This is a genomic window from Candidatus Eisenbacteria bacterium, from assembly GCA_020847735.1.
Lineage (GTDB): Bacteria > Eisenbacteria > RBG-16-71-46 > RBG-16-71-46 > RBG-16-71-46 > CAIXRL01.
On sequence record JADLBL010000008.1, the window covers coordinates 115,343 to 166,604 of the forward strand.

The window sequence follows — 51,262 nt, forward strand, 5'->3', positions numbered from 1 at the left end:
CGGGTTGGGAAAGAAGTGCTCGGTCTCGATCGCGAGGGACACCTCGCGGATGAGGCGAGCGGTCCAGCCGAGATCCTCGACCGACCGGGTGGTTGGGTGCCGCTCCAGCCGCGGCTTCGCGGTCTTGAGCAACATGTCGAGGCGGAGCTTGGGGATGTCCCCGTGCTGGAGAAGGAACGCGAGCGCGTACGTCGAGAGCTGCAGGTGCCGTTCGAGCCCTCCTTGTTCGAGGGTCCGGCCGGCAGTCTTCAGGTCGACGAGCGTCTGGTCTGCTTCCACGAGGTCGATGATCCCGCGGATACGCACATCGAGGAGTTCTCCGGTCTCGGGATCGACCAGGTCGAGCTCGAATGGCTGCTCGACCGCGACCGGCATGGTTCCGTTCCCGGACTCCACGTAGAGCTGGAGCATCGCGCGGCCCTTCTCGGCCAAGGAGTCCTTCGACTCCCGCTCCGAGAAGACGAGCGGCTCCACGTTCTGTGCGTACCAGTCCGCGTCAAAGACCTTGAGGACTTCGGCCATGTCAGCCGTGCGCCCGGCGAGCCGCTCCTTGTGGAACCACTCGACGGCGGCATGCACCGACGTGCCGAATGCCATGGAGGCGACCCGCCACGGCCTCGGGATCTTGTCGATGTACTGGAAGCGGTACTTGAGAGGGCAGCCGAGGTAGGTGTTGACCTGGCTAACGGAGATGACGCGCTTCGGCTCCATTCCCGCCGTTCCCGTTGCCGGGGGCGGCGTTCAGGAGCTCGTCGATCATCTTCGTGGCGGCCACCTTCGTGATCTCGGCGAGATCCGAGACCTCGAAGAGGTCCTTCAGGCGATTCTCGGCGGCTTCCTTCTGGAATCCCTGGCCCGACATGATGCGGAACAGGTACCTGCGCTGCGCTTCGGACATCGGCTCGTTGCCATTGCTCGACCGGGGCGGTCGGCTGTGGCCGTTGCTGCGCGAGCGCGCAGTTCCGTTGCCGTTGCCGGAGTGGCGAGGTGAGCGGGCGGCGATCGGGGCACCCGACCCGGGGCTAGAGTCCCGGTTCAGGCTGACGCCGTCCAACTCCTCGTAGGAGACGACGCCGACATTGACGGCGTCGCGGAGAGCGCGGGCCTTGGCCCGGGTCTCGGCCACGCGGATCAGGTGCGGTGCGAGGAACTCATCGACGTTCTCGGGACAAGCATCGCCGACAGCTTCGAAGAGTCCCTTCGCGGTCTGGACCTCGGCCTTGACGATGGCGAGGCGACCATTCTCCTCCGTGGGGATCTGGAGGATCGAGGTGCAGACCTTGAGCAGGCCTTCCTCGTGCGCCTGGTTGAGCAGGCCGGCATAGAGTACGACGTCCTTGGAACCGACGACGTTGCCCACGCGGTCATGGACATCGACCGTGCGGACGAGTTGCTGATCGGCCTTCATGGAAGGCCTCCTGACAAGGGGCGGGTGAGCCGGAGGCACGAGCGCTTCCGAACTGCGTTGTCAGCGTAGGGCATTGGTGATCAGCTTCGTAGGGGGGCTGACGTGCGCTAGACTACGCATCATTGTGGACAAGTGTCGGTGCGAGCATGCGCTACGCATTGCAGGGCCTCGTTCAGGTTGAGGGTATGCGCGACATCCTATTCGTCAGCCATGCAAATCCAGAGGACAACGCCTTTGCCGAATGGCTGGCGCTTCAGCTCGCCGTCGCCGGCTACCCGGTGTGGTGCGACCTAACGCGGCTTCTGGGCGGTGAAGACTTCTGGAATGACATCGAAGTGGCGATCAGGACTCGCTCGATCAAGTTCCTCTTCGTACTCAGCCGCACATCCAACACAAAGCAAGGGGCTCTCAAAGAGCTCCAAGTCGCCGAAAATGTGGCTCGCGATGACAAGCTGGACCGTTTCATCCTGCCCTTGGCGATCGATGATCTCCCGCCGCGACAGGCGAATATCGCCCTAACGCGTCTGACATCCTTGAGCTTCTCGCCCAGTTGGGCGCGCGGCCTCGCCCAGCTCTTGAAGCGCTTGGAGGAGGACGGCGTACCGAAGGCACCGCAGTTCGGGCCGGAGACCGTGACGAAGTGGTGGCGAACACGCTTCAGTTCGTCCATGGGCGTACGCTCGCAGCCGGAGCAGCTTGTCTCGAACTGGTTTCCGATACTCAGTCCCGTACGGTTGCACTTTCACACCGTGCGCTATCGCCCATCGCCTGCAGTCGGCGTTGGCCCGATCGCGCTTCCAACCGCACTACCCTGGCACTGCGTCAGCAAGGATCCTTATCTCGTCTCGTTCGCACCAGCCTCCGCGCTGGACGGACACCTAGGACCCTTTGTTTCGATCCAGCGCAGTGAAGTGTTGGAACTTGACGAGGCTGCAGCACCAGCCCGCCGCAAGTACTGGACGGAAGACGAGGAACGCGCAGGCCTCGTTGAGTTGCTCTCAGCGGCGTGGGACCAGATGGTCAGAACCAAGGGGCTCTCGACCTACGCCTTTTCCAATCGTGGCCGGGCTTTCTACTTCGTGGATGGAACTTCCTCAGAGAACCGTGTCACCTTCAGAGCGCTGGACGACGGAAGCGCCCGCTATCGGCAAGTCGTTGGTTTCAAGACGGTGCAGAAGGCCACGCCTGGCCAAGGTCCACGGCTTCGTTACTGGCATTTCGCGCTCGAGGCGCGACCAATCCTCTCTCCCTCGCTCGGCTTCGCGATCAAGCCCCACCTGCTCTTCTCAGACGATGGACGAGTGCTTTGGTCAAGCAAGGAGCGGATGCACAAGGCTGGCCGCTCGCAGCGGCGCAACTGGTGGAACGATGACTGGCGGGACCGAATCATCGGCTCCATGGCCTGGTTGGCTGAAGGTGATGAGAAGATTTCACTTCCGACGAGCGCAGGCGACGCAATCCCGGTGAGCCGGCTGCCGCTTCAGTTTGAATGTCCGCTTTCTTTCGATGAGGACGATCTTGAGGGACCGCCGCTCGAAGAAGACTTCGTCGACACCGAAGACGACGAGGCCGACGACTCGGAAGAGCTCGTCTGACCTGGGCCGCAACGCAAGCGCCCCGGCCCAGTCGCCTGGGCCGTCCGTCATCGTCCTGGAAGAGCCGACGCTCAGCTTCCGCCACGGCCAGGCGGTAGAGGATCCACGCGACGGGCTGACATTGTTCGGCCCACTCGAGACCGCGAGCCCATACGGGCTACGCGTTGGCGTTATCGGAACTCAGGGCGGTCTCGCGCTCTATCGTGCCTGGGTCGAGCGCATCCAGGGGCCGCTTCAGGATGCTGGAGCGCCCATCTCGAACCCTCCGTTTCCGGGCTTCGAAAGCGCGTTCCGGATTCCTTGGGCGCCGACGCCAACAACCGCGATCGTGATCACTGAGGCCATGCTCAACGCGGTCGTCTTCTTGAGCGACCGCCACGAACGGGTCTTCAAGACGGTCGGACTATTCTCCGACCGCATCATTGCCGCGCTACAAAGCGATGACGTCGCCGTGGACTTGTGGTACGTCGTCATCCCCGATGTGGTCCACGAGAACTGCAGGCCCCGCTCGACTATAGCGACAGGGTTGAAGCTCGCGTCCCCTAGCAGCCTCTCCCCCAGTCGTGCCCGAAAGCTCTGGGGTGCCCCATCACTGTTCGCTGAGGACAACGCGCTGGCCGACATCCACCGCTACGAGGTGGACTTTCACGACCAACTGAAGGCGCGACTCCTGCACCACAACGCTCCGACCCAGATCGTGCGTGAGAGCACGCTCTGCCTCGCCGCTCCCGGAGCGACACCGCCGCCACGCGGACGGGACAAGAGTGGGCTTCAAGCCGCGATCGCTTGGAGCCTTTCGACTGCGGCGTTCTACAAGGCGGGAGGCCGGCCGTGGAAGATCGAGCGCATCAGGGATGGTGTCTGTTACGTGGGCCTCGTGTTCAAGCAGGATCTGAAGCATCAGGACCCTCGCACGGCGTGTTGCGCCGCTCAGATGTTCCTCGACTCCGGGGACGGCATCGTGTTTCGCGGTGCCGTGGGTCCGTGGTTGACCCGCGGCCGCAGTGAGTTCCATCTCACGCGGGCGGCCGCGCGCGAGTTAGTGTCCCTTGCCGTCGAGGCGTACCGCCAGAAGACGGGAGCCCCGCCGAAGGAACTCTTCCTGCATGGCAAGGTCTTCTTCGAGCATGAGGAATGGAGCGGCTTCCAAGAGGCGGTCGACCCAGCGGTTACAAACATCGTGGGCATTCGCATCCGCGACGAGTTCGACCTTCGGCTCTATCGACTGGGCACCCGTCCAGTCCTTCGTGGTACGGCGCTCTTGCGGCATCCACGCTCGGCCTACCTGTGGACGCGAGGTTTCACTCCGCGCCTTCGCACCTATGTGGGCCGGGAGGTGCCGCGCCCGCTTCGGGTGGACATCTTGCGTGGTTCTGCAGATCTTCGGACAGTGCTTGGCGATATCCTGGCGCTCACCAAGCTCAACTACAACACGTGCATACTCGGCGACGGCCTTCCGGTCACACTGCGGTTCGCCGACCATGTCGGCGAAGTCCTGACCGCAGCGCCACTCAAGGAGCACAATCCGCTCCCATTCAAGCTCTACATCTGACGGCCAGCCGCCACCGCCAACCCCAGCGCGTCGAACATGTGGAGCCAGTACTTGTCGCGTGGACGCAGCCCAAGCGCTGCCCGCGCGGGGCGCTTCGGGACCAGATCAAAGAGCTGCTTGAAGTCCCCGGCCACGAGCCTCTCAGCCACGTCGATCTTCGTTGCGCGTGGGTTGCCCACGACGACCTGCCGCACCTGCTCGGGCGTCAGTTCGACGACCCGCAGTCCGAGATCCTCGGCCCTTCCTCGCAGTTCCTGATCGATCACCGAGAGGAGTGCCGCCCGCTTGGTGGGCAGCGCGTACGGCTTCTCGATGGCGACGACCTGCGGGCCGTGTTCCTCGATTGCGGCGAGCACGATACGCCGCGCTTGCCCGATGACATCGTGTGGGCGGTGCCCGTTGCGCAGCGTGTGCACGCCGAACGAGACGAGTTGGCGATCGCGGATGATGGCGAGGCCCATCTCCTTGGTTCCCGGATCGATTCCGAGGATGGTGTTCTGTTGCATGACGGTGGTTCGTGACAGGTATTCAAATGCCCTCCCGGGCTGCCCGTGTTGGGTTCCCTGCGGACCCCATGGAGACAGCGGCGTTCCGGCAAGGCGGAATCGCAGACTTCGACCGGATTACCGGCCGCGGGAGGGCGGTTGCGAGGACCGCTGGTGATGAATCGCCAGCGCCACCGCGTCGAAGAGGTTGTACCAGTACCGCTCCTTCCAGCGGCGGTCCTGCGTGAGATGCACGCGGAGCTGCGGGAAGCGGTGTGCGACGGCCACGGCAACCTCAGCCTTCCTGGCCCAGCCATTGCCGACGAGGCCCTTGCGCACGGTCTGGGGCGCGTAGCCAGCGAATGTGGCCGACTTCCGACTCGCAACGCGACGAACGGCGCGGGTGAGCTTGTGCAGGTCGTCCAGCCACGGCAGCGGGTGGGCGTGCGTCTTCTCCACGACGATCGCCGTCGGCTTGTGGCTGTTTGCCCACCGCTGCACGTGCTGGCGCGCTACGGCAAGCCGGCGCGTCCGCGGCACGTCTCGCAGGTTGAGTACGCCGCTGGCGGCGAGTCGGCGACCGGCGAGGACGGCGTAGCCGAGTTCGCGGAGTCCGGGATCGAGGGCGAGGATGGTCTCAGGTGTCTTGCGCATGGCGTTTGAGGAGATAAATGAAAAGCGCGGTTCGTGAGCGACGGATGCGTTCCGCCGGGACGGCCATCGTTCTGGCCAGTGCCCGCTGGATCACGCGGTCCGGGTAGAGGTTCAACGCGGCCTGTAATGGCTCCTCATCTCCCGCTTCACCGAGTGCCTTCTGTAGGCTCACCACCGAGAAGAGGCGGCTGGGATCGGGCGCCGGAGCCTGCGCCGTCCTGGGAGTGGGCGCTTCAACTCGCCGCATGGTCACGCGAACATGGCCGTTGAGCCGCTGGGCATCGAGGTAGCCTGACTTCCGAAGATGGCCGAGCCACGAGCGAACCGTTCCCTCTGGGAGTCCCATCTCGAGCCCGATCGACGCTGGCTCCACCTCGAAGCTGTCAGCTCCGGCGGGCTGCCGTGCCAACAACTCGAGGTAGAGCCAGATACCCGCGCGCATGCGTCGCAGGTGAACTGCCTGTGGGTGCGCGATCAGGCGGCGCTCGAGGGTGAGGGTGATGGGGCTAGACGTGTTCACGATGGGGTTGGCTTAGCTTGGTGAGCAGGAAGCGGAAGAGAGCTGTCCTGGAGCGACGAATCTGCCGGGCGGGAGTCGCCTCGACGCGCTGGAGCGCGCGACGAACGGTCTCCTCAGGATGCGCCCCGAGAAGGTCGCGCATCTCCTCGACATCTGCCTCGGGGCCGAGGACCGTGAGAACACGATCGAGCAACTCGCCTCCTTCCCCCTGCCCCCCAACCTCCGGCTGTGATGCTGAAGCTGCTGCTGCAGCGCTGCTGCTGACGGGAACCTCACCTTGTGCGCGGCGCATTTCGCTGCTCGCAGCGGGCGCACTTGCGCGTGGAGAGTCCACCTTGCCAGGCCACAATGCGAGCTGGATGACAAGGTACGGAGCCGGGTTCAAGGTGCGGATCAGGCCGAGGTCGGTGAGCTTGGCGAGATCGGCGAGCAACGCCGGCTCGTCGATCATCAGCGCCGCAGTGACTTGCTCGGAGCGCTTGCTGACCACACCATTGAAGTTGGCGGCCTTGATGAGTGCGAGATACGTCCAGACGGCATCGCCGACGTTGCTCCGAAACTCGGGCACGGCGAGCAGCCCGCCAATCAGGACGTCGTGAAGTTGCGCGACGCTCGTCATGTATGCGGCTGGACTTCCTCCGCGAAGGTGCTGCCGGCCTGCGTGTACAGGCCCCAGTAGAGCGACTCGACCAGCGTGTCGAGGGCTCTCGCGAGAAGGAACAGATTGGTTACCGATGGCAGGTAGCGCCCACGCTCCCACGCAGAGACGACCGAACGGGTGCGCCCAATACGAGCGCCGAGGTCGCGCTGGCTGAGGCCGGCCGCGATCCGGTAGCTGCGGATCTGGTTCGGGTGGCGCGACGGTTGCTGGTTGAGGCGTGGGGTCTTCTGGATCGGCATGCCGCCACTCTACAAGCTAATAGAATCCTGCCAAGATGGGGGCACGCGCCGTTTTCGCGCCAGCGTGTGGATAAGTGGCGCTTGACCACCCCTCAGAAGCGTGTTTGACGCGTCCGCCCCACTTCCCGAGTTGTCCACAGGGTGGCAGGCTCAGAGCATGTCCAAGTCCGCTTCCCCTTCCCCCGATCGCCCGAATGTGGCGTGCTCACGATCAGACGGCATCGCGAACGAACGCTTCGCGCTGGGCCTGACACGAGGTGACGTCGATGAGTTCCGAGAACTTATCCACATGGAGTGCGGCGAGTCGTTGAGCCACGAAGAGGCCTGGAATCGGGCCACGGAAGTGCTCGCACTCTTCCGGATGCTCCTCGGCCCGTTGCCGGAGGATCAATCGGGCTCGACTTATCCACAGGCCGGGCCCTTGACGGCAACGCGCGGAGCCGGAATTACTGAATAGGCAGCATGCCATCGCCCGTTCACGTCATCTACGCCCGCAAGTCGACCGAATCCGAGGACCGCCAGGTCCTGTCCATCGATTCGCAGATTCGGGAGCTTCAAGACCTCGCCATGCGACGGGGTGCTGCTGTGGCCGAGGTTCTGACAGAAGCCCATTCCGCGAAGGCTCCCGGCCGACCCGTGTTCGGATCGCTGATGAAGCGGATTCACCGCGGCGAGATCGCTTCGGTCTTCTGCTGGAAGATGGATCGCCTCGCACGAAACCCGCTCGATTCAGGCCACATCCTGCAGGCTCTCGCCGATCGCAAGATCGAGCAGGTCGTGACGCCCGAGCGCTGCTACACCGCGGACGGGAATGACCGGTTCCTCGGCACGTTCGAGTTTGGGATGGCCACAAAGTACATCGACGATTTGCGGCAGAACGTGACGCGCGGCAACCGCGAGCGCTTTCGCCGTGGTTGGCCCAACTTCCGGCCACCAGTCGGGTACCTCGAGGACCGCGCCACCAAGACCGTGGTCAAGGACCCCGAGCGCTTCGACCTGATGCGGCGTGCGTGGGACTTGGTGCTCTCGGGCGCCATGCGGCTGAGCCAGGCGCTGCACGTACTCAACGACCAGTGGCAGTTCCGGACGCGGCGCACAGCACGCCAGGGTGGGCGGCCCATGTCCTACAGTCACTTCTACGCACTGCTCTCAAACCCCTACTACGCTGGCACGATCCGACTCACATCCGGTGAGTCGTTCAAGGGCGCGCACCCGCCCATGGTCACCTACGAGGAGTTCGCGCGGGTCCAGGAGCTACTTGGCCGGGTGACGCACAAGGGCAAGAAGCGGCACGAGTTCGCCTATTCGGGTTTGCTGACCTGCGCCGAATGCGGTCGCACACTCGTGGGTGAGCAGCACATCAAGCCCTCCGGCGTGCGGTATGTCTACTACCGCTGCCACAGACACCGTGCCGACGCGCGCTGCGCACAGCCTACTCTTCCCGAGCAGGCCTTCGAGGCACAACTCGCTGCCGACCTCGAAAGAGTGCAACTACCGGAGGGGATTGCATCGTGGGTGCGCCGAATGCTCGAACAATCACTCACCCAAGAACTTGCGCAGCGAGGAGTATCGCGGGACTCCGCTGAGCGGGCATTGCGCGAGGCGAAGGCCGAAGCGGACAACTTGCTCACGCTGCGGATTCGTGGCCTGGTGGACGATGGCACATTCGTCGAGCGCCGGAACGACATCCTCACCCGGCAGGAGGCGATCCAGGAGCAACTCGCTCGCCCGCAGGCGAGCCCCGCAGAACTCCTCGCCCGCTTCGATCTGGTCCTCGACTTCTCCCGTCGGGCCCCGGCAACGCTAAGGAACGGCACCCCAGTTCAGCGCCGGCAGATCGTCCAGACCATTGGTTCGAACTGGCAGGTCCGCGACCGATTTGCGCTCTACTCAGCGAAACAGCCGTTCTCCGCGATGGCGGGGACGGCTTCGAGTCCGGGCTGGTGGACCATCGTTGATGATCTTCGAACTTGGCTGTTCGAGACGACCGAGTCTTGCCTACCGGATTTGAAGATTGAGACGAAGCATGACGGAAGTGTGGCAGAGCATTCGGCTACGGCGTAGAGGGGTTGAGGCAATGGCGATGGAGCAGCCTGTGGACTACAGGAGTCGCCCGACGACGGTTACGAGCTCCGCTGCCTCCGTGATCGAAGCATCGTGGTAGCGCACGATACCGCGAGCGTCGATAACGTAGGTCATTTCGAACCCAGTCAACCGGAAGTCGCGGATGAGCTGCCCGGCCCCGCTCGCCTGTGCGTACTCCCATGGCGTCTGGATCCTCGTGCGAAACGTGTCGATGGCTGCCGGCGTGTCCTGCGGATCTATGTCGACGGTAAGAACTATTGCGCCGCGGGCCGCCTCCTGGTTGTAAACGCTGGCCAGTTGCTCCGCCTCAAGAGCACAGGTCTGGCACCAGGCCGCCGCCGAAGTCAGAATAACGATCTGCCCGCTAAGATCCTTGCTCCGCAGTATGGCGCCATCCGTCGTCGTGACCTCGAAGGCCGGTGCTGTTTGCCCGATGTCCGTGCCGAGGGATGCCGTGCCGCCTGTGGATTCCGGCCGAGCGACTCGTACGGAAAGGAGCAGCAGAACCACGAGCACTCCTGCTCCCAAGCTCCCGGCGATCAGCCACGTGCGACGCAACCTCATGGCTTCGCTTGTTCGGGCACTCGCTCGCACTCCTCCCAATATCCCTGAACACGGCGGGCGGTCGTCAGCAGGGCGATCAGCACTACGGCGAAGGCCACTAGTACGACTGGCGTCCGATGCCGGACGATGAACAAGGTGCTTGCCCGCTCCCAGAAAGCCGAGGAACACAGCAATACAGGAGGAACAGGCGGCCGTGGCCAGCAGACCGCCGAACACCACCGACCACACGCCCACGCCGCCCCGTCCAACAGCGGTAATTCTTGCGGTCCCGCGCGTCCGCCGGAACAGGAAGACCTGCTTCAGGACCAGCAGAGCCGTGGCGAGGCCAAGGACAACGAAGAGCACATGATCCTGGGCGCGCAGCAGCTGCAGCTGAAAACGGAGGTAGTTGCCAGGAATGAGCCACACCGGCAACGACACGTAGGCGCCGTAGATAAGGTGCGCCAGTGGCAGGAACCACACACGGTAGCCCCGCCCCGCTTTGAATACGGCCCGGCTAGCCGAGAGGATGATCGGTGGACGCCACGAACTCATACGCAACAGCTGAGTTTCGAGACATCCGTCACCAGCGAGAGGGCGTTGATCTTCAGGCTCTCGGAGAGAGTCGGGAAGATGGGCATGGTGTCGAGTACCTGCTCGATCCTCATGTTGTTCTTCAGGATGAGCTCGGCTGAGTTAATGATGTCCCCCGCGTTTGGCGCGAGGATATGGACGCCAACGATGCGACTGGTCTTTCGATCCGCTACCATCTTAGAGATTCCTCGCGTGTCGCCGAGAATGTGGGCCTTGGCGATATGCTCGAAGCTGATCGTGTTGCACGTGCACGAGAGGCCGTGCTTCGCAGTCTCCTCGTCGAGCAGTCCCACCCCGGAGAGCTGAGGATCGGTGAACACCGTCCAGGGCACGGTCTGGTAGTCGATCATCTTCGACGTTCCTCGGAGGGCGTTCTCTGCTGCGAACGATCCTTCGCGTCCGGCCGTCGTCTCTAGCCGGTTCGGAAGGTTCGTCACGTCGCCGGCCGCGAAGATATGGGATGTACTTGTCTGGAAGGTCGGGCTGGTCGCGACGGCATGGCGTGCATCGACGTTCACGCCGGCCTGGTCGAGCTTGAGGGATTTGGTGTTGGCCTTCTTGCCCGTGGCGACCAGGATTTCCTCGACCTCAACCGTGTGCTCGCCCGCGCGGCCGCGGAGCCTGACGACCTTGAGGTTGCCCCGGCGCTCAACGCTGACTGCCTCAGACTCCTTGAGCACGGTGATGCCTTCCCCGACGAACACCTCTTCGAGCCGTTGGCTGAGTTCGGGCTCCGTCCGAGAAAACAGGCGGCGGTCCTTGACGGCCAGCGTGACCTTCGTGCCGAAGCGGGAAAAGATCTGCGCGAACTCCAGGCCCACCGGCCCACCGCCGATCACCAGCATGGACTTCGGCAAGTGCTCCGAGCTCAGCGCCGTGATATGCGTGAGAAATCCCGCCTCGATGAGCCCAGGAACTGGAGGTGGCACCGCCGTCGACCCCGTGGCGATCAGGGTGCGTTCGGCCTTGAGCTCCTCGGCGCCGACGCGGACACGCCTCTGGTCTAGGAACTCTGCCGCGCCCTCGAGGACCGTGACGTTCGAAGCCTGCTCCATCACCAGCTCGTACTTCTGGTGCCGCAGCGCCTCCACCAGCTCCCGCTCGCCACGGATCACCTCGGCGAAGTCAAAGCGGCTGACCGCAAGTTCGACGCCGGGCCGCCGACTCGACCTGGCGAGGTGCACAAGCTCGGCTGCTCGGACGAGCGATTTGCTCGGCACGCAGCCGACGTTGACACAGGTACCGCCGAGTGGCAGCGGCCCCTTGACCATGGCGGTCTTCGCTCCGAGTTCATTGGCCTTGATCGCGGCGGCAAAGGCGGAGGCCCCGGCGCCGAGGATGAGGAAGTCAAACGTGTCCATACGCTCTCTCCTGATTGCGAACGAGCGTCGCGGCTCGTCCGGTGAGTGAATAGAAGATGGTCTGCCCGTCGCGCCGTGACCGGACCTGCCCATGCTGGCGGAGGATCCGGAGCTGGTGCGAGACGGCGGAGACGGTAGCGCCCAGGATGTCCGCCAGGTCACACACGCACAGCTCAGACTCGCGCGTGAGGAGATAAAGGATGTCGAGGCGACGCGCGCCGAGGAGGAAGAGGTGCTGGCGGACGCGATCCAGCCATCGGCTACGCCGGAGATTGCGCTGGTAGGCCTCGATCCTGACGGGAGTTACGGTGGGGCCGATGCAGTAGAAGCCGATGTGCTTGACCCGGCGACGGCGCCCGAGAGGATATGTCATGGAATCGTATTTGAATATCTATTCACATACACCGTAGCACCCTCGTCAGGGCCGTCAAGGCACCCGAGTGTGGATACTCGCTGTCCCGGCGAGACGGAGAACCCAGGGTGGTCCGCGACGGACGCCGTTCTGTCGATCGTGGAGCTCTCCGGCACGCTGCACGTGCGAGGCCGCTTCGCGAAGGCGAAAGCGCGGCGTGACGGTCACGCGGAACTGCTCGGACTCTCGGAGGAAGGTCACCTGCTCGACGCCGGCGGTCCCTTCCAGGGACCGGGTGGCTCGCGCCACACAGCCCATTCAGAGGAAATCGCCACGACGCGGCAATCCCTCCACCGTCAGTGTCAGGGTGCGTACGTGAGACTCGAGCGTAGGACTGATGAAGCTCGAATCTTGCGACGTGGCCGCGGACTTCGGATGCGCTGCGCCGGCGCCAGCTGCAAAGGCCAACGGCGCGCAGCACGCACCGATCACCGCGCAGCCGGTGAACGCAAGCATTGCAACCGCGACCCGGACGCGACGTTTGCTCATCTGTGTTCTCCTCCTGCGTTTCAATGCGAGCAACAGCCGTTGTTCTCGACGCTGCGGCCTTCGATCAGTTCGTCGTAGGCCGTCAGAGCCTCGAGCGCCCACTCTTCGCCCGGATAGCCCTACATGGTCATTGCTACGTTGAGGAACTCAACCATCTCCTCCTTAGTGGCACCCTGCTTGGCGGCCCATTCGACGTAAGCCCGAATGCAGGGCTCGCAGCGGATGACGACCGACATCGCGGCGGCGGTCAGGAGTTTGTACTTGCTGGGCACGTCGCCGGTCGTGTACGCGACCTGCCGCATCTTGGCGATACTGGCAGTGATCTCCGGACTCAGCCGGGCCGGTTCTTGAGCGACGGTTTCCATTTCCTCGCGGGACTTGAGGACGGCCCTGGATCGCTCCTTATGGTCGGTTCACTGATTGGCCGGCGTGGCGTGGTAGCCAGCCTTCTCGACGGCCGCGATGAGCGGTTGCACTCTTGGCTGCGCGGCCGAGAGCCGGATCTCCGCGCGTCGACGCTCGTAGCTCACAGTCGCTTGCACGACGCCGGGCACCTTGCGCAACTCGCCTTCGATCTCACCCGCACAGGCGCTGCAGGTCATACCGTGCACATCGAGCGCCACGACCGCGTTCGCGGCAGGACTTGCTGCCGACGCGTTGTGCGATGTCGTTAGTCGTGCACCCCAGTTCGGGTAGCTGGCAAGCGCGACCGTTGCTACCGTCACCACCCAGAGCCCGATGCGCTGCCCCCGGCGGCTGACCGGCTTGGCGCACGCCTCCCCCGGAGCACAGGCCTCGGCGCGCTGCGGCCGGTAGGCGAAGTAGAATCCGATCGTGAGAAACGCGGCCGTCACGCCCAGGAACCACGGCCGCAGTGGTGCCAATGCTGCGCCCAGACCGAGCGAGCTCAGCCCCAGGACGCCAAGGACGAGCGGTCCGATGCAACAGGCGGAGGCGAGCACGCCGGCGACCAGCGAACCAACAAACACGCTGCGATCCTTCACGACTGCATCCTCCGGTCAGGCCTTCAAGTAATGGTGGGGATTCTGCCGCAGCTTGGTCGCGCAGCGTTCGCAGCACGTCACGAAATCGCCGTCGGCCAACCGCACGTGCGGACGATGCGCATCGACGGCGAAGACCACTCCACTTACCGGGCATTGCGTCAGCTGCCCAATCTTCACGCCAGGCTGTGCCATCACGTCCTTCGAGTCGTACTTGAGTTTCGTCGCACAGGCGAAACGGCACCCCCCGGACATGGCCGGATCGAAGTGACTGGCGATCTTTCCCTTGGGGGCCTCGCAGGCGGCAGCTCCTGCGCTTGAGGTGCACGAATCACCAGCGGTGGCCTGGGCCTTGGGGGAACAAGACGAGAGACCGCGATGATCGGCAGTGAACGCTGCGTAGCCACTTGCCGTCGTCAGCAGTAGAGCGACACCCACGATCAGCTTCCGCATGTCGAGTTCTCCTGACGTTGATGACCCGAAGAATGTGTCGGCCTAGACTTGTCGCAGCAGCGTCGTGAACGCGCCCTTCAGCCCGCCGAGCGCCGCCTGACCCTTCCCTGTCTGGACGCAGGTTGTCACGCACGTCTCCATGTGACCTTCAAATAGCTTGACGATCGCCTGAGTGGTCGCGGCGCGAACCGCGGCAAGCTGCGTCATTAAGTCCTCGCAGGACTCATCTTCCTCGAGCATTTCGCGGACAGCGCGCACGTGACCTTCGATCCGTGCCAAGCGGGCGGAAAGGTCAGTGCGCATGTCCTTCGTGAGGTATGCGGACGACGTGCTCTTCAGTTGCTTCGTGGAAGTGGTCTTCGTGGCCATGTGTGGATCCTCCCGTGCGTCCTATGATGCCCCTCCCCCCGTGGGGGATGCAAATGTATTCACCACGGAAGATCACTCCGGTAAGTGCGCCTACAAGAGAAGGCAGGCCAACGTGTTAGCCGAGTTATCCGGAAGTTCGAGTCCCAACTGATGATTGCAGGACACCGCTGTCTTGGCGGTGTCGTGAGTCTCTATCTCGAACTCTCGCTTTTGGCTGACTTTCGCGGAGAACCAGGAGTTTGCGAAAGAAACCCGGGTCTGGTGGACCATCGCTGATGATCTTCGAACTTGGCTCCTCGAATCTCAGGCCTTTTCGATGCCTGATCTCACCCTAGCACCTATGCGCGATCCGCCTAGACCACCCTACGCTCCAGCCGCATAAACGCCCTCGCCACGCTCCGGGTAGCTCTCGTAGACGTGTTCGAACACGGCCGAGCACTTCTGCTGGTAGAGCTCCGGCGTGTAGGCACGCGGAAGGCCGGCATCGAGGGCGTCCTCGATCGCCAGACGAAGCGTCGAGCGCGCTGCTGCCTTCTTGCGCCAGTTCAAGACCAACAGGCCCTTGACCCGTTCCAGCAGCTCGCGCGCCACTTTCTTCACTTCCGCTCGTTCCTCGCCGGACAACTCTGGCGCCGGGCGAGTCAGGATGTCGAAGATGACGAGATCTTCCTCCGACACGTTTTCACGCACATGCCTGGTCTGTTCGACATCGAGGCTCCGCGTGAACCGGAGCAGCTCCTCGAACAACGCGTCGATGTTGCGGCTTCCCGCGTTGTAGCTCTCGATCAACTCCGCGAACTTCTCCGCGAAGTCGGTCCTCGTGCGATTCAGCCGGATCAGCTTCTCCAGCTGTGCCTGGATCGCCGCCTTCAGCACCTCGAGGTCCGTGTTGGGGTGCTTCGACTTCTTGAACCGCTCGGCCAGTGCCTCGAAGTTGATCTTCGAGAGGTCGATGGCTGGCGGGCCGGCGTCCCGGATCGTTGTGCCGACGATCGACTCGTCGAGCAGCGACGCGATCGCGCCCATCACGCCTGAGATGTCGGCGGGATCGGGATTGAGTTTGGCGCGGATCGCTTGCGCGATCGCCGCGAGACCCGAGACGCGCACCGCGAACTCGAGGACCGCGGGATCGGGCTTCACCGCGCCGTAGAGCGTCCCGACGTAGCGCTCGTGCCCAAGGAAGTCGCGCCGCACGGGATCGGGCGATACCAGCGCGTTCACCGCGTCGTCCACCCTCTGAAGCCGCTCCAGGCTCCCGACCGGCCTGGATTCGATCTCGGCAAGATGCACGCCGTGCCCCGAACAGAATGCCGTGGCGTTCTCGATGGCGGTCCGCAGTTCCGCCACGAGCTGCTGCTTGTCGCGCACGGGGCGCTCGCCGCCCGTGCCCGTGCCGTAGATCGCCAGCGCCTTCTCCAGCGACGCGAACACGTTCGCGTAGTCGACGATGATGCCGCTGTGCTTGCCCGGGAACACTCTGTTCGCCCGGGCGATGGTCTGCATGAGCGTGTGGTTCCGCATGGGCTTGTCCAGGTACACCGTCGAGCAGCTCGGCGCGTCGAAGCCAGTGAGCCACATCGCGCACACGAACACGATCCGGAGCGGGTCGTCCGTGTCCTTGAACTTCTCGTCCAGCCCGGGCTGCGACTCGTTCATTCGCCGGCGATGCGGTTCGATGTCCAGCCCAAGCGCCTTCATCTGGGCGATCTCGTTCTGCCCGGGGGACACCACGAGCGCCATGTCCGTCGTGGCCAGCACGTCCTGCCGCGCAACCAGTGCCGCTCGTTGGCCATCGTTCAGGTCATAGCGAGCCAGCTCTCGCCTGACGCGCTCGGCTTCCGCATCCCAGTGCTTGCGCACCTTGTCGTGCATGCGGAGAGCCGTGGCCTTGTCGATCGAGACGACCATGGCCTTGCCCACGAATCCCCGGCCGAGGAAGTGCCGGACGATGTCGCGCGCCACGGTCTCCAGCCGGTCGTCGCGCGTGAGCAGGTGGTATTGCCGGCCCAGCTCGCGTTCGAGCTTGTCCTCCTGCTCGGGGTCGAGTGACGCATCCTCAATCAGAGCGTAGAGGTCGTCGTTAATCGCTGGGTTCACCAGCTCCAGCTCAGGCGTGCGATTCTCGTAGAAGAGTGGCACGGTGGCGCCGTCCTCAACGGACTGCTGGAAGTCGTAGATCGACACGTAGTCGCCGAATACGCCCTTGGTGCGCTCCTCGCCTGCGATCAGAGGTGTACCGGTGAACGCGAGGAACGTCGCCTTGGGCAGCGCGGCGCGCATGTTGACCGCCAGCGTGTCGTACTGGCTGCGGTGGGCTTCGTCGGTCAGCACGATGACGTCCGCGCGGTCGGTCAGCACCTCGGGCGACTGGAACTTGTGGATCAGCGTGAAGACATAGCGGTGGTTGCCGCGCAGGAGCCCGCGCAGTTCCTCGCCGCTCTGGGCATGGCATTCCTTGCTCTCGGCCTCGGACACCGCGCCCACGGCCTTGAACGTCTTGGCGATCTGGTCATCGAGATCGACTCGATCCGTGACCACCACAAACGTCCAGTTGCCTGTGATTCGGCGTAGCACCTTCTGCGCGAAGAAGACCATCGCGAAGCTCTTGCCGCTGCCCTGCGTCTGCCAGAAGACGCCTCCTCGGCCATGGCCGAGCTTTCGGGCTTCCAACATCGCGGCGATGGCGTTGTTGACGCCCAGGAACTGGTGGTTCTGGCCGACTACCTTGACCAACCCCGCCTTATGCTCGGAGAAGAGCGTGAAGTTCTCGACCAGGTCCAGCAGCCGCGTGCGGTCGCAGGTGCCGCGAAGCATTGTCTCGAGCGAGACCCGGCGAGGCTCGTCCTCACGCTCGGCCCGCTTCCACTCGAAGAAACGGCCCCAGTCGGTGGTGAGAGACCCTACGCGGCTGTCGGTGCCGTTGCTGGCAATGAGCAGCGCGTTGAACCAGAAGAGCTGGGGAATCTCCTGCTTGTAATGCGTCAAGTTCTCGTCGAAGGCCGCTCGCGCTGGCACGCCGGGCTTCTTGAGTTCCACCACAACCCAGGGCAGGCCATTGACGAAGCCGACGAGATCCGGCCGGCAGGTGTAGAGGTTGCCGACCACGCTCAACTGGCTCACGAGCAGGAAGTCGTTCTGCTCCGGATGCTCCCACTCCACGATGCGCACGCGCTCGGGCTTTTGCCCGCCGTGTTCCGGGTCGGGCACCGATACCGGCAGGCCGTCCTTGAGCCACCGGTAGAGCTCCCGGTTGGCCGCTTCCAGGCTCATCGCCGAGCGGTCACGCGTCAGCTCATCGACGGCGGTGTTGATGGCCTCCGGGGGCAGGGCGGGATTGAAGCGCACCAGCACGGCGCGCAGACGTCCCGTGAGCACGACCTCGCCCTTGGTCTCGCGGTCGAGCGTTCCGCCCGCCCCAAGGATCTCTTCCATCGCCGACACCGTCCGCCAGCCAAGTTCGGCGAAGAGCCCGATGGCGGGCTGCTCAACGAGCTGGTCTTCGGTGTAGGCGTGAGGGGTCATCGCTCAGGCGGCGTCGAGTTTGATGTGGCCGGACAGCAGGCGCGGGAGAAGCAGGTCGCGCGTGCGGCGGAGGACTTGTACTTGCTGGACAAGCGCCTGCTGCTGCTCAATCAGCCCGGTCATCGTCGACGAAAACTCCTCCGCAACTTCACCACAGGCCACGACCACCTGGTACTTCTCCAACACCCCCCAGTTTGCGCGCGGCATCTTCGCGCCGTTGGCGGTTGCGCTGGCCTCAGCAACAAACTCGTCGCTGGAGACACAGGCTGCGACGACTGCGTAGTGCTCTGGCTGGCGCGCACGAATGACGATCGTGTCAGCCGAACATAGGCCATCGAACGGCGCAACGCTGACCTTGTGGAAGTAGGGCCGGATCTTCCCGAAGAGCACTTCCCCCTTCTTGAACTCCAGTTTGTTCGAGCCGAGCTCAGCAGTCATCTCCCATGCATCCAGAGCCAGCGAGCGACGCGGGATGTGCTCGAGGCCGACGTACGGCCGCGGAAGTTCAAGCGGACCCTTCGGCACGTTGCGACGTACGTCCTCCGCAATCTCACCGAGCGTTCTCACGCCCCAACCTTTCGGGATCTCACCAAGGGGCGAAGGGACTCGGGGGTGGTTCTCGTGGCCGGGGAAGCGAAAGTAGACAAACCACTCGCGGTAGATCCGGCGCGCCATCTCTTCCAGGATCTCGATCCGACGCTGGTTGTTCTCGATCAGCTCGTCGTAGGCCGAAAGGGTGTCCGCGATCCGTCGCTGGAGCCGCGGTGGCGGCATCTCCAGCTCAAGGTCCTTCTGCGCCGTTATTCCGATGTAGGGCCGAGTTGATTGGGCCGAGTACGACTCGAGCTGGTGCCGGAAGAACGGCGACTGGAACGCATACTTGAGGTACGTGTTGAGCAGCGCCGCTGGGTTGGTGCGGTAGTAGGTAACCTGCGGCGTGAGCATCACGTAGTCCTGAACTTCCGGCACCATGGCGACCAGCCCGACGGTGCCTTTGTGCGTGAGCAGTACGTCACCAGCTCGAGCGAAGCCGATTCGCAGCTTGTCACCGAGAGCCTTGGGGATCTTTCGCGCACCCGCAATGTCGACGCGTCCACCGTGGAAGTCACGGGCCATCAGGAAGGGTATGCCGTCCAGGACATAGTCCGCCTCGGTCGGGTGCTTCTCGCCATGATTGCCATCCTGAATCTCGAGAATGGCCCCATCGGCGATCAGATCTCTGATCCTGCGACGGTGAATCACCGCCCCTCCAGGACTTCGGCGACATTCCGCGCAATCCTCGCCTCGAGCTCCCGCGCCTGCGCGTTCAGCGCCTCGAGCTCCTCGTTCAGCACTTCGAGCTGCGCCTTGAAGTCTTCGTCGCTCACGTCTTCGCCTGGCGCGACACCCACGTAACGGCCAGGGTTGAGCGACCAGCCCTGCGCTTCAATCTGCTTCAGCGTCGCGGCGCGGCATAGGCCGGGGACGTCACCGTACTTCGGCTTCTTGCCGAACACCTCCTTGAGCTTCGCCTCGACCTCATCGCCACCGTAGGTGAAGTCCGGGGCTTCGCCGCGGTAGAGACGCACGAGATTGGCGAGGAACCCAATCTGGCCAGACGTCCAGTCGCGGTGCGCGCGGTCCACTTGCCGGTAAATATGGCGCGCGTCAATGAAGAGCACCGTGTCCGCCCGGGGCGCTTTCGCTTTGCCCTTGTCGAGGAACCACAGCGTGCAGGGCAGCGTCACCGTGTAGAACATGTTGGGGCCGACGGCGACCATCACGTCCACGGCCCTCGCTTCGACGAGCAGCTGGCGGATGTCCTGCTCGGATGACCGGGCGTCTGACGCCGAGTTGGCCATGACGAAGCCGGCGCGGCCCTTGGCGTTCAACGCGGAATGGAAGAGCTGGATCCAGAGGTAGTTCGCGTTGTCGGGCTTCGGCACGCCGTATGCGAAGCGGCGACCGGGGCCGACCATGTCCTTGAGCCGCTCCTTGTCCACCGCGTTCACGTTGAACGGCGGGTTGGCGAGCACGAAGTCGAACTTGCCCGTGGCCTTGTGCGGGTCGTCGTAGTAGCTGTTGACGTTGCCGCCGTGGCGTATGTCGCCCTCCAGACCATGAACCGCGAGGTTCATGCGACAGAGACGCCCGGTCTCGTCCGTCTTCTCGACACCGCAGATCGCGAGCTCGGCAGCTGGGTTCTTCTGGTGCTCGGCGACGAAACGGGCCGATTGCACGAACATGCCACCGGAACCGCACGCGGGGTCGAGGATGCGACCGTGGAAGGGCTCGATGATCTCGGCGAGCAGCCTGACGATGCTGGCCGGCGTGTAGAACTCGCCGCCCTTCTGCCCTTCTGTGCGGGCGAACTCACCGAGAAAGTACTCGTAGATGCGCCCGAAGGCGTCGAAGTCGATCGTCGCCGGAATCTCGGAGACCTTCTTGAGCAGGTCTTTGAGCAGCGCGCTGGTGAACAGGTTGTAGGTCTTCGGAAGCACGCCGGCGAGCTGTGGATTGTGCTTCTCCACGTCCCGCATGGCCGCGTTGACCTTGGCGCCGACATCGGCGCGCTCGGGCAGGGTTAGCAGGTACTCGAACCGAGCCTCAGACCCCAGGAAGAGTACGCCGTCGGCATGATAGGCAGCCGGATCCTCGACACGACTGCCGCGGCGCGACGAGGCGCCACTCTTCGCCAGTTTCGCGTACTGGGCTGTGAAGCGTACCTCGGCGAATCGCAGGAAGATCAGACCGAGAATCGGCCCCGAATACTCCTGAGCCTTGAGTCCTGAGTTCGCGCGGAACTGGTCCGCAGCGTCCCAGAGGCGCTTCTCGAGCGTGGCGCTCGCATCTTCCTTTGCTGCGGGACCGACCCAGTGCATCTGTGGCGACCTCACCGCGGCGTCGCAGGTCTAGCGCGCCGCTATCACTCGAATGGATTGCGTCGATGGCGGCCTGCGGCCAGCAGCATCCTCGGCTTCAGAGACTATGCTGCTTGGGAATCTTGCGACGACCTAGCCACGAGCGCGTAGGTCTTCGATCTTGACTCGCGTCACTCGCGCGAGAATGGACTGTGGATCACACCCACTCTGCTTCAGCCGTTCAGCCGCGTCAGCCTGCCAAGCGAGGTCCAAGCGCCCGGGGTAACTGCTCCGCAGCCCACGAATGCACTCCAGCCCTCTCTGCGCCCACGCTCTGAAATCGGCCAGAGCCCAAAGCCCTACTTCTCGACCCAAGGGCTGGGCCTCCCGATCAACCTCGCAGCAGGGCGAAATCATCACAACAACGACCTTCGCCGAGTCCGGAAGCCCTCGCCTGGTTCTGAGCCACGCTTCGTGCGATGCCGCTTGGCGAACCTTCTTGACTGAGATCGAGGATGTTTGGAGTGCGTCAGCATGGTCCTCGAACACAATGTACTCATTCGCGCTAACGCGCCACCAAGCGTCAGGCTCTGCTGGCCCCGACTCGCAGCCTGACTCGAATCCGAGGTTCTTGCCCAGAAGAGCGTGGGCCCTTTCGAAGGCAGGAGTTGCGCCGCCGCCCAGTCCAATGGTGACGCCGAGGAGCTCCGCCTCGAATCCTCGGTTGTTTACGATCCCCAAGCGCTCAAGTTGTGCCTCGACACATGCCACTTGCTCCATCAAGGCCTGCTGAGTCGTATCCGTCTCCAGCACTTCCACGGCCGTCATGCGCGCTACCTCGTGCAGCCACCGCACACCAGTTGCGGCCGCGGCGGCGCGCCGGAACCACTCCCTCGCGCGACCGCGGAACCCATCCGAATCGTTTGAGCCAAGCCGCCACGCGCAACATCCCGCAAGATAGTTCCAAAGTGCGCGGTACCCCCGAAGCGGATCGGCGTTGAGGAATCCCAGCACGGACTCTGCTGACGCCAAGGCTCCCTGATGATCTCCATTCCAGAGCTTCTCTGAATACTCGACTTCGTGCCCCACGGCCGTAGCGAGATCCGTCTCACCTGCCCGGGGCTCCCTCGTGCGCGCATCCCGAATGCCCAGAAGCTGGTATTCCGCTGACCGCCACTCCTCACCTTGCGCGAGGAAGGTCTTGGTGTTTGCGAGCATTTCGGACCCGGCCACGTCCTTCGACTGCTCCAAACCGAACTCTATCTCAGCTTGAAGTTCAGGATGGAAGTGCGCCCTTCTTTCAGCCTTCAGTAGGTGCTTCGAGATGCTCTCTCCAACCACGACCACAACCGCGTAGTCAGTGTCCGAGCGGGTGCAACGCCCAAACCCTTGTGCGAGCCTTGTCCCGACTCGCTCATCCAAGATCACGCCCGCCGCCATCCGAGTAACGAGAAACTTTTCCTGCAGGTTTGTCGTTCCGGGAAAGCCATCGAAGATCAACAGCCGACATTCGTCACCGTTGAGGTCGATGCCGTCGTAACGGTTCGCGACCAGTGCAATCGCGCGGTTCGCGGAGACGAAGCTCGCTTTGGAGTTCTCAAGCCCACGGCCGTCAAAGAAGTGCAGGTCTGCTAGCGTGGCCAGCGAGTCACGGACTTCTGCCGCGCGCGCATCAGATGGGACGAGGTACAAGGTCCGTGGCGCCTCATCGATCAGTTCGCGAACCATCGCGTTGGCCGCATCGGGTTCAAGGGATCGACCCGGGAAGAGAAAGAACCGTCGTCCCACTCCTTGCCGCTCGAATCCGGCAGGAGGGTTGATCCGTTGGATCGCCCTTCTGCCCATGATCCTCTCAAGATCGCCACCCGCGCCGAGCGTGGCAGACATGTAGACCCTCTGTGCTGCGCCGGCGAACGGGGAGTGCTGAAACGTCGGCGGCACGAGCGGGCGGATCAGGAGCTCACGCGGCGTGACAAATAGGTTGCACGCTGCTAGGTGCCCCTTCAGTTCACTCCAGGCGTAGCGGTGAACGTCATCGGTACAGTGCGCGTCGAGCAATCCTTCAAGTGTGGGCACTACGGCGTCGAGCTTGGGCCCAGGAATCAGTTCAATCCACTGCTCGTCCCAATGGGTTGGGTCCTCTGACCGTAAACGTTGGTAGTCAGTCGTCTCGAGAGTGTCCTTGAGCGCCGACAAGACGTTGACGTACAACGTCTCGTGCGTTCGACGGAGGATTTGGAGCGACCACATCGACGCGATGTAGCTCTCCGCCGCGTGTGCGTCATCGCAAACGAGGACCTGTGGATCTTCGAAGAACGGGTTGCTGTTGAAGATCGCACTGTAGGTCGCCACGCCAACGGCTTCTGCCGAGACGTACTCGGAGGATCTAGCTGGATCGAAGTCGCGCCTGGAGCCCGTGAATCCATTGAGCTTCAGCCCGTACTTCGCAGTGGCGTTGGCCACAACTTGATTCACCAGCTGACGAGTCGGGCAAAGATACAGGACCCGCTCACCGAACTTGCGCCTCCGCCACTCCGCAATCAGAAGGCCGACAAGTGTCTTGCCGCTCCCGGTCGGAAGCTGGATGGCCACGTCGTCGAGTCCTACGCCGACCCTTGCGTACTCTCGAAGCACGTCGGCTTGTTGCGAAAGAAGCCCTTGGATCTTCCGCCCGCGGAGGTCGCGAAACAGCACCTCAGGATCATCTGGTGCCCTAAGCTCCCCGCTGATCTTCTTGAAGGCCATCGAAGTCTCCCGGGACTCGTCCAGGATTCGGCTGGACAACTGAGATCTCTGCCTGATTGCCGCGGTACGGTATCATAGCGCCATGGCCAAGCGCGTTCGAGCCGAGTCCCGCGAGGGCATGCGCGTCACGACCGTGGCGCTCGAAGAGAGGATGCACCGTCGCCTCGCGATCGCCGCGATCGAGGAGAGCACGGTCATGACCGAGCTCGTGCGACGGGCGCTTGGTGAATGGCTGGAGCGCCGCGGTCGCAAGCGCAAGGAGCCCAAGCGATCATGAAGGCGTACGGTCTCGGCACCCTCTATCGCCGCGGCCAGGTCTGGTGGATCCAGTACTCGGCGCGCGGAAAGCTGTACCGGGAGTCCTCGCACTCCCAGGTGCGCGCAGATGCGGCACGGCTCCTCCGCAAGCGTGTGGCCGAGATGGGCCGTGGCGGAAAGGTCGGCCGTGACGCCGAGAAGGTCACGTTCGATGACCTCGTCACGCTCATCCAGGCCGACTACCGGCAGAAGCAGAACCGCACGTGGGACCGCGTCGAGCACGCGATCAAGCACCTTCGGCCCACCTTCGAGCGCCTGCCCGCCGTCGACATCAACTACGACTCGGTATCCCGCTACGTCTCGAAGCGCCTTGAAGCCGGCGCTGCACCGGGCACGGTGCACCACGAGGTTGCCGCGCTCGGGCGCATGCTCAAGCTCGGCACGATGGCGGGCATCCTGCCGCTGCGACCGCCGCTCCCGGTGATCAAGCTGGACAACGTCCGCAAGGGTTTTTTCACGGACGAACAGGTGAATCGAGTCCTGCAGCGCCTCCCGGACTGGTACGCACCCGCGATCGAGTTCGCGTGGCGTACCGGCTGGCGAATCGGCGAGGTGAAGTCGCTGACGTGGGCGCAAGTCGACTTCCGCGCCGGCATCGTGCGCCTGGAGCCTGGCACGACGAAGAACCGCGAGGGCCGCAGCTTCCCGTTTGCGGCATTCCCGGCACTGGCGAAGCTGCTGAAGATCCAGCGTAAGCGGACGGACGCATGGCAGAAGGCGCACGATCGAATCGTGCCTTGGGTCTTCTGGCGGGACGGCAAGCCGCTGGGTGACCACCGAGACGTCTGGATGCGGTGTTGTCGAGAAGCAGGGCAACCGGGCAAGCTGGTTCACGACCTGCGGCGCAGCGCCGTTCGTAACCTCGAGCGCGCAGGCGTCCCGCGCTCCGTGGCCATGAAGCTCACTGGCCACATGACGGAGTCGGTCTACCGCCGCTACGCGATCGTCTCGGAGACGGACCTCGCGGACGCAGTGCGCAAGCTGGCGGCGTTCCAGGGCGCATCCGAGAAGGCCTGACACGGCCTTTCCGCCACGACTGACACAAAAGTGACACAGTTTGGCGTCTTTGCCCGTCTACCCAACCGACGTGCGCTCGCTGACCCCGCGCAGTACATCTCATGAACTCACTACACGCCAACATTTTACGACGCACTACTTCTTGGCGGCAGCTCGCCCCGCGACGGTCCCGGATGACCAACTCCACTGGAAGTTGAACCCTCCCAGCCGTCCCTCCACGTCCAGCACCTCACCGCAAAGGAACAATCCGGGCGCGACGCGGGATTCCAGGGTGGACGCGTCCACCTCCGCCAGCGGCACGCCGCCGGCTGTGACTTCGGCCTTTTCGTAGCCCAGCGTGCCGGTCACTTCCAACTCGCGCTCCACCACCAGGCGCAGCATCTGCGCACGGCGCGCTTTCGGGGTCTGGGACATGGCGACGCCGCCCAGGCCGGATTCGGCGGTCAGCATGTCGGCGATCCGCTCGGGCAGCCGCGCACCGAGGAACGAGCGCGAGCCCCGTCCGCTTCGGCGCTCGCCGGCGGCGATCCATTCGTCGGCCAGCGCTTCGGGACTGAAGCCGGGCAGGAAGTTGATGGTCACGCGCCGCGCGTGGCCTTCGGCGCGGTGCCAGTGGCGCGACAGATCGAGCGCGACGGGGCCGCTCACGCCGAAGTGCGTGAAGAGCAGCGAGCCTTCGCAGGTCTGCTGCTTCCTCCCGTCCACCCACAGCGTGAGCGCGGCGTGCACGGTCACGCCGCGCGCGCCCATGCAGAACGGGTCGGGCGAGGCGAGCGGCGTGAGCGCGGGCACGGGCGGCACGAGCGTGTGGCCGAGCGACGTCAGCAAGGCGTAGCCGGTGCCGTCGCTGCCGGTGCGCGGAAACGAAAGGCCGCCGGTCGCGACGATGACGGCGTCGGCGTCGAGCCATTCGTCGGGGGCGATCTCGGGCAGCGGCCATGCGAGCTGGCCGGAGGGCGCGACGGCGCTGCCGAGCGCGGCGCTGTCGGCGATTCGCTGGACGCCGACGCGAAACCGCGTTCGAGCCGCTCCTGGCGCGGCCGAAACGGGCCGCTGTTGCGCGGTGGAACGGTCGGCGCCTACATCTAGATAGCGGTCCGCGTTTCCGCCAGCGTCGCCTCCGGCTTCACCGCCCGCATCGCCCTCCACCTGCTCCAGCCGCACGGCCCGCGCGCCGCCGCGCACTTCGGCGCCGGCGCGCGCGCATGCCGCGAGCAGCGCGTCAAGCACGGTCTGGGCGTCGTCGCTCACGGGGAAGTACTTGCCGGTCTCCTCGAGCTTGAGCGGCACGCCGAGATCGTCGCGGAACCATTCGAGCGTCCGCCCGGGCGGAAAGGCGCGCAGGATGCGCGCGATCACGTGGCGCGAGCCGCCGAAGTAGTCCTGCTCGCCGACGCGCGCGTGCGTCACGTTGCAGCGGGTGCCGCCGCTCATGAGGATCTTGAGGCCGACCCTGGGGTGCGCATTGAGCAGCGTGACGCGCGCGCCGGCTTCGCCGGCGCGAATGGCGGCGGTCAGCCCGGCGGCGCCGGCGCCGATCACGACGACGTGGCGTTGGCTCATGCGCGACAGCGTAGCCCGGCTGGAAAGGTCGTGGCGAATGCGCCAGCCTGAGGTAGCTTCAGACGCTCAGGAGGATGCGCATGAACGACGCGGTTCCCGGCGCTCCCGAGATCTCGGCGGCCGAGTTGCACGCGGCGCTCGAAGCGGGCGGCGGCATGCAGGTGGTGGACGTGCGCGGCCCCGAGCGCGTCGCGTCGGGGCACATCGAGATGGCGACGGGCGGGGACTTTCACAACCTGCCGGCTTCGGCGCTCAATGCGAGCATGAGCCTTGGGGGCTTCGGGCTCGCCGCCGACCGGCCGGTGGCGGTGGTCTGCGGCCACGGCAACCAGAGCCGCGCGTCGGCGGCGCACCTGCGCGCGCTGGGGCTTCAGGCTTTCTCGCTGCGCGGCGGCATGGCGGCGTGGATGAACCTGCTGGTCGCGCGGCCGATCGAGCCGCCGCCGGCGCTCGACCGGCTCGTGCAGTTCGACCGCGTGGGCAAGGGCGCGCTCTGCTACCTGCTGGTCAGCGACGGCGAGGCGCTGGTGATCGATCCGCCGCGCGATTTTTCCGCCGTGCTCGCGGCGGCGCACGAATCGCAGGCACGCGTCACGGCGGTCGTGGACACGCACGTTCACGCGGACTACATCAGCGGCGCGCCGGCGCTCGCGCGCGAAAGCGGCGCTCCCTACCGCCTGCACCCGGCGGATTCCGCCTACGCCTACGACGGCACGCCCGGCCGGCTGCGCTTCGAGGCGCTGTCGGACCGCGACGAGCTTCGCGTCGGACGCGCCACGCTGACGGTTCATCACACGCCGGGCCACACCGAGGGCAGCGTCAGTCTGTTGCTCGGCGACTCGCACGCGTTCACGGGCGACTTCGTGTTCGTCGAGTCGCTGGGCCGCCCGGACCTGGCCGGGCGCGCGGCCGAGTGGGCGCCGGTGCTGTGGAGCAGCGTCGGGCGCGCGCGGCGCGAATGGCCGGCGGGCGCGCTCGTGCTGCCCGCGCACTACTCCTCCGAGCGCGAGCGGCGCGCCGATCGCGCGATCGCGGCGCCCTTCGGCGAGCTGCTGCGCTCGAACGAGGCGCTGGCGATGGCGGAGCGCGACGCGTTCATCGCCTGGGCCGGCCAGCCGTCGGCGTTTCCCGAGGGCTACCGCACGATCAAGGCGGTCAACGTCGGCCTGCGCGAGCTGACCGGGCGCGAAGCCGACGAGCTGGAGCTGGGCCGCAACGAGTGCGCGGTGGTGAGCCGCCCGGCGGGCGGCGCGAAGAGCTGAAGGCCGCGTCCGCGGCGCCCCGCGCGGCCTTCAGCCCGCGGGCCCCGGCGCCTCGCGTAACTCGCGCACCGACACGGCGCGCAGGCCCATGCGCGCGGCGGCGTCGAGGATCAGGTCCACGGCCTCGAGGGTCGGCGAACGCGAGGCGTCGCCGAAGACGCTCGCGTCGTGCAGGATCACGATCGAGCCGGCGCGCAACCGCCGCAGCGTCTCGCCGGCGATCCGCGCGGCGTCGTTGACGTGCGGATCCTCCGGATAGACGTCGCCCAGCACCGGAAAGTAGCCGAGCGACCGGACCCAGCGCGCCTGCGAGCGGCGCAGCATGCCGAAGGGCGCCCGGTAGCTGACCGCTCGTTCGCCGCAGGCGTCCTCGATCGCCCCGGCGGTCTCCTCGATCTGGCGCCGCAGCAGCGCGCGCGGCATGAGCGCGGGCGGCAGGTGGTCGCGGGCGTGCACGCCCAGCTCGTGACCGGCCTCGTGCGCGCGCCGCACGATTGCCGCGTGGCGTCTCGCGTGCGGCTCGAGCACGAAGAACGTGGCGCTCGCGCCGTGCCGCGCGAGCACGTCGAGCAGCCGGGGCGTCGCCGTGGGGCTCGGCCCGTCGTCGAAGGTGAGCGCGAAACGCCCCTCGACGTGCTCGAAGCGGCACCGGACGTCGGAGCCGAACCAGCGCGCGAGCCATGGCGAGTGGACGAGGTTCATTTCCCGGTGCTCCCTTCGCCCGCCACCGCGAGGCCGGCCTGGTAGTCCTTGCGGGCGGCATCGAGCATCCGCACGATCCGGCGCCGCTCGAGGCGCAGCCGCGCGACCAGCGGGCGGTTCGACGAGAGCAGGAACGTCAGGCGCAGGCGGTGCCGCTCGCGCCGCAGCCACCCGAACCAGCCGAGGGAGGCGAGTCCGAGCGGAATGGATGCGGCGAGAAGGGCGGCGATGGGCACGAGCCCCCAGTGCGCGCCGTGCCGCAGCGCCAGCGCGACGCCGGCGTAGGCGAGCGGAAACAGCACCACGCCGCAGACGATGCGGGCGAAAGCGACGCGCGTCGGGTCGGGCGCGAAGAGCTGCCCGATCGGCCCGCACAGCCGGTACGGCAGCCAGTTGAGCAGCGCGCCGGCGAGCGCGAAGGGCGCACCCACGAGGAACGTCGCCACCAGCCGCGGCGCGGTCGCGCGCGAGCCGCCCAGTTCGCGCACGGCCTGGTCGCGCAGGTCGAGCGCGGCGAGCTTTCGCCGGTAGGCGGTCACCTCCACCCAGATGCGGTGGAGCCGGACGGGGTCGTTGCGCCGGAAGAACTCGATGGCGTCGGCGATGCCCCGCGCGAGCGTCAGCTCCGCCGCGCCGGGAGTGGCCTCGCGCAGGTCGTCGAGGTAGAGCCGCTCGATGTCGCGCACGAGCTGCGCGAGCTCGGCCGACGGCACGTTGAGGATGAGCTTCTCGAGCGATCCCTGGATGCGGTCCGTCAGCTCGCGGACGGCGGCCGCCGGATCCCGCGCGTTCGGCTCCCGCAGGTCCGCCAGCGGGATCGGCACGCCGGCCGTCACCAGCACGTCGCTGCGGAACGCTGTGCGCTCCTCGAAATGCAGGCCGATGGGCAGCAGCACGAGGTCGCCGGCGCCCTCCGGCGCGAACTCGTAGGCGAGAGCCATGCGGGCGGCGCCGGTCTTGAGGCGCTCGACCTTGCGATCGCTGCGGCTCGTGCCCTCGGGAAAGATCAGCACCGCTCCCCCTTCGCGCAGCAGGCGGTTGCACTCCGCGAACATCTCGACGTTGCGGTGCATCTGTTCGGCCGCGTCCTCGTGACGGTAAACGGGCACCGTGCCGGCGAGGCGCAGGGCGAAACCGAGCAGCGGGTGCGCGAACAGTCCGCTGTAGGCGACGAAGTGCAGCCGCCGCGGCACCGCGGCGCCGAGCACGAGCACGTCGGTGAGCGACGCGGGATGGTTCGCGACCACCAGCAGCGGCCCGCGGGGCGGCAGGAGTTCGGCGTGCCGGAACTCGATGCGGCGGTAGTAGAGCCGCACCGCGCTTCCCAGCACTAGCCGCAGCAGCGCGTAGAAGACGCCGCCCACCGCCCGGATCGCGCGCTCCATGCCGGGGACGTTAGCGCGGACCGTTCGGACACCGCCAGCCGGGCGCACGTGCGGGGCGGCCGCCCGCCCGCGCCTGGCGCGCGCCTACGGCATCCCCTGCGCGAGCAGCGCGATCGCGACGAGCGCGAGCGCCACGCCGGCCTGCTGGAGCTTCGCGAGGCGCTCGTGCATCACGAGCCGGGCGAGCACCACGGTGCTGGCGGGCGCGAGCGAGACGAGCGTGGCCATGAGGCTCCGGGGCCCGTGCCGGGCGGCGAGCCAGTAGAGCAGGTTCGCCGTCACGTCGAACGCGCCGCAGCCGGCGATGGCCGGCCACAGCCCGCGCGGCACCCGCGCTTCGCCGCGGCGCGCGAGCAGCGCGAGCGAGAGCGCGACGGTGCCCACCGCGCGGGCGAGCGCGAGCGGCCACAGGCCGCTGCCCGCGGGGATGCGACCGATGCAGACGAGAAAGCCGCCGACGAACAGGCCGCTCGCGACCGCGGTGGCGAGCGCCGCGGGCGTCGGGAACGCGCGCGTCCCGCCGCCGCGCTCGCCAGCGCCGATCAGCGCGACCGCGAGCACGCCGAGCGCGATGCCGGTGAGCGCGGCGGGCCCGGGACGCTCGCCCGCGAGCAGCCCGAAGGCGACGGGCAGGAAGATGGCGATCATCGAGATGACGGGCGCGACGGTGCTGACCGTGCCGACCGCGAGCGCGCGGTAGAGCAGCAGCACGCCGACGCTTCCCGAAACCCCGGCCGCGACGGCCCAGCCGCCCGCCTCGGGCCGCAGCGCGCCGCCGGCGGCGAGGGCGGCGGCGAGCAGCGCGAGCAGCCCGATCGCCTGCGAGGCCGCGGTCACCGCCAGCACCGGGCCGCGGCGCGAAGCCCAGCCGCCGAGAAAATCGGCCGAGCCGTAGAGCAGCGACGAGGCGAACGCGAGCAGGAACGGCATGGCTACGCTTCGCCCGCGCCCCGCCAGAGGTCGCCCTCGCGCGCGGCGCGGCCCTCGCGCTCGAGCAGTTGCAGGTGCGCGAGCAGCGAGCGCTCGGCGAGCGGCCACAGATCGGGCGGCGTGTCGGCGTAGGCCTCGGGCAGCAGCTCGGCGATCGCACGCGGCGCCGGGCGCAGCGCGGCGCGCACTTTCGCCTCGCGGCCGCGCCGGTGCTCGATGAGCTGACGAATGCGGCGCACGGCCGCGCCCTGCGGCGAGCCGTGCGCCGGGAACAGCGTTCCGGGGTTCAGCGCCGCGAGGCGTTCGAGCGAGGCGAGGTACTGCCCCATGTCGCCGTCGGGCGGATCGATGATCACGCTGCCGGGCCCGCCCGGCACGAGGTCGCCGCAGAAGAGCGCCCGGCTCGCGGGCCGCCACAGGCTGAGCGAGTCGCGCGTGTGCCCGGGCGTCGCGAGCACGTGCAGGTCCCACGCGGGATCGCCGGGCGAGAGCCGCACGAGATCGCCGTCGGCGAGCACGGTGTCGAGCTTCACGTGCGGCGCGAGCGCGGCGTGGCCGGCGACGCGCGCGCCGAAGCGTTCGCGGCACGCCTCGACGCCGCCGGTGTGGTCGGGGTGATGGTGCGTGACAATGACGGTCGTCACGCGGCGGCCTTCGCGCTCGAGCATGCCGGCGAGGGCGAACAGCGCCTCCAGCTCGGCCGGCTCGCCGGCGCCGGGGTCCACGAGCGTCAGGTCGCGAACGCCGATCAGGTAGGCGTTCGTGTGCCGGGCGGGCGGCAGGGGTCGGGTGCGCATCGGGTGCATCACGACGCCATGCTGCATCTCGATGCGCCGCACGGGCCGGCCGGTCACCTCGGGCCCTTCGGCGAGCCGGGCGGCGAGGCCGTCCTCCCCCGCGGCGATGGCGCGCAGCGACCACAGGATGGGCGCGACGAACGTGACCTCGCCGCGCTCCCAGCGCGCGAGCGCGTCGGCGGGCCTCACCCACTCCCCTTGCGCGAGCTCGCCGGGAAGGATCTCCGGCTCCTGGCCCTCGGGCACGCGCGCCAGGTAGTAAAGGGTGTCGAAGCGCACCGGCGCGAACACCGGCGTCCGCCAGCGGCCCGCGAACTCGAGCTCGGCGGGATCGAAGCTCCAGCCGTGCTCGCGCGCGATCGCCGCGAGCGACACGCCGCCGGCCAGCAGCCGCGCGCGCGCCGCGGCCCGCGCGCCGGCGTCGGCGGCGCCGTGCACGCCGACCAGCACGCCGGTCTCCTCGAGCGTCTCGCGGATGGCGCAGGCGCGCGCGGCGCGCTCGGCCTCGTCGGCGACGCCGGGCAGCGGCAGCTCGGCGTCGGCCCCGTCCACCTTGCCGCCGATGAACGCCTGAAAGCCCGGCTGAACGGGGACGGCATCGCCGCGCCGCACCCAGAAGACCTCGAGCCCGGAGCCGCGGCCGCGCACCAGCACGATCACGGCGGCGTCGCGAAACATCGGCCTGGGTGCGGAACTCGCGGGCATGACCGCGCACCTTGGAGCGCGCGCGCGCGGCGCGCAAGTGCCGGCGGCCCGGACGCGGCCGCGAACGCGAAGGCCGCCGCGTGCGCCGCGGCGGCCCTGCGTGTTTCCCGGGGCGGCGCTCCGGCGCCGGGCGAACCGGCCCTACTTCGCGGCGCTGGTCGCCAGCACCGCGTCGGTGGCCTTCTCGACGATGCCGAGCGCTTCGTCCACCTCGGCGGCGGTGATGTCGAGCGGCGGACGGAAGCGCAGCGAGCGGTGTCCGCACGGCAGGATGATCATGCCCAGCTCGTAGGCCTTCTTCGCGACGGCGTCGCGCGTCGCGCCGTCGGGGAAGTCCACGGCGCACATCAGGCCGCGGCCGCGCGCGTTGGACAGCACGTCGGCCCTGCGCGACTGCATCGCCTCGAGGCCGGCGAGCAGGTGCGCGCCGACGGTGGCGGCGTTCCGGACCAGCTTCTCCTCCTCGATGATCTCCAGGTAGCGCTGGCAGCGCACCATGTCCACCAGGTTGCCGCCCCAGGTCGAGTTGATGCGGCTCTTGACGCGGAAGACGTTCTGCGGCTCCTCGTCCACGCGCCCGCCCCCGAGGCAGCCGCAGACCTGCATCTTCTTGCCGAACGCGAGCAGGTCCGGCTGCACGCCGAGCTGCGGGTAGGCCCAGAAGGTCCCGGTCAGGCCGACGCCGGTCTGCACCTCGTCCACGATGAACAGCGCGTCGTTCTCGTGCGCGAGCGCGACCAGGGCCTTGAGGAACTCGGGACGGAAGTGGTTGTCGCCGCCCTCGGCCTGGATGGGCTCGAGGATCACCGCGGCGATGCCGTGCGGGTCGGCGTGGAACGCGGCCTTCACCTCGTCCAGCGAGGCGCGCTCGGCCTGCGCGACGCGGGCCAGCTCGGCGGCGTCCACGGGGAAGCGCAGCGCCGGATTGCTCACGCGCGGCCAGTCGAACTTCGCGAAGTACTGGTACTTCCGCGGGTCGGCGGTGTTGGTCATCGAGACCGTGTAGCCGCTGCGGCCGTGGAAGGCGTCGCGGAAGTGCAGGATCCGGTGCCCTTCCTCGCGCTCGATGCCCTTCGCGAAGTTGCGCCGCACCTTCCAGTCCATGGCCGCCTTGAGCGCGTTCTCGACGCCCAGCGCCCCGCCGGCGACGAAGAAGGCGTGCTTCCAGTCAGGGCCCATGGCGACGCGCCCGAAGGTGTCCACGAACTCGGCCATCTCGGTCGTGTAGATGTCCGAGTTGGTCGGGTTGACGAGCGCCGCGCGCGTCAGGCGGGCCAGGAACTCGCCGTCCTTGAGCTTCGGGTGGTTGAAGCCGATCGGAAAGGTCGCGAAGAACGAGAACAGGTCGAGGAACGAGCGGTTGCCGCGCGAATCCCAAATCCGGCGGCCCTGGCTCTTCTCGAGATCGAGCACGATGTCGTAGCCGTCCGCCAGCATGTGGCGGTGCAGCGTGTCGTGCACCTGGTTCGGGGCGATGTGCTTGCTCATGACTCGGCTCCTCGGGCGACGGGCTCGACGTAGGTTTCTTCCTTGGTGGTGGACAGCACCATCACCGTGCGGGTCTGCCGCACGCCGTCGTGGGCGGCGAGCTGCTCGAGCAGCAGGCGCTGCAGCGACTCCATGTCGCGCACCCGCACCTTGAGCAGCAGCGAGAACTCGCCGGTGACGTGATGGCATTCCTGGACTTCGTTCAAGCGGGTCACGCGCTCGAGAAACGCGGACTCGAAGCGCGGGTTCTCGATGAACACCTCCACGAACGCCGTGATCGAGGCGCCGACGGCCTCCGGCCGCACGAGCGCGGTCCAGCGGCGGATGACGCCCGAGGCCTCGAGCTTGCGGAGCCGCTCGTTCACGGCGGCGGTCGAGAGTCCGACCTTCTTCGCGATCTCGGCCTGGGCGCTGGCTCCGTCGCGCTGCACGAGCTGCAGGATGCGGCGGTCCTTGGCGTCTAGCTTCAAGTGTTCGTACGGTCGCGTGACCATGTGACCATTATATTTTCGGCAGGATAGTCTGTCAACCGAATGGATTATTGCGCCACGGCCGTTCCGCCCGGAACCGACTGGCGGCGCGCGAAACCTCCGGGTAGGGTGCCGCCACCATGATCTTCGCCCTCGACCTGGAAGGCTGCCTCGCCCCCGAAATCTGGCCCGCGCTGGGCGCGCAGTTCTCGGTCCGCGAGTTCTCGCTCACGACCCGCGACCTCGGCGACTTCGACGAGCTGATGCGCCTGCGCGTCGCGGCCGCGCGCGCGGCGGGTCTGCGCCTGGCCGACCTGCAGGTCATCGCGCACGCCGTCGAGCCCTACCTGGGCGCGCGCGAGTTCGTCGCCCGGCTGCGGGCCCTCGGCAACGTCATCATCATCTCGGACACGTTCCACGAGTTCGCCGACCCGATCGCCGCCAGGCTCGGCGGCGTCAACCTGTTCGCGAACCAGTTCGAGGTGGACGAGGCCGGCGAGCTCGCGGGCATCAAGCTGCGCATTCGCGGGCAGAAGGAGCGGCTCGTCACCGGCTTCAAGTCCGCCGGCTTCAAGGTCGCGGCCATGGGCGACAGCATGAACGACTACTCGCTGCTGGGCTCGTGCGACTACCCGCTGATGTTCCGCCCGGTCGAAGCGCTGCGCGCGAAGTTCCCCGGAGCGCCCGAGGCGCAGAACCTCGACGAGGCGCTGGCGTTCTTCACCGACGCGCGGCGCCGGCTGGACGAGAGCGAGAAGCAGGGCTGAAGGCGCGCCGCACGCGCGGCTCCTTTCTCCCTTCGCGCGAGGCCGCCGGACGGGCGCCGGGGCACGCTCAGCGCAGCGCGCGCGCCCAGTCGAGCAGCGCCCGCGCGTCGCCGAGATCGTCCAGCAGCAGGTCGGGCGCGTGCGGCGCGAGCTGCGCGCGCGTCCGGCCGCCGGTCGCGACGGCGACGGCGTGAGCGCCGGCGGCGCGGGCGCACTCGATGTCCAGCTCGGTGTCGCCCACGACCACGCAGCGCGAGGGCGGCGCGCCCCAGCGCTCGGCCGCCCGCGTGACGGCGACGCGCGCCATCGCGTTGCGGTCCGGCCCGTCGCTGGCGTAGGTGCCGAAGGCGAAGTGCTCGAACAGCCCGAACGCGGCGAGCTTGATCCGCGCGAACGGGGGCATGTTGCCCGTCAGCAGCCCGCGCACGTGCGCGGGCTCCGCCGCGATCGCATCCAGCAGCTCGCGCACGCCCGGCAGCACGTGTCCGCGCGTGCCGGCGAGCAACCGGCCCAGGTGCGCCCCGGTCGCGGACCAGAAGCGCTCGCGCTCGCCGTCGGAGAGCGCGCGGCCGTGCCGGGCGAGCACGTCGGCGAGGATGAGCGTGTCGGTGCGGCCGGCGAGAGCCACGCCGTCGAGCGCGCCCTCGATGCCGCACAGGTCGCGAAACGCCAGCTCGAGCGCTTCGCGGCCCGCGCCCTCGGTGCGCACGAGCGTGCCATCCACGTCGAACAGCCAGACCAGCGGCGGCGGCGAACGGTCCATGCCGCAGCCTAGCGAGTCGCGGCGATTTCGCGAAGCGCCCGGTCCGGGCTAGGATTCCGTGGCCTCGATGGTCGCGCCCCCGAACCCGAGAGGGACCTTGTCCCACGTGAGCGAAGCCGCGCGCAGGCCCCGCCTGCTCATCGTCGGTCCGCTGCCGCCCCCGATCGGCGGCGTGGAGACGTTCACGCAGGCGATCCTCGATTCGCCCGGGTTCGCGCCCTTCGAGATCGCGCACTGCGACACCACCAAGCGGCGCGCCAAATCCTCGCAGGGCCGTTTCGACGCGCTCAACTTCGGCTGGGCGTTCGTCCACGCCTGGCGGGTGCTGCGCGCGACGCGGCGCTTCCGCCCCGACGTCGTCTACGTGCCGGTCGCGGGGACGCTCTCGGGCGTGCTGCGCGACCTGGCGCTGGCCGCGATCGCCCGGCGCTCGGGCGCGCTCGTCCTCGGGCACCAGCACGCCGGCGACATCCGCGAGGTGCTCGCCCGGCGCGGCCTGCTCGGGCGGATCGTGCGCGCGGGCTTCGGCGGCTTCGACTCGATGCTGGTGCTGGGCGAACCGTGGCGCGCGCTGTTCGAGCGCTGGGGCCTGGCCTGCCCGATCGCCGTCTGCCCTTCGACCCTGCGGCGCGAGGTGTTCGAACGCGGCGCGGCGTTCACGAGCGAGGTCCGCCGCGAGGGCCCCGCGCGCGTCCTGTACGTCGGGCAGGTGGGTCGGCGCAAGGGCGTGCACGATCTGCTGCGCGCGCTGCGAAGGCTGCTCGACGAGGGCGAAGCGATCGAGCTGACCGTGGTCGGACCCGCCCAGCTCGAAGGCGAGCTCGAGGCGGCGAAGGCGCTCGCGGGCGAGCTGTCGCTCGATGGCCGGGCACGTTTCACCGGCGCGCTCACCGGTGAGGCGCTTTACGAGCAGTTCCGCTCCCACGACCTGTTCGCGCTGCCGAGCTACAACGAGGGGATTCCGGCGGTGCTGTACGAGGCCGGCGCGTTCGGCCTTCCGGTCGTGACCACGCCGGTCGGCGCGATCGCCGACCTGGTGCGCGACGGCGAGAACGGCCTGCTCGTCACGCCCGGAGACGCCGAGGCGCTCGCCGCGGCGCTGCGCCGCCTGAGCGGCGAGCCCGGGCTGCGCGAGCGGCTCGGCGCGCAGCTGCGGCGCGACGTGGAGGCCTTCCACCCCGACCGGGCCGCGGCGCGCATCGTCGCGGCGACGCGCGAGCTGCTCGCGGGCAGGGGCCGGCCGTGAGACGTGCGCGCTGGTACCTGGACCGGCTCGGAGCGATGTCGGCCGGCGAGATCGCGCACCGACTGGCCACCGCCGCCCGCGACCGCTGGTTCGTGCCCGCCTGGGAGCGCGAGTCGCCGCGCGAGGCGTTCGCGCGACTTTACTCGGAGCCCGCCGGGGCCGTGCTGGCCTCGCCGGTCGCCGCGCGCTGGCTGCATCCGCCGGTGACGGCGGACGGCTTCGCGGGCGCGTTCGACGAGGCGGCCGCGATCGCCGCCGGCCGCTGGCGGCTGTTCGGGCACGACGTCGCCCTCACGGACCCGCCGCGCTGGAACGCCAACCCGCTGACCGGCGCCGAGTGGCCCGACCTGCCGAGCTCCGCGCTCGATCCGCGGCGCGGCGATCTCGCCGGCGGCGCCAAGTACACGTGGGAGCTGGGCCGGCTGACGCCGCTTCCTTCGCTCGTGCTGGCGGCGCGGCTGCGCCGCGAGCCCGAGCACGCGGCGCGCGCCGCCCGCTGGCTCGCCGACTTCGCGGCCCACGCACCGCTTCGCCGCGGCATCCACCACACCAGCGGCATCGAGATGGCGCTGCGCGTGCTCACCGGCAGCGCCACGCTGGCGCTGCTCGGGCCCGAAGCGGTCGAGGAGCCCGAGGCGGTGCTCGGCCTGCTCGCGCAGCAGGCGCGCTGGTGCCGCGACCACCTGAGCCTCGGATCGAGCGCCAACAACCACCTGCTCGCCGAGCTCGCCGCGATCACCGTGGCGGGCTCGCTGTGGCCGGCGCTGCGCGGCGCCCGCTCGCTGCGCCGCTTCGGGCTTTCGCGCCTCGAGCGCGCGCTGCTCGCGCAGTTCCATCCCGACGGCGTGAACGCCGAGCAGGCGTTCGGCTACGTGCCGTTCGTCTGGGAGCTGGCGCTGATCGCGCTGAGCGCGGCCGAGCGCGCGGGCGAGTCCGTGCGCCCCGAAGTCTGGCAGCGGCTCGGCCTGTCGCTCGACTTCATGCGCGCCGTGCGCCTGCCCGACGGGCGCGTTCCGCAGGTGGGCGACGAGGACGACGGCCGCGTGCTGCTCGCCTGGGACGGCCCCACGCGCACCGATCTGGTCGGCAACGCGCTCGCGGCGCGCATCGGCGACGACGCGCTCGACGCGGGCGCGACCGGGCTCGCCGTGCTGCTGTTCGGCGCGGTCGGCCGCGCGCCGCGCGAGGCCGCCGACGGCATCCACAACTTCCCGCACGGCGGCTGGACGGTGTGGCGCGACCGCGGGCTGCTGGTCACCTTCGACCACGGCCCCCTCGGGCTCGGCACGCTCGCCGCGCACGGCCACGCCGACGCGCTGTCGGTGACCGTGTGGAACGGCGGCGACGGCGTGGTCGTGGACCCGGGCACGTTCGCCTACCAGGAGGACGAAGCCGCGCGCGGGCGCTGCCGCGGCACGCCCGCCCACGCCACCGTCCACTTCGGCGGCCGCAACCAGAGCCGCGCGCTGGGGCCGTTCCTGTGGGGCGCGCGCGCGCAGGTCGTCGCCAACGGCGACTTCCAGCTGTGCACGTGGGAAAGCGGCGAGCGACACGAGCGGCGCGTGGAAGTCGCCGGCCGCCTCGTGCGGATCGAGGACCGTGTCCGGGGCCGCGAGGCGCACGCGGTCTTTCCGCTCTCCCCCGGCGCCACGGTCACGCTCGCGGGCCAGCGCGCCGAGGTCGCCGTCGGCGCGACGCGCGCCCGCTTCGTCGCCGAGGGGCTGGCGCCATGGCGGCTCGAGCCCTCCGAGCACGCCCCGCGCTTCGGCTCGCGGGTCGCGGCCGCGCGGCTGACCGCGGCCTTCGGCGCCGAACGCGCCACGACCCGCATCGAGCTCGAGTAGGCGCGGGCCTTCGCACGCGCACCGGTCCGCGCGTCGCGGCGCGCGCTACCGGCCGTGGAAGAAGCGGTTCGGCTCGCCCTTCTCCCACGGGCGGTACGAGAGCGCGAAGCGGATGCGATCGGCGAGCGGCGGGTGACTGTAGAGCAGCAGTTTCACCCACTCGGACGGCTCGGGGTTCGAGCGGTTGTCCTGCGCCAGCTTGAGGAACGCGCGCGCCGCCGCGTCGTTGTCGTGCGTGATCTCGAGCGCGTAGACGTCGCTTTCGAGCTCGACGCCGCGCGACAGGGCGTTCAGCCCCGGCGTCGCCAGCGCCATCACGAGCGAAAGCGACAGCCACAGCGCCGGCAGCGCCGCCAGGTCGCCGGGGCCTTCGGCCTCCCAGCGGCGGCCCCACGCGGCCAGCATCCAGGCCGTGAGCCGCTCCGCCAGCCAGAAGACCGCGAACGCCCCGATCGCGATCACGAGGATGGACTTCCAGATGTGGCGGAGCACGTAGTGGCCCATCTCGTGACCCATCACCACCAGGATCTCGTCGCGCTGCATGGATTCGAGCGTCGTGTCCCACAGCACGATCCGCTGCGAGCCGCCGAAGCCGCTCACGTAGGCGTTGAGCTTCTTCGTGCGCCGGCTCATGTCCACCTGGAAGACGTGCTTCGCCGGGATGCCCGCGCGCGCGCCGAGCGCCAGGATGTCGCCGCGCAGGCCGGCGTCGCGCAGCGGCTCGAAACGGTTGAAGAGCGGATCGAAGACCAGCGGCTGCAGGATCACGGCCGCGAGCGCGATGGGCGCGGTGCCCGCGGCCAGGCGCCACCACCAGCCGCGCGGATGCCGGCGCACGACGCGCCAGGCGGCGTAGAGGATCGGGATCACGCCGAGGGCGACGAGGTTGAAGACCAGCGCCTTGAGCGTGTCGAGCAGCCAGCCCGGCAGCGTCTGCGTCGAGAGGCCGTACTGGTGTTCGAGCGCGAACTCCGAGTACCAGGCGAACGGCAGGCCGAGCAGCGTGGTCGCGGTCAGCAGCAGCGCGAAGTAGACCAGCACCCGCACGTACAGCCGGTGGCCGAGCGCGTGCGCGATGTCGCGGAAGCGCGCCGAGATTCCAGTGAAGAGCAGCACCAGCAGCACCAGCGCGCCGAGGATCGGGCCCGCGAAAGCCGTGACCACGCGCGTGTTCTGGTAGGCGCGATTGACCGGCGTGTAGGACGCGCGCGCTTCCGCCAGGTAATCGCGGGGCGGCGCGGGCGCGGACTCGGCGGTCCCGCCCGCCGTCATCGCCGCCGGGCCGGCCGGCCGCAGCGAGTCGGCGCTCACCGAGTCGGCGCGGATCATGACCGCGCCGGCCGTGCGAATCCCCGGCGCGCCGGCCAGCGCGAGCGCCGCGGCCGCGAGCAGCGCGGCGGCGGGGACGGCGATACGGCGCGGCGACGGCAGGGCGACCTCCTTAGGAATGGCGGGCGAAGCGGTGGGGCGTCGGCGGCGCGACCATAGCCGCACCGCCGCCCGCCGTCATGCGCTCATCGGCCGAGCGCCACCACCCGGCGCACGCGCGTGGCGCCGCCCGCGCCGAAGCGCGCCAGGTAGAGCCCCGCCGGCACCGGCGCGCCGGCGTCGTCGCGCAGGTCCCACGCGAACTCGTGCGCTCCGGCGGCGAACTCGCCGCCGGCGAGCCGGCGCACCCTGCGGCCGGCCGCATCGAAGATCTCGAGTCGCACCTCGGCGGCCGCGGGCAGCACGGCGGCGAAGCGCGTCACGTCGCGCGCCGGGTTGGGCGCCGCCGGGGCGAACCCCGATTCGGCCCGCGCGCCCTCCACCCCCGCCACCTGCGCGCTCGGCGCGTCGAAGGTGACCGCGACGGGCGGCAGCGTGCAGAGCAGGTCGGCGCCCGAGGGCGTGTCGGTGGCGATGTCGTAGACCCGCAGCGCCGGAGAGCCGAAGCTGTTGCGGCAGACCCACAGCTCGCCGCGGTCGTTGCGTTCGGCGTCCGACAGGCTGTAACCGCCCGGCGACCACAGCGCGCCGAGCGTCGTGCCGTCCGCCGCGCGCCAGCGGACGAGCGCGGTGTTGCCCGCCAGATCGGCGACGATCGCGTACGACTTCTGCGCGTCGTTCCAGACGACGTCGCTCACGTCGCCGCCCAGCTCGGCCTCGGTGATGGCGACGCCGCCGCTCGCAAGATGGACGGGATCGAGCCACTCGATGCCGCCGTCGAGCGCGCCGTAGTGTCCGGCGCAGCCGATCAGCAGACGGCTCGAGGCGGCGTCGAACTGGAACGTCGTCGCGGGGTTGGTGAGCTGCAACCGGATGGCCTGCGTTCCCGGCCGCGCCGGGTCGCAGTCCACGAGCGTGTCGGCGCGCGTGTCCACGACCGCGACCAGCGCGGTGTCGGTGGGCACGAAGCCGCCGGGTCGGTTCACGCGCTGCAGCGAGATGAAGAGCAGCGGCCCGACCATCACCATGCGGTCCATCTCGGGAACGCCGTCGGCGTCCGCGAACGCGGCCAGCGAGATCGTGCCGGTGTGCGCGCCGCTCTGCGGGTTCACGATCCACAGATCGGCGGACTCGAAGCGGGTGACGTACGCGCGGGTCGCCGAGGCGAAGGCGATGTCGTGCGGGTTCGAGCCGTTGCCGACCGAGAACTGCGGCCCGGTCGCGTAGCTCACGGGGTCCACGACCTGCACGTTGTCGCCACCGAAGCGGTTGACCACGTACAGGCGGCCCGCGTGGTAGCGCAGGCTCGCGTCCGAACCCGGGCCGGCGACGTCGCAGTGGTTCGTGCGCGGCGCCAGGTCCACCGCCGACAGGCTTCCGGTCGTCCAGTCCGTGCCGAAGACGAACGCCTTCGACGACGCGGCGAACGAAGGAGACGCCGCGGCCGCCACGAGAAGCAGCGCGAGGATGCGGGCGGCCGCGGCCGGGGGAAGAGCGAGGTGCGAGAGCATGCGGGTCTCCTTCGAAATCACGGGTGGGAAGGCTCCGGCCCCAGGCGTGCGTCGCAGGCGACGAACACGCTGCGGCCGGGAAGCGGATAGCCGCCGACGTCCTCGGCGTGCCGGTCGCCGAGGTTCTTGCCCTCGAGCGTCACGCGCACGCGCCCGAAGCCGCGCGAGAGCGACGCGCCGACGAGCGTGCGGCCGGGAGTGCGGCGGAAGTTGATCGGATCGAGAAAGCTGTCGCCCTCGTCCAGCACGTCGAGGGCCGCGGTCCACGGGCCGTGCCGCGCGTCGAGCCGCGCGTACGTCTCGTGCTCCGGCCGCTGCGGAATGCGCCGGCCGTGGTAGAGCGAGGCCGGGTCGGTCTGCAGCGCAGAGGTGCGGGTGCGCGCCCCCGAGAACGCCAGCGTGCGCCAGGCGGCCCGCCAGGCCAGCTCGTCGCCGCGGATCTCCGCCGCTCCGAGGTTGCCCGGGCGCGCGCTGCGCTGCGAAGCGGGCAGGAAGACGATGAGCTGGCGCAGGTGCGAGGCGAACACCGTCCATTCGAGCGAGGCCTCGAGCGCCCCGGCGCGGCCGCGCCAGGCGCCGCCCCCGTCCCAGCTCTCGCCGCGCTCGGGCACGAGCTTCGGATTGCCGAGCACGTCGCCCTGATTGCCGAACAGCTCGAGGAACTCCGGCGCGCGCGAACTCTTCGTCCAGTTGGCGCGCGCCTCGAAGCCGCGGCTCAGGCGCAGGCGCGCCCCGGCCTGCGGCGAGTTCAGCACGCGCGATTGATCGAGCGCGTAGGGCTGGCCGGCGACGAGCGTCGCGCGCAGCCGGTCGTGCTGGCGGTCCCAGCGGCGCGCGGCGTGCACGAGCAGCACGTCGTCGGCCAGGTGCAGCTCGAATCCCGCGTGCGCGCTCGAGGTCTCGCGGCGGCTGGGCGGCGGAGTCGGCAGGCCGAGCGTGGGCGGCGAGGGCCGCGCGTCCTCGCGCCGCGCGGCGAGCCCCGCGCTGGCGGTCAGCCAGCGCCAGCCGGCCGGAGAGGCCACCTCCGCACCGAGGCCGCGATCGAGGAACCCGTCGTCGATGTCCTGCACGCCCAGCCCCAGTTCGCCCTCGCGGTCGCGAAAGCGCGAGCGCTCGCGCTGGGCGTGGGCGCGCAGCGTGACGCCGGGCCGCGCCTTCGCGGGCGCGAGGGCCGCATCGAGCGCGCCGAGGTCGCGCGCGAAGGTGAGGCGCGGGTTCGGCGCCTGGTTCGCGCCGCGGCCCGGCACGCCCTGCGCCTTGCGGAACAGCTCGCCGCGCGCGGTGAAGCTCAGGTCCTCGCGCGGCGACCAGACGACGCGACCCAGGGCGGTGCCGGCGTCGTAGCGCGAGTTCCGTCGCGTCGTCCACTCGTCGTCGGCGGTGTTGTAGCGCGTGTCGTTGTCGTCGAAGAAGCGGAAGTCGCCACCGGAGCCCTGCCAGCCCGCGTGCGCGAGCCAGGCGAACGCTCCGCGGTGGTCTCCCCAAGTCGCGCGCGTCTCGGCCGTGCCGAAGGAGCCGTACGCCGCGCGCGCGTTTGCGAGATGCGGGGCTCCGGCGGTCACCAGGTTCACCGCACCGCCCGGGGTGGCTGAGCCGAAGCCGAGCGGCGCGAGCCCGCGATAGACCTCGACGCGCTCGACCGCGGTGACGGGCAGGTCGGCGAGGTTCACGACGCCGTGCGCCGCCGAGGTCAGCGGCACGCCGTCGAGGAAGACCGACACCTGCCCCGCCGGCGCGCCGCGAAGCGAGAGCGTGCTGAACGAGCCGAGGCCCCCGTACTGCGTCACGCGCACGCCGGCCGCGGCCGACAGCACCTCCGAGAGCGACTCGATCGCGCGGTTCGACGCTCCCGCGGGCAGGTCGGTGACGCTGGCGGTGGGCAGGCGGCGTCGCGCGTCGAGCCGCGCGCGCTCGCGGCGGACCTCGATCGCCGGCAGCGTCGCGACCGGCCGCGGCAGCGAGTCGGTCGCGACGGGCGACGCGATCGCGCCCGGCGCCGCGGCCGGGGCCGCGGCCCCGTCGGGCGGGCCGCTCAGTGCGGTGATGAGAAGCAGCTCGATCACGGCGTCCTTCGCGCTCGAATCGAAAAGCCCCGCCGTCGCGGTGGTCGGTCGCGAGGGCGGGGCGGCGCGGAAGTCCGCGGCTGCCGCGCGCCTTCAACCGAGGCGACGGGCCTGTGGCTTCCGGGCAGGTTTCCTGACTTGGGCGCCGCAGCGGTTTCGCCGCGGCTCGCGCGCCTTCCCCGCGGCAGGGCCGCGAGTGGCGTTGCTGCGCGATGCGCCCATCACAGTGGCGGGACCGTGCGGGATTCTCACCCGCTTCCCTGTTACCCCACGCGATGCGGGCACCCGGAAGATGTCGGCGCGCACCATGCACGCGAACCGCGCGCTTCGTCAACCGGGATCGCGCGCGGCCGGTTCGGGCGCACGTCCGCGCCGCGCCGCGCGCGCCGCGCCGACGGCCGCGCGGGTCAGGAGGACTTCGCCGCCTCGGCCAGATCGCGCGCCCGCGCGAACACCGCGTGCCACATCGCTCGCGTCAGCTTGCCGGTGTTGGTGTTCTGGCGGCTGGGGTGAAAGCTCGAGAGCAGCACGCGCCCGTCGGGCAGCCGTGCCTCGGCGCCGTGCGCGAAGGCGGGGCGCTCGCGGGGAGCGAGCTTCGCCCACCAGCCGCTCGCGCGCAGGAAGGCCTCGTGGCCGATGCGGCCGAGCGCGACGACGACGCGCAGGCGTTCGAGCAGCCGGAGTTCGGCGGCGAGGTGGTCGCGGCAGTTCGCGAGTTCCCCGGGCAGCGGCTTGTTGCCGGGCGGCGCGCAGCGGGCGGCCGCGCCGATCCAGCAGTCGCGCAGCCGCAGGCCGTCGTCGCGCGAGACGCTCGTCGGCTGGTTCGCGAAGCCGTGGCGGTGAAGCGCTTCGAACAGCCAGTCGCCGCTCGAATCGCCGGTGAACATGCGGCCGGTGCGATTGGCGCCGTGCGCCGCCGGCGCGAGACCGACCAGCATCACGCGGGCGCGCGGGTCGCCGAAACCCGGCACCGGGCGGCCCCAGTAGTCCTCGTCGCGGTGGGCGCGCTTCCGGACGCGCGCGACCATCGCGCAGTACTCGCGCAGGCGCGGGCAGCGCTCGCACACGACGATCGCCCGGCCGAGCGCCTCGAGCGTGGGCCAGCGGCCCGGGGCCTGGCGCGCCGTCGCGCGTTTCACGGGCCCCCCAGCCAGGTCACCCGGCGCACGAGCACGCCGCGCGAGTCCTCGGCGCGCGCGAAGTAGATTCCGGGCGCCGCGCGCCCGCCGCGCTCGCGCTCGCCGCTCCAGCGCAGCGTGGCCTCACCGCCCTCCACGGCGCGCGACCAGACGCGCCGTCCGGCGACGTCGAGCAGCTCGAGCCTCGCCGGTCCGCTCACGCCCGCGAGCGTGAAGGTCACGCCGTCCCGCGCCGGGTTGGGCGCGATCGCCAGTCGCAGTCCGCCGCGCCCCGAGCGCAGCGAATCGAGCGCGCCCGAGAAGCGCAGCAGCGCGAAATCGCCGGCGGCGAGATCCAGCGTCACGCGCCGGTCCGCTCCGACGGCGAGCGGCTCCCAGTCGCCGGCGTCCCGCCAGCGCCACGCGCGCCGGCCCGCGGAGGCGAGCACCAGAGCGACCGTGCGCGCGGCGCTCGAATCGGCGCTGGCGACGAACAGCCACGGCGCGCCCGAGGAGTCGGCGAACGTGCCGAGCGCCGCCCGGCCCTCCACCGACGCGAGCAGCGAGTCGGGCGAAAACGCGGTGCCCCCTGCGGGCACGGAGCCGGCGTGCTCGGTCGAGAGCCACTGCACGCCCGCGAGCGCCTCACCCAGCGGGAGCAGCCGCGCGTTCAGCGTCCGCACGGCGTCGTAGAGCGCGGTGCGCCCGCCCTCCCAGGTGATCATCGCCGGCCGCCAGTTCCACTGCGGATCCGGCGGCGGCGTCCAGTAGGTGAAGATGCCGATGCCGCGCGCGCCGTAGGCGAGCCAGTGCGCCACCTGCCAGCGCAGCAGCGGCGGCGTCGCCTCGCGGAACGGGCCGTGCCCGACGAGCTGGACGATGCCCCAGAACGGCAGGCCGCTCTCGCGCGCGACCGCCGCGAGGCCGGCGACGTTTTCGACGAACTCCCCGCGGTCGCCCGATTCGAGGAAGTCGTAGTGGTCGTTGCAGAGCACCGCCGGGTGCACCTCGCGCACGTAGGCGCGCGTGTAGTCGAGCCACGCTTCGCGGCTCGCGAACACCTGCCGCCCCCGCAGGTTGTTCCACGACAGGTGCCCGGGGTCGCGCTCGCGCAGCAGCGCGAAGTACCAGGCCTTCTCGGCGAAGTCCTCGCGCCCCGGCTCGTCGCCCAGGTAGTAGCCGAGGAACGCGGGGTCGTCGCGATAGCGCGCCGCGACCGAGTCCGCCCAGGCGAGCCCCGTGCTGTCGCCCGGCGGGACCCGCGCGAGGTCCATGTCGAGGAGCAGATTCCGAACGCCCAGCGGGCGCGTCCAGGCGAGCCGGTCGCGGTTGTCGGCGACGGTTCCGGAGTCCTGCCACGCGAGCACGGTGACGTTGAAGCCGGCCCGTGCCAGCTCGGCGTACCGCTCCGCCGAAGCCTGCGCGCGCGGCGGGCTGACCCAGCCGAAGAGCGCGAAGCGTGGCACGGCGGGGCCCGCGGCGCCCGTCGCGGCGGCGCGCGGGGCGGCGATCCTTCCGGGCGCCGCGAGCCGGTCGCCCGCGCCCGTCGCGGCGAGCAGCAGCGCCGCGAGCAGGCCGATGTCCATTCGTTGCATGTGGGTCACGTCGGACTTGACCGGGTCTTGAAAGGCCCGGGGCGATACTCTAGCTTCCCCCGGTGCTCGACCGATTGCGGGGCCTTCTCATCGGAGGCCGAAAGAACCTCTTCGACCCACGCATCCACCACCAGCTCGCGCTGATCGCGTTCTTCGCGTGGGTGGGACTGGGTTCGGACGGGCTTTCGTCCTCGTCCTACGGCCCCGAAGAGGCGTTCCTCGCCCTCGGGCAGCACACCCACCTCGCACTCTACCTGACCGTGGCCACGGTGTTCACGGTCTTCCTGATCGCCGCGTCGTACACCCAGATCATCGAGCTGTTCCCGAGCGGCGGCGGCGGTTACCTGGTCGCGACCAAGCTGCTCGGCAGCGCGCCCGGCGTGGTCTCGGGCGCCGCGCTGGTCGTGGACTACGTGCTCACGATCTCGATCTCGGTGGCCTCGGGCTGCGACGCCATCTTCTCGTTCCTGCCGCACGGCTGGATGGCGCTGAAGCTGCCCATCGAGCTGCTGCTGGTCGCGGGACTCACCGGGCTGAACCTGCGCGGGATCAAGGAATCGGTGTCGGTGCTGATGCCGATCTTCGTCGCCTTCGTCCTCTCGCACTTCTTCATGATCGTCTACGGCGTGGCGACGCACCTGCCGCAGGTGCACACGCTGGTCGGCGACACGGTCGCCGACACCCGCAGCGCGGTGAACGAGCTGGGCTGGGTCACGGTCGTGCTGCTGTTCCTGAAGGCGTTCTCGCTCGGCGGCGGCACGTTCACGGGCATCGAGGCGGTCAGCAACAGCACCGCCATGCTGCGCGAACCCCGGGTCGAGACCGGCAAGCGGACCATGGCCTACATGGCGTTCTCGCTGTCGTTCACCGCCGGCGGCATCCTGCTCTGCTACCTGCTGTTCGGCATCGAGCACCAGACGGGCAAGACGCTCAACGCCGTTCTGTGGGAGTCCATGACGCGAAGCTGGAACGCGGACGGCTGGGACTTCGGCCGGTGGATCGTGGTCTTCACACTGCTCTCCGAGGGGGCGCTGCTGTTCGTCGCCGCCCAGACCGGCTTCATCGCCGGGCCCGCCACGCTGGCGGCGATGGCGGTGGACAACTGGGTGCCCAAGCGCTTCGCGCACCTCTCGGAGCGGCTCGTCACCCAGAACGGCATCGTGACGATGGGACTCGCGGCGGTCGCGACGCTGCTCTACACACAGGGCTCGGTGAAGATCCTCGTCGTCATGTACTCGATCAACGTGTTCCTCACCTTCACGCTGTCGCAGATGGGCATGGTGCGGCACTGGTGGAACCTGCGGGCGACGCTGCCCCACTGGCGGCGCGCGATCTCGCTCGCGACGCTCGGCACGCTCGTCACGGGCGCCATCCTGGTCGTCACCTCGATCGTCAAGTTCAAGCACGGCGGCTGGGTCACGCTGGTCGTGACCGGCACGTTCGTCGCGCTCTGCATGCTGGTCCGGCGCCATTACCATCAGGTGCGCGGCGTGCTCAAGAGCCTCGACGAGGTGCTCACCGACCTGCCGCTGCCCGAGCGCGAGGTCGCGCCCGAACTGGCGCCCGACGGGCCGACCGCCGTGGTGCTCGTCGAGGCGTACGCCGGCCTCGGCATCCACACGCTGCTGTCGGTGCAGCGCATGTTCCCGCGCCATTTCAAGAACCTCGTGTTCGTCTCGGTCGGGCTCGTGGACTCGGGCCAGTTCAAGGGCACCGAGAGCGTCGCAGCGCTCGAGGAAAAGGTCCGCGGCGACCTCGAGAAGTACGTCGAGCTGGGCATGCGCATGGGCTACTACTCCGAATACCGCTTCACGCTCGGCACCGACCTGATCGAGGAACTCGAGCACATCTGCCTCGACCTGCAGAAGGAGTTCCGGCGCTCGATGGTGTTCGCCGGCCAGCTCGTCTTCCAGCGCGAGACGGTGTTCACGCGCACGCTCCACCACGAGACGGCGTTCTCCATCCAGCGCCGGCTCCAGTTCGCGGGCATCCAGGTGATCATCCTGCCGATCCGGGTCTGGGAGCAGAAGCGATCGGCCTGAAGCCCGGAGCCGGTGCGCCGGGCGGTGCGGGAGGTTTCATGTACGGCATTGACCTGCAGGGCCGGCACGCGCTCGTCATGGGCGTCGCCAACCATCGCAGCCTGTCGTGGGCGATCGCCGAGTGCGTCGCCCGGGCCGGGGCGCAAGTGTGTCTGACCTACGCCAGCGAACGGCTGCGGCCCGACGTCGAGGCCCTGGCCGCGACGATCCCGGGCGCGATCACGATCGGCTGCGACGTGACCCGCGACGAGGAGATCGACGCGGTCGCCAGGCAGCTCGGCGAGCGCTGGGGCTCGATCGAGATGCTCGTGCACGGCATCGCGTTCGCGCGCAAGGAGGACCTCGAGGGCGGCTTCGTCGCGACGCCGCGCGAGGGCTTCCAGCTCGCGCTCGAGGTGAGCGCGTACTCGTACCTCAACGTCGTCCACCGCACGCTGCCGCTGCTCGAGAAGAACGGCGCGAGCGTCCTCACGCTCACCTACCTCGCCGCCACCCGGGCGATCCGCAACTACAACGTCATGGGCAGCGCCAAGGCGGTGCTCGAACAGGCGACGCGGCAGATGGCGTTCGAGCTGGGCGCGCGCGGGATTCGCGTGAACGCCCTGTCGGCGGGCCCGGTGAACACGCTCGCGGCGCGCGGCATTCGCGGATTCACCGAGATGCTCAAGGAGCACGCCGGCCAGGCGCCGCTCGCGCGCGGCATCACCAAGGAGGAGGTCGGAACCGCCGGCCTGTTCCTGCTCTCCGACCTGGCGAGCGGCATCACCGGCACGACGCTCTACGTGGACGCCGGCTGGCACATCCTCGGCATGTGATGGCGTCCCGCTTCGCCCTCGCGCGCCCCGCCACGCTGCTGATCGCGGCCGCGTGCACGATCGGCGCCGCACCGGCGAGCGCGCAGGCGCCGGCCGCGCGCGCGCTGCCCGAGAGCACGACGGTGATCCTGCTCGGCACCGGCATGCCGGTGCCCAACCACCTCGCGCAGGGTCCGGCGACGGCGGTCGTCGCGGGCGGGCGGCTGTTCGTGTTCGACGCCGGCCCGGGCGTGATGCGGCAGATGGACGCCGCCGGGCTTCCCTACCGCGGCGGGGCGATCACGGCGCTGTTCCTCACCCACCTGCACAGCGACCACACGCTCGGCTACCCGGACGTCCTCCTCACCTCGTGGGTGATGGGCCGCCGTACGCCGCTGCGCGTCGTCGGGCCGCCCGGCACGCGGCGCATGACCGAGCGGATCCTCGAGGCCTGGAGCGAGGACATTGACGTGCGCACGAACGGCCTCGAGCGCGGCCAGCCCGGCGGCTGGCGCGCGGATGTGCGCGAGACGGGCGGCGGCGTGGTGTACGACTCGGCCGGCGTCACCATTCGCGCGATCCCGGTGATGCACGGCGACTGGAAGCACGCGCTCGCCTACCGCGTGGACGCGCCCGGCAAGTCGGTGGTGATCTCCGGCGACACCGCGCCCTGCCCCGCGCTCGAACAGGCCGCCCGCGGCGTGGACGTGCTGATCCACGAGGTCTACCCGGAGGTGCGCCTGAAGCCCGAGGACCGCCCGGGCGGAGACGCGTGGCCCAGGTACATGCACGCGTTCCACACCTCCGACCGCGAGCTCGGCGCGATCGCCGCGCGCGCGCAGCCAAAGCGCCTCGTGCTCCACCACATCGTGCGCATGGGCGGCACCGACGAGGAACTGATCGCGGGCGTGCGCGCCGGCGGATTCACCGGGCCGGTGACCATCGGGCATGACCTCGAGCGCTACTGACGGTGACCGGCCCGGTCCACGGACCGCGAAGACCCCGCATCGCGGGTCGGTCCCGCCCGCCGGAGCGCCGGGCGCGCCCCGCGACAATGGCTTCAAGCCCGGGCGCGGCGGGTCCGATACCCGATCCGGATTCCCGCCTTCCGGAGGCCCCATGCTCACCCTGAGCGGCACGCTCGACCCGTTCCTGCCCATCCAGATCCTGCGCCTGCTCCAATCGGCGCGGGCGACCGGACGGCTCGAGTTCACCCGCGGGGACGAGTGCGCCGAGGTCTTCGTGCTCGACGGCCTGTCGGCCTTCACGCGGACGTCCGCGCTGCACCAGCGCCTCGGCGACGTGCTGGCCGAAGCCGGTCTCGTCCATCCCGAGGCCACCGAGTTCGCCGCCGCCTGGCAGCAGGACGTGCCCGGCAAGCGCCTCGGCCAGGTGCTCGTCGAAAGCGGCGCGCTCACGCCCGAACAGCTCGACTGGGCCGTGCTCGAGGTTCAGCGGCGCATCCTGCGCGACCTGCTCCTCTGGCAGGACGGCGCCTTCGCCTTTCACCGCGGCGAGTGCGCGGTGGACGAGGACATCACGCTCGACCTCGACCTGGACCGCCTGCTGACCGAAGCCCTGCGGTCGCGCGAAGCCGCCGAGCTCGCGACCCGGACCGACCGCGCCGCCTGACCGTGCCGGGCGCGCGGGGCGCCGATGGCGCACGCGCGGAGGGTGTGGGATTCGCGATGGAGCCGCGACCGTGCACAGTCCGACGGCGCGCGAGTGAGTAGGTCGTCCTTCGCGCGTCCGGAAGCGCGATCTGGGTGGACGCATCCCGGTCTCCCGCCCGCCCTCACGCCCCAGGCGCTGGCGCCTGGACACGCCTCGCGCTCGCGGGGGCCAGGCACGTGAGTGCGTGCCGAAAGAGGTCCTCGAGCGGCAGCTCGAGCCGGTCCGCGAACCGCGACGCCGCCCACCTGGCCT

Annotated in this window: 45 protein-coding genes and 1 riboswitch (1 of these 46 only partly in view); of the genes, 13 read left to right on the forward strand and 32 right to left on the reverse strand. The window is 68.9% G+C overall.

Translation table 11 applies throughout. The annotated features are described in order from the left end of the window. Together IT347_04175 and IT347_04180 are read right to left on the reverse strand one after the other, a co-directional pair. Positions 1 to 711 carry the 5' portion of a PD-(D/E)XK nuclease family protein gene (locus IT347_04175; GenBank protein ID MCC6348774.1) on the reverse strand. The gene continues 123 nt to the left of window position 1, outside the view, so only the first 711 of its 834 coding nucleotides appear in the window; the start codon lies at positions 709 to 711; the stop codon falls past the left edge of the window. Then, entirely contained in the window at positions 683 to 1,408 is a 726-nt protein-coding gene (locus IT347_04180; GenBank protein MCC6348775.1) for a hypothetical protein, read from the reverse strand. Before IT347_04180 ends, IT347_04175 begins: the two co-directional genes overlap by 29 nt. Before the next feature lie 146 nt (positions 1,409 to 1,554). Between IT347_04180 and IT347_04185 the strand changes: the two genes are divergently transcribed. Continuing rightward, positions 1,555 to 3,003: a toll/interleukin-1 receptor domain-containing protein gene (locus IT347_04185; protein ID MCC6348776.1), complete on the forward strand. Its 1,449-nt coding sequence runs from the start codon at positions 1,555 to 1,557 to the stop codon at positions 3,001 to 3,003. Continuing rightward, positions 2,927 to 4,555, forward strand: a complete 1,629-nt coding sequence (locus tag IT347_04190) for a hypothetical protein (GenBank protein MCC6348777.1) — start codon at positions 2,927 to 2,929, stop codon at positions 4,553 to 4,555. The genes IT347_04185 and IT347_04190 overlap by 77 nt, the downstream gene beginning before the upstream one ends. Here IT347_04190 and IT347_04195 read toward each other — a convergent pair. The 5 genes from IT347_04195 to IT347_04215 form a co-directional block, all read right to left on the reverse strand. Beyond that, positions 4,546 to 5,061, reverse strand: coding sequence for a crossover junction endodeoxyribonuclease RuvC (locus tag IT347_04195; GenBank protein ID MCC6348778.1), 516 nt, complete (start codon positions 5,059 to 5,061; stop codon positions 4,546 to 4,548). The two genes, IT347_04190 and IT347_04195, sit on opposite strands and share 10 nt — an antisense overlap. A gap of 117 nt (positions 5,062 to 5,178) precedes the next feature. Next, positions 5,179 to 5,694, reverse strand: a complete 516-nt coding sequence (locus IT347_04200) for a crossover junction endodeoxyribonuclease RuvC (protein ID MCC6348779.1) — start codon at positions 5,692 to 5,694, stop codon at positions 5,179 to 5,181. Then, entirely contained in the window at positions 5,678 to 6,214 is a 537-nt protein-coding gene (locus IT347_04205; GenBank protein MCC6348780.1) for a hypothetical protein, read from the reverse strand. The genes IT347_04200 and IT347_04205 overlap by 17 nt, the downstream gene beginning before the upstream one ends. Continuing rightward, on the reverse strand, positions 6,201 to 6,833 hold the full coding sequence (locus tag IT347_04210; protein MCC6348781.1) for a hypothetical protein: 633 nt from the start codon (positions 6,831 to 6,833) through the stop codon (positions 6,201 to 6,203). The genes IT347_04205 and IT347_04210 overlap by 14 nt, the downstream gene beginning before the upstream one ends. Continuing rightward, positions 6,830 to 7,114, reverse strand: coding sequence for a helix-turn-helix transcriptional regulator (locus IT347_04215; GenBank protein MCC6348782.1), 285 nt, complete (start codon positions 7,112 to 7,114; stop codon positions 6,830 to 6,832). Before IT347_04215 ends, IT347_04210 begins: the two co-directional genes overlap by 4 nt. Before the next feature lie 462 nt (positions 7,115 to 7,576). On the opposite strand from IT347_04215, the gene IT347_04220 reads away from it, so the two are divergent. Beyond that, positions 7,577 to 9,178, forward strand: coding sequence for a recombinase family protein (locus IT347_04220; GenBank protein MCC6348783.1), 1,602 nt, complete (start codon positions 7,577 to 7,579; stop codon positions 9,176 to 9,178). A 36-nt stretch (positions 9,179 to 9,214) separates the two neighbouring features. On the opposite strand, the gene IT347_04225 is transcribed toward IT347_04220, so the two are convergent. The 12 genes from IT347_04225 to IT347_04280 form a co-directional block, all read right to left on the reverse strand. Continuing rightward, positions 9,215 to 10,225, reverse strand: coding sequence for a TlpA family protein disulfide reductase (locus tag IT347_04225; GenBank protein ID MCC6348784.1), 1,011 nt, complete (start codon positions 10,223 to 10,225; stop codon positions 9,215 to 9,217). Positions 10,226 to 10,293: 68 nt separating this feature from the next. Next, on the reverse strand, positions 10,294 to 11,697 hold the full coding sequence (gene merA, locus IT347_04230; GenBank protein ID MCC6348785.1) for a mercury(II) reductase: 1,404 nt from the start codon (positions 11,695 to 11,697) through the stop codon (positions 10,294 to 10,296). Next, a complete protein-coding gene (locus IT347_04235) occupies positions 11,684 to 12,070 on the reverse strand; it encodes a helix-turn-helix transcriptional regulator (GenBank protein ID MCC6348786.1) in 387 nt (128 codons plus the stop codon). Before IT347_04235 ends, merA begins: the two co-directional genes overlap by 14 nt. A 297-nt stretch (positions 12,071 to 12,367) precedes the next feature. Further along, positions 12,368 to 12,598 carry a hypothetical protein gene (locus IT347_04240; protein ID MCC6348787.1) on the reverse strand — a complete coding sequence of 77 codons (231 nt, stop codon included), beginning with the start codon at positions 12,596 to 12,598 and terminating at the stop codon, positions 12,368 to 12,370. A 119-nt stretch (positions 12,599 to 12,717) separates the two neighbouring features. Further along, on the reverse strand, positions 12,718 to 12,963 hold the full coding sequence (locus IT347_04245; protein MCC6348788.1) for a carboxymuconolactone decarboxylase family protein: 246 nt from the start codon (positions 12,961 to 12,963) through the stop codon (positions 12,718 to 12,720). Between the two features lie 48 nt (positions 12,964 to 13,011). Continuing rightward, entirely contained in the window at positions 13,012 to 13,602 is a 591-nt protein-coding gene (locus tag IT347_04250; GenBank protein ID MCC6348789.1) for a cation transporter, read from the reverse strand. A 15-nt stretch (positions 13,603 to 13,617) separates the two neighbouring features. Next, entirely contained in the window at positions 13,618 to 14,052 is a 435-nt protein-coding gene (locus tag IT347_04255) for a hypothetical protein (protein MCC6348790.1), read from the reverse strand. Between the two features lie 42 nt (positions 14,053 to 14,094). Beyond that, the gene (locus tag IT347_04260) at positions 14,095 to 14,421 is read right to left on the reverse strand and encodes a metal-sensitive transcriptional regulator (protein ID MCC6348791.1); all 327 of its coding nucleotides are present in this window, start codon (positions 14,419 to 14,421) and stop codon (positions 14,095 to 14,097) included. A 363-nt stretch (positions 14,422 to 14,784) separates the two neighbouring features. Beyond that, positions 14,785 to 17,943 (reverse strand): type I restriction endonuclease subunit R, encoded by a 3,159-nt coding sequence (locus IT347_04265; GenBank protein MCC6348792.1) that lies wholly within the window; start codon positions 17,941 to 17,943, stop codon positions 14,785 to 14,787. A 3-nt stretch (positions 17,944 to 17,946) separates the two neighbouring features. Continuing rightward, on the reverse strand, positions 17,947 to 19,059 hold the full coding sequence (locus IT347_04270) for a restriction endonuclease subunit S (GenBank protein MCC6348793.1): 1,113 nt from the start codon (positions 19,057 to 19,059) through the stop codon (positions 17,947 to 17,949). A gap of 122 nt (positions 19,060 to 19,181) precedes the next feature. After that, entirely contained in the window at positions 19,182 to 20,804 is a 1,623-nt protein-coding gene (locus IT347_04275; protein ID MCC6348794.1) for an SAM-dependent DNA methyltransferase, read from the reverse strand. A gap of 132 nt (positions 20,805 to 20,936) precedes the next feature. Beyond that, positions 20,937 to 23,528: a DEAD/DEAH box helicase gene (locus IT347_04280; GenBank protein MCC6348795.1), complete on the reverse strand. Its 2,592-nt coding sequence runs from the start codon at positions 23,526 to 23,528 to the stop codon at positions 20,937 to 20,939. A gap of 82 nt (positions 23,529 to 23,610) precedes the next feature. On the opposite strand from IT347_04280, the gene IT347_04285 reads away from it, so the two are divergent. Both IT347_04285 and IT347_04290 read left to right on the forward strand, forming a co-directional pair. After that, entirely contained in the window at positions 23,611 to 23,805 is a 195-nt protein-coding gene (locus IT347_04285; GenBank protein MCC6348796.1) for a hypothetical protein, read from the forward strand. After that, positions 23,802 to 24,863 carry a tyrosine-type recombinase/integrase gene (locus IT347_04290; protein ID MCC6348797.1) on the forward strand — a complete coding sequence of 354 codons (1,062 nt, stop codon included), beginning with the start codon at positions 23,802 to 23,804 and terminating at the stop codon, positions 24,861 to 24,863. Before IT347_04285 ends, IT347_04290 begins: the two co-directional genes overlap by 4 nt. A gap of 135 nt (positions 24,864 to 24,998) precedes the next feature. On the opposite strand, the gene IT347_04295 is transcribed toward IT347_04290, so the two are convergent. Further along, positions 24,999 to 26,426 carry an aminoacetone oxidase family FAD-binding enzyme gene (locus IT347_04295; GenBank protein ID MCC6348798.1) on the reverse strand — a complete coding sequence of 476 codons (1,428 nt, stop codon included), beginning with the start codon at positions 26,424 to 26,426 and terminating at the stop codon, positions 24,999 to 25,001. An 80-nt stretch (positions 26,427 to 26,506) separates the two neighbouring features. On the opposite strand from IT347_04295, the gene IT347_04300 reads away from it, so the two are divergent. Then, positions 26,507 to 27,688 carry an MBL fold metallo-hydrolase gene (locus IT347_04300; protein ID MCC6348799.1) on the forward strand — a complete coding sequence of 394 codons (1,182 nt, stop codon included), beginning with the start codon at positions 26,507 to 26,509 and terminating at the stop codon, positions 27,686 to 27,688. Positions 27,689 to 27,718: 30 nt separating this feature from the next. Here the strand turns inward: IT347_04300 and IT347_04305 are convergent, their stop codons facing one another. The 6 genes from IT347_04305 to IT347_04330 form a co-directional block, all read right to left on the reverse strand. Next, complete coding sequence (locus tag IT347_04305; protein MCC6348800.1) at positions 27,719 to 28,390, reverse strand: polysaccharide deacetylase family protein; 672 nt, start codon at positions 28,388 to 28,390, stop codon at positions 27,719 to 27,721. Further along, positions 28,387 to 29,775, reverse strand: a complete 1,389-nt coding sequence (locus IT347_04310; GenBank protein ID MCC6348801.1) for a 1-acyl-sn-glycerol-3-phosphate acyltransferase — start codon at positions 29,773 to 29,775, stop codon at positions 28,387 to 28,389. Before IT347_04310 ends, IT347_04305 begins: the two co-directional genes overlap by 4 nt. Before the next feature lie 84 nt (positions 29,776 to 29,859). After that, positions 29,860 to 30,705 (reverse strand): DMT family transporter, encoded by an 846-nt coding sequence (locus IT347_04315; GenBank protein ID MCC6348802.1) that lies wholly within the window; start codon positions 30,703 to 30,705, stop codon positions 29,860 to 29,862. Positions 30,706 to 30,707: 2 nt separating this feature from the next. Beyond that, positions 30,708 to 32,207, reverse strand: coding sequence for an MBL fold metallo-hydrolase (locus IT347_04320; GenBank protein MCC6348803.1), 1,500 nt, complete (start codon positions 32,205 to 32,207; stop codon positions 30,708 to 30,710). A gap of 141 nt (positions 32,208 to 32,348) precedes the next feature. Continuing rightward, complete coding sequence (locus IT347_04325) at positions 32,349 to 33,695, reverse strand: L-lysine 6-transaminase (GenBank protein ID MCC6348804.1); 1,347 nt, start codon at positions 33,693 to 33,695, stop codon at positions 32,349 to 32,351. Further along, positions 33,692 to 34,165: an Lrp/AsnC family transcriptional regulator gene (locus tag IT347_04330; GenBank protein MCC6348805.1), complete on the reverse strand. Its 474-nt coding sequence runs from the start codon at positions 34,163 to 34,165 to the stop codon at positions 33,692 to 33,694. The genes IT347_04325 and IT347_04330 overlap by 4 nt, the downstream gene beginning before the upstream one ends. A 140-nt stretch (positions 34,166 to 34,305) precedes the next feature. Between IT347_04330 and thrH the strand changes: the two genes are divergently transcribed. Further along, a complete protein-coding gene (thrH, locus tag IT347_04335; protein MCC6348806.1) occupies positions 34,306 to 34,932 on the forward strand; it encodes a bifunctional phosphoserine phosphatase/homoserine phosphotransferase ThrH in 627 nt (208 codons plus the stop codon). A 67-nt stretch (positions 34,933 to 34,999) separates the two neighbouring features. Here thrH and IT347_04340 read toward each other — a convergent pair whose 3' ends face one another. Next, the gene (locus IT347_04340; GenBank protein ID MCC6348807.1) at positions 35,000 to 35,695 is read right to left on the reverse strand and encodes a haloacid dehalogenase-like hydrolase; all 696 of its coding nucleotides are present in this window, start codon (positions 35,693 to 35,695) and stop codon (positions 35,000 to 35,002) included. 97 nt (positions 35,696 to 35,792) lie between these two features. Between IT347_04340 and IT347_04345 the strand changes: the two genes are divergently transcribed. Together IT347_04345 and IT347_04350 are read left to right on the forward strand one after the other, a co-directional pair. Beyond that, a complete protein-coding gene (locus tag IT347_04345) occupies positions 35,793 to 36,941 on the forward strand; it encodes a glycosyltransferase family 4 protein (protein ID MCC6348808.1) in 1,149 nt (382 codons plus the stop codon). Next, a complete protein-coding gene (locus IT347_04350; GenBank protein MCC6348809.1) occupies positions 36,938 to 38,785 on the forward strand; it encodes an alginate lyase family protein in 1,848 nt (615 codons plus the stop codon). The genes IT347_04345 and IT347_04350 overlap by 4 nt, the downstream gene beginning before the upstream one ends. A gap of 45 nt (positions 38,786 to 38,830) precedes the next feature. Here IT347_04350 and IT347_04355 read toward each other — a convergent pair whose 3' ends face one another. From IT347_04355 to IT347_04375, 5 genes are all read right to left on the reverse strand, one after another. Beyond that, on the reverse strand, positions 38,831 to 40,279 hold the full coding sequence (locus IT347_04355; GenBank protein ID MCC6348810.1) for a M48 family metallopeptidase: 1,449 nt from the start codon (positions 40,277 to 40,279) through the stop codon (positions 38,831 to 38,833). Positions 40,280 to 40,299: 20 nt separating this feature from the next. After that, positions 40,300 to 41,724, reverse strand: a complete 1,425-nt coding sequence (locus tag IT347_04360; protein MCC6348811.1) for a hypothetical protein — start codon at positions 41,722 to 41,724, stop codon at positions 40,300 to 40,302. Positions 41,725 to 41,741: 17 nt separating this feature from the next. Beyond that, entirely contained in the window at positions 41,742 to 43,787 is a 2,046-nt protein-coding gene (locus tag IT347_04365; GenBank protein ID MCC6348812.1) for a TonB-dependent receptor, read from the reverse strand. A 105-nt stretch (positions 43,788 to 43,892) separates the two neighbouring features. Further along, positions 43,893 to 44,091, reverse strand: a riboswitch (cobalamin riboswitch). A gap of 103 nt (positions 44,092 to 44,194) precedes the next feature. Beyond that, positions 44,195 to 44,815, reverse strand: a complete 621-nt coding sequence (locus tag IT347_04370; GenBank protein ID MCC6348813.1) for a uracil-DNA glycosylase — start codon at positions 44,813 to 44,815, stop codon at positions 44,195 to 44,197. A 107-nt stretch (positions 44,816 to 44,922) separates the two neighbouring features. Then, positions 44,923 to 46,500 carry a T9SS type A sorting domain-containing protein gene (locus tag IT347_04375; protein MCC6348814.1) on the reverse strand — a complete coding sequence of 526 codons (1,578 nt, stop codon included), beginning with the start codon at positions 46,498 to 46,500 and terminating at the stop codon, positions 44,923 to 44,925. A 62-nt stretch (positions 46,501 to 46,562) separates the two neighbouring features. Here IT347_04375 and IT347_04380 point away from each other — a divergent pair, with 62 nt between their 5' ends. From IT347_04380 to IT347_04395, 4 genes are all read left to right on the forward strand, one after another. Next, a complete protein-coding gene (locus IT347_04380; GenBank protein MCC6348815.1) occupies positions 46,563 to 48,542 on the forward strand; it encodes an APC family permease in 1,980 nt (659 codons plus the stop codon). Positions 48,543 to 48,580: 38 nt separating this feature from the next. Continuing rightward, positions 48,581 to 49,357, forward strand: a complete 777-nt coding sequence (locus IT347_04385; GenBank protein MCC6348816.1) for an enoyl-ACP reductase — start codon at positions 48,581 to 48,583, stop codon at positions 49,355 to 49,357. Next, on the forward strand, positions 49,357 to 50,304 hold the full coding sequence (locus IT347_04390) for an MBL fold metallo-hydrolase (GenBank protein ID MCC6348817.1): 948 nt from the start codon (positions 49,357 to 49,359) through the stop codon (positions 50,302 to 50,304). Before IT347_04385 ends, IT347_04390 begins: the two co-directional genes overlap by 1 nt. Positions 50,305 to 50,455: 151 nt before the next feature. Beyond that, complete coding sequence (locus IT347_04395; GenBank protein MCC6348818.1) at positions 50,456 to 50,968, forward strand: DUF4388 domain-containing protein; 513 nt, start codon at positions 50,456 to 50,458, stop codon at positions 50,966 to 50,968. The last annotated feature ends 294 nt before the right edge of the window (positions 50,969 to 51,262 follow it).

Excerpts from the sequence above, each read along its gene's own strand:
- IT347_04265 (MCC6348792.1), bottom strand. The coding sequence starts at position 17,943 with ATGACCCCTCACGCCTACACCGAAGACCAGCTCGTTGAGCAGCCCGCC.
- IT347_04305 (MCC6348800.1), bottom strand. The coding sequence starts at position 28,390 with ATGAACCTCGTCCACTCGCCATGGCTCGCGCGCTGGTTCGGCTCCGAC.
- IT347_04370 (MCC6348813.1), bottom strand. The coding sequence starts at position 44,815 with ATGGTCGCGCGCGTCCGGAAGCGCGCCCACCGCGACGAGGACTACTGG.
- IT347_04385 (MCC6348816.1), top strand. The coding sequence starts at position 48,581 with ATGTACGGCATTGACCTGCAGGGCCGGCACGCGCTCGTCATGGGCGTC.
- IT347_04270 (MCC6348793.1), bottom strand. The coding sequence starts at position 19,059 with ATGGCCCGTGACTTCCACGGTGGACGCGTCGACATTGCGGGTGCGCGA.
- IT347_04285 (MCC6348796.1), top strand. The coding sequence starts at position 23,611 with ATGGCCAAGCGCGTTCGAGCCGAGTCCCGCGAGGGCATGCGCGTCACG.
- IT347_04360 (MCC6348811.1), bottom strand. The coding sequence starts at position 41,724 with ATGCTCTCGCACCTCGCTCTTCCCCCGGCCGCGGCCGCCCGCATCCTC.
- IT347_04280 (MCC6348795.1), bottom strand. The coding sequence starts at position 23,528 with ATGGCCTTCAAGAAGATCAGCGGGGAGCTTAGGGCACCAGATGATCCT.
- IT347_04240 (MCC6348787.1), bottom strand. The coding sequence starts at position 12,598 with ATGAGCAAACGTCGCGTCCGGGTCGCGGTTGCAATGCTTGCGTTCACC.
- IT347_04275 (MCC6348794.1), bottom strand. The coding sequence starts at position 20,804 with ATGCACTGGGTCGGTCCCGCAGCAAAGGAAGATGCGAGCGCCACGCTC.
- IT347_04310 (MCC6348801.1), bottom strand. The coding sequence starts at position 29,775 with ATGGAGCGCGCGATCCGGGCGGTGGGCGGCGTCTTCTACGCGCTGCTG.
- IT347_04260 (MCC6348791.1), bottom strand. The coding sequence starts at position 14,421 with ATGGCCACGAAGACCACTTCCACGAAGCAACTGAAGAGCACGTCGTCC.
- IT347_04255 (MCC6348790.1), bottom strand. The coding sequence starts at position 14,052 with ATGCGGAAGCTGATCGTGGGTGTCGCTCTACTGCTGACGACGGCAAGT.
- IT347_04215 (MCC6348782.1), bottom strand. The coding sequence starts at position 7,114 with ATGCCGATCCAGAAGACCCCACGCCTCAACCAGCAACCGTCGCGCCAC.
- IT347_04195 (MCC6348778.1), bottom strand. The coding sequence starts at position 5,061 with ATGCAACAGAACACCATCCTCGGAATCGATCCGGGAACCAAGGAGATG.
- IT347_04390 (MCC6348817.1), top strand. The coding sequence starts at position 49,357 with ATGGCGTCCCGCTTCGCCCTCGCGCGCCCCGCCACGCTGCTGATCGCG.
- IT347_04180 (MCC6348775.1), bottom strand. The coding sequence starts at position 1,408 with ATGAAGGCCGATCAGCAACTCGTCCGCACGGTCGATGTCCATGACCGC.
- thrH (MCC6348806.1), top strand. The coding sequence starts at position 34,306 with ATGATCTTCGCCCTCGACCTGGAAGGCTGCCTCGCCCCCGAAATCTGG.
- IT347_04245 (MCC6348788.1), bottom strand. The coding sequence starts at position 12,963 with ATGGAAACCGTCGCTCAAGAACCGGCCCGGCTGAGTCCGGAGATCACT.
- merA (MCC6348785.1), bottom strand. The coding sequence starts at position 11,697 with ATGGACACGTTTGACTTCCTCATCCTCGGCGCCGGGGCCTCCGCCTTT.
- IT347_04200 (MCC6348779.1), bottom strand. The coding sequence starts at position 5,694 with ATGCGCAAGACACCTGAGACCATCCTCGCCCTCGATCCCGGACTCCGC.
- IT347_04210 (MCC6348781.1), bottom strand. The coding sequence starts at position 6,833 with ATGACGAGCGTCGCGCAACTTCACGACGTCCTGATTGGCGGGCTGCTC.
- IT347_04325 (MCC6348804.1), bottom strand. The coding sequence starts at position 33,695 with ATGAGCAAGCACATCGCCCCGAACCAGGTGCACGACACGCTGCACCGC.
- IT347_04395 (MCC6348818.1), top strand. The coding sequence starts at position 50,456 with ATGCTCACCCTGAGCGGCACGCTCGACCCGTTCCTGCCCATCCAGATC.
- IT347_04220 (MCC6348783.1), top strand. The coding sequence starts at position 7,577 with ATGCCATCGCCCGTTCACGTCATCTACGCCCGCAAGTCGACCGAATCC.
- IT347_04315 (MCC6348802.1), bottom strand. The coding sequence starts at position 30,705 with ATGCCGTTCCTGCTCGCGTTCGCCTCGTCGCTGCTCTACGGCTCGGCC.
- IT347_04295 (MCC6348798.1), bottom strand. The coding sequence starts at position 26,426 with ATGAGCCAACGCCACGTCGTCGTGATCGGCGCCGGCGCCGCCGGGCTG.
- IT347_04300 (MCC6348799.1), top strand. The coding sequence starts at position 26,507 with ATGAACGACGCGGTTCCCGGCGCTCCCGAGATCTCGGCGGCCGAGTTG.
- IT347_04235 (MCC6348786.1), bottom strand. The coding sequence starts at position 12,070 with ATGACATATCCTCTCGGGCGCCGTCGCCGGGTCAAGCACATCGGCTTC.
- IT347_04290 (MCC6348797.1), top strand. The coding sequence starts at position 23,802 with ATGAAGGCGTACGGTCTCGGCACCCTCTATCGCCGCGGCCAGGTCTGG.
- IT347_04320 (MCC6348803.1), bottom strand. The coding sequence starts at position 32,207 with ATGCCCGCGAGTTCCGCACCCAGGCCGATGTTTCGCGACGCCGCCGTG.
- IT347_04375 (MCC6348814.1), bottom strand. The coding sequence starts at position 46,500 with ATGCAACGAATGGACATCGGCCTGCTCGCGGCGCTGCTGCTCGCCGCG.
- IT347_04340 (MCC6348807.1), bottom strand. The coding sequence starts at position 35,695 with ATGGACCGTTCGCCGCCGCCGCTGGTCTGGCTGTTCGACGTGGATGGC.
- IT347_04185 (MCC6348776.1), top strand. The coding sequence starts at position 1,555 with ATGCGCTACGCATTGCAGGGCCTCGTTCAGGTTGAGGGTATGCGCGAC.